The 56,505-nt window shown below is 68.0% G+C and carries 53 protein-coding genes (2 of these 53 running past the window's edge); 9 read left to right on the top strand and 44 right to left on the bottom strand.

Annotation, left to right across the window (positions count from 1 at the left end; translation table 11 throughout):
- The 3 genes in view from AB0I34_RS07705 to AB0I34_RS07695 are tightly spaced (at most 4 nt apart) and all read right to left on the bottom strand, a layout consistent with a single transcriptional unit that may run on beyond the window.
- Positions 1–304: the beginning of a sugar ABC transporter permease gene (locus AB0I34_RS07705; RefSeq protein ID WP_360441137.1), read on the bottom strand. It extends 680 nt beyond the left edge of the window; only the first 304 of its 984 coding nucleotides appear in the window; the start codon lies at positions 302–304; its stop codon lies off the left edge, out of view.
- Positions 305–308: 4 nt separating this feature from the next.
- Positions 309–1,757: a sugar ABC transporter substrate-binding protein gene (locus tag AB0I34_RS07700; RefSeq protein WP_360441134.1), complete on the bottom strand. Its 1,449-nt coding sequence runs from the start codon at positions 1,755–1,757 to the stop codon at positions 309–311.
- Entirely contained in the window at positions 1,754–2,569 is an 816-nt protein-coding gene (locus AB0I34_RS07695; RefSeq protein WP_360441131.1) for an IclR family transcriptional regulator, read from the bottom strand. The genes AB0I34_RS07700 and AB0I34_RS07695 overlap by 4 nt, the downstream gene beginning before the upstream one ends.
- Positions 2,570–2,689: 120 nt before the next feature.
- Between AB0I34_RS07695 and AB0I34_RS07690 the strand changes: the two genes are divergently transcribed.
- The 4 genes from AB0I34_RS07690 to AB0I34_RS07675 are packed head-to-tail and all read left to right on the top strand — an operon-like array spanning position 2,690 to position 6,126.
- The gene (locus tag AB0I34_RS07690; RefSeq protein WP_360441128.1) at positions 2,690–3,607 is read left to right on the top strand and encodes a dihydrodipicolinate synthase family protein; all 918 of its coding nucleotides are present in this window, start codon (positions 2,690–2,692) and stop codon (positions 3,605–3,607) included.
- The gene (locus AB0I34_RS07685; protein WP_360441125.1) at positions 3,607–4,737 is read left to right on the top strand and encodes a mandelate racemase/muconate lactonizing enzyme family protein; all 1,131 of its coding nucleotides are present in this window, start codon (positions 3,607–3,609) and stop codon (positions 4,735–4,737) included. The genes AB0I34_RS07690 and AB0I34_RS07685 overlap by 1 nt, the downstream gene beginning before the upstream one ends.
- The gene (locus AB0I34_RS07680) at positions 4,734–5,477 is read left to right on the top strand and encodes an SDR family oxidoreductase (protein WP_360441122.1); all 744 of its coding nucleotides are present in this window, start codon (positions 4,734–4,736) and stop codon (positions 5,475–5,477) included. The genes AB0I34_RS07685 and AB0I34_RS07680 overlap by 4 nt, the downstream gene beginning before the upstream one ends.
- Before the next feature lie 4 nt (positions 5,478–5,481).
- Complete coding sequence (locus tag AB0I34_RS07675; RefSeq protein ID WP_360441120.1) at positions 5,482–6,126, top strand: YesL family protein; 645 nt, start codon at positions 5,482–5,484, stop codon at positions 6,124–6,126.
- On the opposite strand, the gene AB0I34_RS07670 is transcribed toward AB0I34_RS07675, so the two are convergent.
- From AB0I34_RS07670 to AB0I34_RS07650, 5 genes are all read right to left on the bottom strand, one after another.
- The gene (locus AB0I34_RS07670) at positions 6,062–6,862 is read right to left on the bottom strand and encodes an IclR family transcriptional regulator (RefSeq protein ID WP_360441118.1); all 801 of its coding nucleotides are present in this window, start codon (positions 6,860–6,862) and stop codon (positions 6,062–6,064) included. The genes AB0I34_RS07675 and AB0I34_RS07670 overlap by 65 nt on opposite strands.
- A gap of 90 nt (positions 6,863–6,952) precedes the next feature.
- Entirely contained in the window at positions 6,953–8,410 is a 1,458-nt protein-coding gene (locus tag AB0I34_RS07665; RefSeq protein ID WP_360441115.1) for a sulfatase-like hydrolase/transferase, read from the bottom strand.
- Positions 8,407–9,288, bottom strand: coding sequence for a carbohydrate ABC transporter permease (locus tag AB0I34_RS07660; protein ID WP_360441112.1), 882 nt, complete (start codon positions 9,286–9,288; stop codon positions 8,407–8,409). Before AB0I34_RS07660 ends, AB0I34_RS07665 begins: the two co-directional genes overlap by 4 nt.
- Entirely contained in the window at positions 9,285–10,265 is a 981-nt protein-coding gene (locus tag AB0I34_RS07655; RefSeq protein WP_360441109.1) for a sugar ABC transporter permease, read from the bottom strand. Before AB0I34_RS07655 ends, AB0I34_RS07660 begins: the two co-directional genes overlap by 4 nt.
- A gap of 15 nt (positions 10,266–10,280) precedes the next feature.
- On the bottom strand, positions 10,281–11,729 hold the full coding sequence (locus tag AB0I34_RS07650; protein ID WP_360441106.1) for an extracellular solute-binding protein: 1,449 nt from the start codon (positions 11,727–11,729) through the stop codon (positions 10,281–10,283).
- Between the two features lie 167 nt (positions 11,730–11,896).
- Here AB0I34_RS07650 and AB0I34_RS07645 point away from each other — a divergent pair, with 167 nt between their 5' ends.
- Both AB0I34_RS07645 and AB0I34_RS07640 read left to right on the top strand, forming a co-directional pair.
- Positions 11,897–12,898, top strand: coding sequence for a LacI family DNA-binding transcriptional regulator (locus AB0I34_RS07645; protein ID WP_360441103.1), 1,002 nt, complete (start codon positions 11,897–11,899; stop codon positions 12,896–12,898).
- The gene (locus AB0I34_RS07640) at positions 12,895–14,328 is read left to right on the top strand and encodes a sulfatase-like hydrolase/transferase (protein ID WP_360441100.1); all 1,434 of its coding nucleotides are present in this window, start codon (positions 12,895–12,897) and stop codon (positions 14,326–14,328) included. The genes AB0I34_RS07645 and AB0I34_RS07640 overlap by 4 nt, the downstream gene beginning before the upstream one ends.
- Here the strand turns inward: AB0I34_RS07640 and AB0I34_RS07635 are convergent.
- A complete protein-coding gene (locus AB0I34_RS07635) occupies positions 14,308–14,799 on the bottom strand; it encodes a hypothetical protein (RefSeq protein ID WP_360441097.1) in 492 nt (163 codons plus the stop codon). The two genes, AB0I34_RS07640 and AB0I34_RS07635, sit on opposite strands and share 21 nt — an antisense overlap.
- A gap of 148 nt (positions 14,800–14,947) precedes the next feature.
- Entirely contained in the window at positions 14,948–16,453 is a 1,506-nt protein-coding gene (locus AB0I34_RS07630) for an alpha-L-arabinofuranosidase C-terminal domain-containing protein (RefSeq protein ID WP_360441094.1), read from the bottom strand.
- 107 nt (positions 16,454–16,560) lie between these two features.
- Between AB0I34_RS07630 and AB0I34_RS07625 the strand changes: the two genes are divergently transcribed.
- The gene (locus tag AB0I34_RS07625) at positions 16,561–17,778 is read left to right on the top strand and encodes an ROK family transcriptional regulator (RefSeq protein WP_360441091.1); all 1,218 of its coding nucleotides are present in this window, start codon (positions 16,561–16,563) and stop codon (positions 17,776–17,778) included.
- 1 nt (position 17,779) lies between these two features.
- Here AB0I34_RS07625 and AB0I34_RS07620 read toward each other — a convergent pair whose 3' ends face one another.
- The 14 genes from AB0I34_RS07620 to AB0I34_RS07555 all read right to left on the bottom strand — a co-directional run bounded on the left by AB0I34_RS07620 (position 17,780) and on the right by AB0I34_RS07555 (position 34,208).
- Positions 17,780–19,762: a hypothetical protein gene (locus tag AB0I34_RS07620; protein ID WP_360441088.1), complete on the bottom strand. Its 1,983-nt coding sequence runs from the start codon at positions 19,760–19,762 to the stop codon at positions 17,780–17,782.
- A gap of 13 nt (positions 19,763–19,775) precedes the next feature.
- Positions 19,776–21,365 (bottom strand): arylsulfatase, encoded by a 1,590-nt coding sequence (locus tag AB0I34_RS07615; protein WP_360441085.1) that lies wholly within the window; start codon positions 21,363–21,365, stop codon positions 19,776–19,778.
- Between the two features lie 31 nt (positions 21,366–21,396).
- Positions 21,397–22,125: an SDR family oxidoreductase gene (locus tag AB0I34_RS07610; RefSeq protein ID WP_360441082.1), complete on the bottom strand. Its 729-nt coding sequence runs from the start codon at positions 22,123–22,125 to the stop codon at positions 21,397–21,399.
- Positions 22,122–23,015 (bottom strand): carbohydrate ABC transporter permease, encoded by an 894-nt coding sequence (locus tag AB0I34_RS07605; protein ID WP_360441079.1) that lies wholly within the window; start codon positions 23,013–23,015, stop codon positions 22,122–22,124. The genes AB0I34_RS07610 and AB0I34_RS07605 overlap by 4 nt, the downstream gene beginning before the upstream one ends.
- Positions 23,005–23,925 (bottom strand): sugar ABC transporter permease, encoded by a 921-nt coding sequence (locus AB0I34_RS07600; protein ID WP_360441076.1) that lies wholly within the window; start codon positions 23,923–23,925, stop codon positions 23,005–23,007. Before AB0I34_RS07600 ends, AB0I34_RS07605 begins: the two co-directional genes overlap by 11 nt.
- A gap of 3 nt (positions 23,926–23,928) precedes the next feature.
- Entirely contained in the window at positions 23,929–25,008 is a 1,080-nt protein-coding gene (locus AB0I34_RS07595) for an enolase C-terminal domain-like protein (RefSeq protein ID WP_360441073.1), read from the bottom strand.
- On the bottom strand, positions 25,001–26,230 hold the full coding sequence (locus tag AB0I34_RS07590; RefSeq protein WP_360441070.1) for an ROK family protein: 1,230 nt from the start codon (positions 26,228–26,230) through the stop codon (positions 25,001–25,003). Before AB0I34_RS07590 ends, AB0I34_RS07595 begins: the two co-directional genes overlap by 8 nt.
- Before the next feature lie 7 nt (positions 26,231–26,237).
- The gene (locus AB0I34_RS07585) at positions 26,238–27,551 is read right to left on the bottom strand and encodes an extracellular solute-binding protein (protein ID WP_360441067.1); all 1,314 of its coding nucleotides are present in this window, start codon (positions 27,549–27,551) and stop codon (positions 26,238–26,240) included.
- Entirely contained in the window at positions 27,548–29,041 is a 1,494-nt protein-coding gene (locus tag AB0I34_RS07580) for a sulfatase-like hydrolase/transferase (RefSeq protein ID WP_360441064.1), read from the bottom strand. The genes AB0I34_RS07585 and AB0I34_RS07580 overlap by 4 nt, the downstream gene beginning before the upstream one ends.
- 171 nt (positions 29,042–29,212) lie before the next feature.
- On the bottom strand, positions 29,213–30,007 hold the full coding sequence (locus tag AB0I34_RS07575; RefSeq protein WP_360441061.1) for a sugar phosphate isomerase/epimerase family protein: 795 nt from the start codon (positions 30,005–30,007) through the stop codon (positions 29,213–29,215).
- Positions 30,004–31,056 (bottom strand): zinc-binding dehydrogenase, encoded by a 1,053-nt coding sequence (locus AB0I34_RS07570; protein ID WP_360441058.1) that lies wholly within the window; start codon positions 31,054–31,056, stop codon positions 30,004–30,006. The genes AB0I34_RS07575 and AB0I34_RS07570 overlap by 4 nt, the downstream gene beginning before the upstream one ends.
- A 32-nt stretch (positions 31,057–31,088) precedes the next feature.
- A complete protein-coding gene (locus AB0I34_RS07565) occupies positions 31,089–31,985 on the bottom strand; it encodes a carbohydrate ABC transporter permease (protein WP_360441055.1) in 897 nt (298 codons plus the stop codon).
- On the bottom strand, positions 31,985–32,902 hold the full coding sequence (locus tag AB0I34_RS07560) for a sugar ABC transporter permease (RefSeq protein WP_360441052.1): 918 nt from the start codon (positions 32,900–32,902) through the stop codon (positions 31,985–31,987). The genes AB0I34_RS07565 and AB0I34_RS07560 overlap by 1 nt, the downstream gene beginning before the upstream one ends.
- Before the next feature lies 1 nt (position 32,903).
- The gene (locus AB0I34_RS07555) at positions 32,904–34,208 is read right to left on the bottom strand and encodes an extracellular solute-binding protein (protein ID WP_360441049.1); all 1,305 of its coding nucleotides are present in this window, start codon (positions 34,206–34,208) and stop codon (positions 32,904–32,906) included.
- A 132-nt stretch (positions 34,209–34,340) separates the two neighbouring features.
- Between AB0I34_RS07555 and AB0I34_RS07550 the strand changes: the two genes are divergently transcribed.
- Positions 34,341–35,396: a LacI family DNA-binding transcriptional regulator gene (locus AB0I34_RS07550; protein ID WP_360441046.1), complete on the top strand. Its 1,056-nt coding sequence runs from the start codon at positions 34,341–34,343 to the stop codon at positions 35,394–35,396.
- Positions 35,397–35,407: 11 nt separating this feature from the next.
- Here AB0I34_RS07550 and AB0I34_RS07545 read toward each other — a convergent pair whose 3' ends face one another.
- Entirely contained in the window at positions 35,408–35,926 is a 519-nt protein-coding gene (locus tag AB0I34_RS07545) for a carboxymuconolactone decarboxylase family protein (protein WP_360441043.1), read from the bottom strand.
- A 144-nt stretch (positions 35,927–36,070) separates the two neighbouring features.
- Here AB0I34_RS07545 and sigJ point away from each other — a divergent pair, with 144 nt between their 5' ends.
- Positions 36,071–36,967 carry an RNA polymerase sigma factor SigJ gene (gene sigJ / locus AB0I34_RS07540; protein ID WP_360441040.1) on the top strand — a complete coding sequence of 299 codons (897 nt, stop codon included), beginning with the start codon at positions 36,071–36,073 and terminating at the stop codon, positions 36,965–36,967.
- Between the two features lie 9 nt (positions 36,968–36,976).
- Here the strand turns inward: sigJ and AB0I34_RS07535 are convergent, their stop codons facing one another.
- The 19 genes from AB0I34_RS07535 to AB0I34_RS07445 form a co-directional block, all read right to left on the bottom strand.
- Positions 36,977–37,798: an IclR family transcriptional regulator gene (locus tag AB0I34_RS07535; protein WP_360441037.1), complete on the bottom strand. Its 822-nt coding sequence runs from the start codon at positions 37,796–37,798 to the stop codon at positions 36,977–36,979.
- A gap of 7 nt (positions 37,799–37,805) precedes the next feature.
- Complete coding sequence (locus AB0I34_RS07530; RefSeq protein ID WP_360441034.1) at positions 37,806–38,534, bottom strand: SRPBCC family protein; 729 nt, start codon at positions 38,532–38,534, stop codon at positions 37,806–37,808.
- On the bottom strand, positions 38,531–40,021 hold the full coding sequence (locus AB0I34_RS07525) for a CoA-acylating methylmalonate-semialdehyde dehydrogenase (RefSeq protein WP_360441031.1): 1,491 nt from the start codon (positions 40,019–40,021) through the stop codon (positions 38,531–38,533). Before AB0I34_RS07525 ends, AB0I34_RS07530 begins: the two co-directional genes overlap by 4 nt.
- 16 nt (positions 40,022–40,037) lie before the next feature.
- Positions 40,038–40,736, bottom strand: a complete 699-nt coding sequence (locus AB0I34_RS07520; RefSeq protein ID WP_360441028.1) for an ABC transporter ATP-binding protein — start codon at positions 40,734–40,736, stop codon at positions 40,038–40,040.
- Entirely contained in the window at positions 40,733–41,422 is a 690-nt protein-coding gene (locus tag AB0I34_RS07515; RefSeq protein WP_360441025.1) for an ATP-binding cassette domain-containing protein, read from the bottom strand. Before AB0I34_RS07515 ends, AB0I34_RS07520 begins: the two co-directional genes overlap by 4 nt.
- Complete coding sequence (locus AB0I34_RS07510) at positions 41,419–43,581, bottom strand: ABC transporter substrate-binding protein (protein ID WP_360441022.1); 2,163 nt, start codon at positions 43,579–43,581, stop codon at positions 41,419–41,421. Before AB0I34_RS07510 ends, AB0I34_RS07515 begins: the two co-directional genes overlap by 4 nt.
- Positions 43,581–44,444 carry a branched-chain amino acid ABC transporter permease gene (locus tag AB0I34_RS07505; protein WP_360441019.1) on the bottom strand — a complete coding sequence of 288 codons (864 nt, stop codon included), beginning with the start codon at positions 44,442–44,444 and terminating at the stop codon, positions 43,581–43,583. The genes AB0I34_RS07510 and AB0I34_RS07505 overlap by 1 nt, the downstream gene beginning before the upstream one ends.
- The gene (locus AB0I34_RS07500; RefSeq protein WP_360441016.1) at positions 44,444–46,855 is read right to left on the bottom strand and encodes a xanthine dehydrogenase family protein molybdopterin-binding subunit; all 2,412 of its coding nucleotides are present in this window, start codon (positions 46,853–46,855) and stop codon (positions 44,444–44,446) included. Before AB0I34_RS07500 ends, AB0I34_RS07505 begins: the two co-directional genes overlap by 1 nt.
- Positions 46,848–47,351: a (2Fe-2S)-binding protein gene (locus AB0I34_RS07495; RefSeq protein WP_360441013.1), complete on the bottom strand. Its 504-nt coding sequence runs from the start codon at positions 47,349–47,351 to the stop codon at positions 46,848–46,850. The genes AB0I34_RS07500 and AB0I34_RS07495 overlap by 8 nt, the downstream gene beginning before the upstream one ends.
- Complete coding sequence (locus AB0I34_RS07490) at positions 47,344–48,207, bottom strand: FAD binding domain-containing protein (protein ID WP_360441009.1); 864 nt, start codon at positions 48,205–48,207, stop codon at positions 47,344–47,346. Before AB0I34_RS07490 ends, AB0I34_RS07495 begins: the two co-directional genes overlap by 8 nt.
- Positions 48,208–48,412: 205 nt before the next feature.
- On the bottom strand, positions 48,413–50,548 hold the full coding sequence (locus tag AB0I34_RS07485) for an MMPL family transporter (protein ID WP_360441006.1): 2,136 nt from the start codon (positions 50,546–50,548) through the stop codon (positions 48,413–48,415).
- A 111-nt stretch (positions 50,549–50,659) separates the two neighbouring features.
- Positions 50,660–51,421, bottom strand: a complete 762-nt coding sequence (locus AB0I34_RS07480; protein ID WP_360441003.1) for an ABC transporter permease — start codon at positions 51,419–51,421, stop codon at positions 50,660–50,662.
- Between the two features lie 8 nt (positions 51,422–51,429).
- A complete protein-coding gene (locus AB0I34_RS07475; protein WP_360441000.1) occupies positions 51,430–52,188 on the bottom strand; it encodes an ATP-binding cassette domain-containing protein in 759 nt (252 codons plus the stop codon).
- Positions 52,188–52,556, bottom strand: a complete 369-nt coding sequence (locus AB0I34_RS07470; protein WP_360440997.1) for a DUF1048 domain-containing protein — start codon at positions 52,554–52,556, stop codon at positions 52,188–52,190. The genes AB0I34_RS07475 and AB0I34_RS07470 overlap by 1 nt, the downstream gene beginning before the upstream one ends.
- 3 nt (positions 52,557–52,559) lie before the next feature.
- The gene (locus tag AB0I34_RS07465) at positions 52,560–52,877 is read right to left on the bottom strand and encodes a PadR family transcriptional regulator (RefSeq protein WP_360440994.1); all 318 of its coding nucleotides are present in this window, start codon (positions 52,875–52,877) and stop codon (positions 52,560–52,562) included.
- A gap of 115 nt (positions 52,878–52,992) precedes the next feature.
- Positions 52,993–54,930, bottom strand: coding sequence for a glycoside hydrolase family 43 protein (locus tag AB0I34_RS07460; protein WP_360440991.1), 1,938 nt, complete (start codon positions 54,928–54,930; stop codon positions 52,993–52,995).
- A 92-nt stretch (positions 54,931–55,022) separates the two neighbouring features.
- Positions 55,023–55,421: a PPOX class F420-dependent oxidoreductase gene (locus AB0I34_RS07455; protein ID WP_360440988.1), complete on the bottom strand. Its 399-nt coding sequence runs from the start codon at positions 55,419–55,421 to the stop codon at positions 55,023–55,025.
- 71 nt (positions 55,422–55,492) lie between these two features.
- A complete protein-coding gene (locus tag AB0I34_RS07450; protein ID WP_360440985.1) occupies positions 55,493–55,948 on the bottom strand; it encodes a hypothetical protein in 456 nt (151 codons plus the stop codon).
- Positions 55,945–56,505: the 3' portion of an ABC transporter permease subunit gene (locus AB0I34_RS07445; RefSeq protein ID WP_360440982.1), read on the bottom strand. 207 nt of this gene lie beyond the right edge of the window; 561 of the gene's 768 nt are visible here — the last part of the coding sequence; the start codon falls outside the window, past its right edge; the stop codon is at positions 55,945–55,947. Before AB0I34_RS07445 ends, AB0I34_RS07450 begins: the two co-directional genes overlap by 4 nt.

Below are 56,505 nucleotides of genomic sequence, written 5' to 3'. Positions count from 1 at the left end.
AGAACAGCAGCGAGTGCCAGAACGCCCGCCAGAACGCGGCCGAGCCCAGCACCTCGGAGAAGTTCGAGAGCCCGACCCACGCGGTCGGCGTACCGACGCCGTCCCAGTCGAAGAACGCGTACACCCAACTGGCGATCAGCGGCCAGATCGTGAAGCCGCCGAACAGCAGCGCCGTCGGCACCAGGAACAGGTAGCTCCACAGGTGCTTGCGGAACCGGCCCGGCCCGCGGCGCGGGCGCCCGGTGCGCCCGCGCCGGACCGGGGCCTGGTCGAGCTTTCGCTCGACGGTCTCGGTCGTCGTCATCGCGTCAGCCTCCCGGCGTGTAGTCCTTCAAGGGATCCCAGGTCGCGAAGGTCAGATCCTTGGCCGAGCCCTGCTGGCCCTTGGCCTTCAGGCTCGCGGTCGTCTGGTCCAGGAAGGCCTGCAGGTTCTGGTCCAGCTTCGCGGCGGCCGGTGCGAACGGCTGGTTCTTGATGATCGAACTGAACGCCGCGTCGGTGTGCTTCAGGTCCGGCTTGGCCGCCAGCGCGGCGAGCACCGCGGTGCCGCCAGGAGTGGCCAGCTTCGGGCTCGGCACCCGGCGCATCCCATCGGCGGCGACCTTCAGGATCGCGGCCTGGTCGGGGTTCTTCTCCGCCTCGGACTTCCACGCACTCTCCAGCGCGGTCAGTGTGCCGAACTTCTCGTAGTACGCCTTGTGGAAGGACTCCGACGAGAGGAAGTCCATCACCTTCCAGGCCTCGGCCTTGTGCTCGGACTTCGACGACATCGACCACAGCGGGCTGAAGGACTGCGAGATCGGCTGGTAGGCGCCCCGGCCGGCGTCCGGCACCGGGATCCCGGTGACACCCATCTTGATCTCCGGCGACAGCTTGCGGATCTCGGCCACGTGCCACGGCGCCGACGGATACATGGCGAGTCGGCCGGCCGCGAACTCCTTGAAGGCGCGGCTGCCGTCCCAGCTCTCCCAGCCGGGCATCATCACCTTGTTCGCCTGCATCCGGCGATTCAGCTCGACCGCTTCGACCAGCCCGGGGCTGGAGGTGGCGGGCTTGCCGGTGCGGAAGTCGATCCCGGTCGCGGGCACCGAGTACGGCACCGCGGTGCCGGCCAGCATCTCGACGCCGACCGCCTTCGCGGCGGTGGGGGCATAACCGAAGTACTTGCCCTTGCCGTCGGTGGTGACCTTGGTGGCCATCTTCTCCAAGTCGGACCAGGTCTTCGGCGGTCCGTCGAAACCGGACTTCTTCAGCAGGTCCTCGTTGTAGATGAACACCCGCAGGGTCGACCACTGCCCCCAGACCAGCGGCAGGCTCATCAGCTTGCCGTCGCGGTGCAGGCCCGAGGTGGCCGGGTCCATGCTTCCGGCCGGGAAGCGCTTGAGGAAGTCCGGGGTGACGAACTCGTCCAGCGGGGCGACCCAGCCGCGGGCGGCCATCCGGTCCATGCCGTCGTCCTGGGCCCGGAATACGTCGGGCGCGTTGCCCTGCTGGAACATCAGCTCGACCGCGTTCAGCTGCTGGTCGGACGGGTTCTCCAGCACCTTCACCGCGATCCCGGGATTGGCCTTCTCGAACTCGTCGAACTGCTGGCGGTAGAACTCACTGGCTCCCGGTGGATCGGGGACCAGGGCAACGGTCACGGTGACCTTGCCGGCGGCGTTGCCGGCGTCCGGGCTGCCGCCGACGAGGTTGCACCCCGACAAGGCGAGCGCCACCGCGCCGACGAGCACGGTGAGGGCAGGGCGGATCTTCATGATCGGCTCCGTTGGTCGTGGCGCACAGGCGCCGGAATCTGGTGATCGGTGGGCCCGTGATGACCCAGCTGGGAGTTGATGGCATCGGCTGCCTCCACCAGCAGGCGGGACAGCTCCTGCTCGCGAGTGGGCAGGTCGACCACGCTCGACGGACCGGACAACGACAGGGCGGCGACCACCTGACCGGTGCGGTCGCGCAGCGGCGCCGCCAGGCACGCCCTGCTGAGCGACAGTTCCTCGGTCTCGGTGGCGTAGCCCTGCCAGACGGCCTCGTCGATCGCGGCGTCCAGTACGTCGTGCTCGGTGATAGTGCGGGGCGTGTAGCGCTCGAGCTCGCCGAGCAGCTCACGTCGTACGGCGGGTGGCAGGCTGATCAACAGGCACTTGCCGAGCGCCGTGGCGTGCAACGGGTTGCGCCGCCCGGTCAGGGCGAACGAACGCGGTGCGAGCCGGCCCTCGAAGTTGCACAGGTAGAACGCCTCGTCGCCACGGCGGACCGCGACGTTGGCGCCGAGCCCGGTGCTCGCCGCGAGGGACTGGGCCGGTTGCCGGGCGGCGTGGTGGACGGGGTGACCGTTCACCGCGACGCCGGCCAGGGTGATCAGGTCGGCACCCAGGCGGTAGAGACCATCGGTGTCGCGCTCGACGAAGTCCGCCTGCTCGAGGGTGCTGAGCAGCCGGGACGCGGTCGACTGACGCAGGCCGGCCAGCTTGGCGACCTCGGTGACGCGCAGCGCGCTGGTTCGCGCGAACGCCCGAAGAACGGCCACGGCGCGCTCGACGCTCTGGTTCGTCCCTGCCTCTTGACCCACCCTGCGACTCCTGACCTGGAAAGATGGACGCCTCCATCCACTATGTGGCAGCCTTACGCACATGATGGATCTCGTCAAGCATGGATCGGATGTCGAATGCTGAACGCCGAGGGGAAAACCATGCCGCCCACCGTTGAAGGACTGGTGCCGATCCTGGCGACGCCGTTCCAGCCCGACGGCAGCCTCGATCTGCCGGGGCTGCGCCGGCTGACGGAGTTTCAACTGGCCGCCGGCGTGCGGGCGGTCGCCGTACTGGGCATGGCGAGTGAGGCCTTCGCCCTCACCACGGCCGAGCGCCGGATCGTGACGACGACGGTGGCGGAGATCGTCCACGGTGTGGTGCCGCTGGTGGCGGGAGTAGCGGCGACCTCGACGGTCACGGCGGTCGAGCAGGCGACAGAGGCAGCCGCGGCTGGAGCCGAGGTGGTGATGGTGCTTCCGCCGTTCATGGTGGCGCCGAGTCCGGCCCAGCTGCCCGAGTTCTATGCCGCGGTCGGTGCCGTCGGCCCGGAAGTGATGGTGCAGGACGCGCCGGGAGCCACCGGCGTCGCGATGTCGCCGCAGCAGATCGCGGAGCTGAGCAGGCTCCCCGGAGTCACCTCGGTGAAGGTGGAGGCTCCCCCGACCGCGCCGAAGGTGGCCGCGGTGGTGGACCGGATCGACGAGCCCGGCTTCGTCGTGATGGGCGGTCAGAACGCGCAGTTCCTGCTCGATGAACTGGCCGCCGGAGCGGTCGGCACGATGCCCGCGTGTGAGGTGCCGGATCTGCTCGCGCCGATCTTCACCGACTGGTACGCCGGCCGCCACGACGACGCCCGGGCCAGGTTCGAGCAGCTGCTTCCGCTGCTCGTGTTCGGATTGCAGCCGGGGATCGCCTGGGCCGTGCACAAGGAGGTGCTGGTACGGCGTGGCCTGATCGGGAGCGCGTTCGTCCGTACTCCGGCTCGCGACCTGGACAGCCGCACCCGGGCCGGTCTGACTGCGATACTCGACCGGCTGGGCCTTCCGGCCACCCCCGCGCTGACGAGGATTCCCTGATGCCGACGATCACCGAGGTCGAGGTCTTCCCGCTCGTCCTCTCCGAGCCTGACTCGCCGCCGCGCGGCTACTCCACCAAGCCACCGTGGCCGAGCATCTACGCCTCCTCGCGGGAGGCACTGCTGGTCAAGCTGACCGCCGACGACGGCTCGGTCGGCTGGGGCGAAGCGCTGGCGCCGGTCTCCCCGGAGGTGCCGGCCAAGCTCATCGAGCTGCTCCTCAAGCCGGCTCTTCTCGGTGCCGACCCGACCCGAGTCCGCCCGCTGGTCAACTCGCTGCGGTCCCTGATGAGGGAGCGCGGTCACCTCGGCGGTCACCAAGGCGACGCCGTCGCCGCGATCGATGTCGCCCTGTGGGACCTGGCCGGCCGGATCAGCGGGCTTCCCGTGCACCAGCTGCTCGGTGGCGCACAGCGCGATGTCGTACCGACGTACGTGTCGGGGCTCCCGGGCAAGAAGGACAGCGAGCGGGTCGCTCAGGCACGGGACTGGGTGGCCGAGGGCGTCCGCCAGGTGAAGGTCGGGCTCGGGTACGGCGTACGCGCCGACCTCGCGACGGTGGACGCACTGCGGTCGGTGCACGACGACCTCTTGGTCGCTGTCGACATCCACGGCGTCTACACCGTGGCGGACGCGATCCGGTTGGGGCGTGGTCTGGATCAGCTGGGTGGCTGGTTCCTGGAGGCGCCGGTCGGCTTCGAAGACGTCGCGGGGCACGCAGAAGTTGCCCGACGCATCGATACACCGGTGGCCATCGGCGAGAGCCTGCGACACCGGCAGGAGTTCCGCCCATGGTTGCAGGCCGGTGCTGCCTCGATCCTGCAGCCCGACGCGGGACGCACCGGCATCACCGAACTGGTCGACCTCGCGGCGGTCGCGGACACCTGGTTCACACCGTTGGCGCCGCATCATTCCTCCGGACTCGGGGTCATCCTGACCGCGAGCATCCACGCTGCTGCCGCGGTCGGGAACCTGCTGGCCTACGAGTTCCACCCCACCCTGTTCGGCCCGGTCAACCGGGTCCTGGCCACCCCGATCGAGCCCGGTCCGCTCGGGTTCGCCGTACCGACCGGCCCGGGCCTGGGGATCGAGGTCGACGAGGACGCCGTCCGCGCGGCGTGTATCGCATGAACCCCGCGACCCGGCGTGCCCTGGTCATCGGGGCCACCACCCCGATCGGTACGGCGATCGTCGCCGCACTGGTCGCGGACGGCTACCGGGTCGCGGGAGCCTCCCTGGAGGACGAGAAGGTCGAGGGCCTCGAGCTTCACCTGGCCGCGGACTGCTCGGATCCGGACACCGCGACCGCGGTGGTCGACCAGGTCGCGGCGGAGTTCGGCGGCCTCGACGTACTGGTCGCCGCCGCGGGGCGGATGCCGCTCCTGCCAGCGCACCGGACCTCAGACGCGCAGTGGGTCGACGCACTGTCGAACACGCTGGACACGTTCTTCTTCCCGGTGCGCGCGGCCTTGCCCTACTTGTTCGAGAGCGACTCGGCCGGCATCGTGGCGGTCTCCTCGGTCAACACCCTGGTCGCGGCTCCGTGGGCAGCGGCGTACACAGCGGCCAAGGGCGGTGTGGACGCTCTGGTCCGGCAACTGGCCGTCGACTACGGCATCCGGGGTGTCCGAGTGAATGCCGTCGCGCCTGGAATGGTTGGTGGTGCCAATCTTCCCGATGCTGCGGCCGGCTACCTGATCGGTCGCACGATCCTCCCGTCAGAGGTTGCGGACGCGGTCGTGTTTCTGGCCGGTCCGCGGGCCAGTGCCATCACTGGTGTCGTGCTGCCGGTCGATGGTGGTCTGTCAGTCGTCTCGCCCGCTGCGGTCGGGCGCGCCGATCTACGCGCCCGCTTGGCCTCAGAGGAGTAGCGACATGCCTGAGGTGGAGCTGACTGGCCGTGCCGGGCCGCTGTACCGCCTGCTCGATTGGCCGCTGCGGTTGGCGTTGCTGACCCTGCTGTGGCTGCTGGGTGTGGCCGCCGGGTTGGTGATCGCCGGAGTGGCTCCGGCCACGCTCGCGGCCCATCAGGTCGCGGTGGCCTATCTGGACGACGACGAGATACGTCCCTGGTCGCGCTTCTGGTCGGCTTGGCGACAGTGGCTGGGCCGCGGTCAACTGCTGCTCGGGTTGCCCTTGGCCACTGTCTTTGTCCTGGCGTTCTATCTGGTGGCGGCCCGGCAGACAGTCTGGGCTGTCCCGGTTTCAGTCGTCGTACTCGGCTACCTGGTGACGATCTGGCTGCTGCCCGCTGTTGCCGTCTCGGCCGGTCAGCGCCCGGTGAAGGAGGTGTGGCTACTCACGATGCACCTCACCTGGCGTAGGCCCGGCCTACCGCTGGCGGGAGGCGCCGCACTCGTCGTACTGATTGCCGGTGCCTGGTACGTCGTACCTGGCGCACTGGTGCTCGCACCGGCAACGGCCGCGGCTGTTGCCGTGTGGGTCGTCCGCCGGGTCAGCTCACCGCGGCCGACGCGTGATAGCCAAGCCCCGACGAGATCTGGTCCGCCTGCTCGATGACCTGCGTGGCCAGTGATTCCTCGCGCGCCGGCAGGTCCATCGCCGACAGCGGGCCGGAGACCGACAGGGCCGCGACGATCGCACCGGTCCGATCCCGGATCGGCGCGGCCAGGCAGGCCCGACCGAAAGCGAGCTCCTCCAGCTCGGTCGCGTAGCCGCGCTCCCGAACCTCGCGGAGGATTCGCTCCAGCTCGTCGTGGTCGGTCACCGTGTGCGGGGTATAGCGGGCCAGATTCTCGCCGACGAGCTCCTCCCACTCCGGCCGCGGCATCTCACTGATCAGCGCCTTGCCCATCGCGGTCGAGTGGAGCGGACCGCCCCGGCCGACCAGGGTCGACGAACGTCCGGCCGCACGGCCCTCGAAGTGGCAGAGGTAGAACAGCTCGGAACCACGACGCTCGGCCACATTCGCACCCAGGCCGAGATCGGCGGCCAGGTTCTGCGCGACCTGGCGGGACTGCTGGTGCACCGGCATCTCGTTCAGCCCGATGCCGGCCAGCGTGATCACCCGCGGCCCGATGCCGTACAGCCCGCTGCGCTGGTCGTAGGCCAGGAAGCCCAGCGCCACCAGCGCGCCGACCAGCCGGGAGACCGTGGACTGCCCCAGCCCGGTCGCCTCGACCAGCTCGGAGACGCGCCGTTGGGGGTGCGCCTCGGTGAACTCCGACAGCAATGAGAGCGCGCGCTCGACACTCTGCGTCCCTGGTCCGGCTTCCCGGCCGATCGCTCGTGCCACGAGTTCACCCTCTCCCTAAAATATGGTTGCCTCATCCGCATCGTAGATGCCCCCAGCCTCCCGCTCCAGTCAACCCGCGGCCAATCCGGGTCAGAAGTGGTCCAAGCGGGGCTGGCTGCGGTCTTCGGTGGCTACCAGTACGTCGATGAGCATCTCCTGTAGTCGCAGACGCTCGGATGCGTGGTCGGGGTTGTCCCAGAGGTTGGTCAGTTCTTGAGGGTCGGCCGCCAGATCGTAGAGCTCGCCGGTTCGGTCGCGGTCTGTGGCGGGCAGGCCGTGGTAAACGACGATCTTCCATTGGCCGGTGCGCAGCATGGTCGTGTGTACGGCGGGGTCGTACGGGTGGCCGCTGTTGCGGTACTCGCAGAGTGCCCAGCCACGGGTGACCGCGTCCTGCTCTCCACGAGCCAGCGGCAGCAGGCTCGTGCCCTGACCGCGGGATAGCGGCGAAGCACCGGCTGCTTCCAGGAACGTCGGCGCCAGGTCGATCCACTGCACCAGCTCGGATCGCCGCTCCCCCGCCGGCAGTTGCCCCGGCCACCGCACGATCAGGGGGACGCGTACGGCGCAGTCGTACATCATCGGGCCCTTGAGCATCAGCTGGTGATCGCCGAGCATCTCGCCGTGGTCACTGGTGAACACGACGATGGTGTCGTCCGCGAGGCCTTCCGCCTCGAGCGCCGCCAGGATCCGGCCGACCTCGTCGTCCACCAGGCTGACCATCGCCCAGTACGCCGCTTTGACCTGCTGCAGCTCGTCCGCGCTGTACGAGAGGTAGCCGCGCGCGTGACCGCCGTACGACTCCTTCGACGCCTCGGTCAGGATCGGCGGCTTCCCGTCCAGCTCACCGTCTCGCGTCACCGGTCGCGGCAGCTCGTCCGGCTGGTATCGCTCGAGGTACTCCTTCGGTGCGCCGAAACCGTGGTGCGGGTCGAAGAAGTTGGCGACGAAGCAGAACGGCCTCGACCGATCCCGCGACGACTGGAGGAAGTCGATCGTCTCGTTGCCGATCCACCGGCTGTAGTGCGCCTCGGTCGGCAGGTTGTCGAACCCGGATCTGCCGGGTGTCTGCGCTTCGGCGTACAGCTCCGGGAAGGCCGTTTTCACCCAGCGGTGGTATTGGTTCTCCGACGAGCCCGGGTACGGATCGTGCGCCCACCGGAAGACGCGGAACCCGTCGTCGTGCCGCGGCTCCAGCCGGCCACCCTTGCAGGCCGACAGGTGCAGCTTGCCGACGAGTCCACAGTCATAGCCGTCGTCCGCGAGCGCCTTGGTGAAGAACTGCTCGTGATCGGGCAGCTGGACGCCGTTGGCCCACAGACCGTGTGCGTGCGGATACCTCGAGGTCATCAGCGATGCGCGCGACGGCGAGCAGACCGGGTTCTGGACGTAGCAGTTCTCGAACAGGACGCCGTCGCCGGCCAGCCGGTCCAGGTTCGGGGTCCGTACATGCTCGTTGCCGTAGGCCCCGATCGTGTCGTAGCGCTGCTGGTCCGTGCAGATCAGCAGGATGTTCGGCCGGTCGGTTCGGGTACTGGGAAGGGTCATGACTTGATGGCTCCTGCGATTCCCTCGACGAAGTAGCGTTGGAGTACGACGAACAGCACGACCACCGGCAGCAGCGAGATGGATGCGGCCGCGGCCATGCCGGACCAGTCGGTCGAATTCTCGCCGACGAACGCGAGCATGCCGACGCTCAGGGTCCGCAGATCCGGCCGCGAGAACGTGAACACCAGCGGCAGGAAGAACGCGTTCCAGGTGCCCAGGAACGTGAGCAGCGTGACGGTGGCGGTGACCGGATTGGCCAGCGGCAGCATGATCCGCCCGAAGATGCTGAGGAACCCGGCACCGTCGATGACGGCGGACTCCTCGAGCTCGCGCGGCAACTGCCGGAAGTAGCCGAGGTACAGCAGCACCGACGCCACGTGGGCCCCGCCGGACAGGGCCAGCACCATCCCGGTCAGGGAGTTGAGCAGCCCGAGTCGCTGGGAGACCTCGACCACCGGGATGATCGTGTATCCGGTCGGCACGAACAGTGTGGCGATCAGGATGCCCATCACGATCTTCCGGCCGAAGAACTGGTGCCTGGCCAGGACGTACCCCGCCATCGCACACCGCAGGACGACCAGCACCACGGTCGTCACCGTGACGACGACGGTGTTGACCAGGTACCTGCCGAACCCGGCGTCACCCCACGCGCGGCCGTAGTTGCCCCACTCGGCGTGCTTCGGCAGCAGGGACAGGCCGGAGGTGAACACCTCGAGCGGGTCCTTCAGCGACGCACCGAGCATCCACAGGAACGGGTAGATCCAGAGCAGGCCGCCGATCCCGATCACGACGGCCGCTCCCCACCAGGGCAGCCTGCGCAGGATCCGGCCGGAACTCCACCGGTTGCCGCGCCCGCGGCCGGCAAGGACGTCCGTCATCGCTCACTCCTCGCTTTCCTGGCAGCCCGGATCCCGACCAGTTGCAGTACGCCGATCAGCCCGACGAACAACCCGAACACCACGGCAGCGGCCGAGGCGAAGCCCAACTGGGGAACGGTGGCCGCGAACGCCCAGCGGTAGATGTAGATCTCCACCACCTCGGTGGCGTAGAACGGGCCGCCGTTGGTCATCGTGAGCATCAGGTCGAAGATCTTCAGGGTGCTCTCCAGCGTCAGCAACGTGATGATCACCGCGAACGGCTTCAGCAGGGGCAGGGTTACGTACCGGAGCAGACCCCACGGTCCGGCGCCGTCGATGGCGGCGGCCTCATAGACCTCGTCGGGCACCGTCTGCAGCGCCGCGAGCCAGTAGATCAGTGTGACGCCGAACCACTTCCAGATGTAGACCCCGACCACCGTCCACAACGCCGCCTTCGGGTCGCCCAGGAAGTTGATGCCGTCAGCAACGACGCCGAGCTTGCGCAGTACGACGTTCACCGGACCGGACGCCGGGTCGAAGACAAACTGCATCACCACGCCGACGATCGCAGTCGTGGTCACCACCGGCAGGAAGAACGCCGTCCGGAACAACGTCCGCAGCGGCAGCTTCGGCGAGTTGAGCACCAACGCCAGCAACAACGTCAGCAGAACCTTGACCGGCACCACCGCCACCATGAACAGCACGGTGATCTTGAACGAGTTCCAGAACAGCGGGTCGGCGACCACCGCGCGGTAGTTCGCCAGTCCCACCCAGGTCTTCGCGGCATCGAAGCCGTTCCACTCGACGAACGAGTACCAGTAGCTCGCGACGACCGGATAGACGGTGTAGACGCCGTACAGGACGATGGTCGGGGTGAGGAACAGCCACACCCAGAGCCGGTTACGGCCCAGTCGCGGACCTCTGCCATTCATCGAGGTACGGCGCGCCGAGCCGCTGCGGCGTTCCGGCGGCGCGTCGGGGACAACGGTGACAGCCACAGGTTCTTCCCATCCTCACGACGTCTTGTACTTGTCCCGGCCGTAGTCCTGACCAGGGGTCCAGTTGTCGAACCTCCAGTCGCCGGCCGCGACCTTGACTCCCTTGGCCGCGACTGCCTTGACGGCTCGCTCGCGCTCCGCGGTCAGCTTGCGGTCGAGGTCCGTGAGCGCCTTGCGGGCATCGGGCAACTGACCGCTCAGCACGCCCTGGACGATCGAACCCAGGTCCGGCTGGATCTGCTTCATCTCCGCGACCACCTCGCTGATCCCCGGATTGCGGACCTCGGGTGCGGGCCGCAACTTGATCTGGCGGGCGAAGATCGCGGCCGCCGTCTTGTACGTCGGGTGGACGTTCGCCTTGTCCACCAGGGACAGATCGACCGGCATCCCGTCCATCTGCTCGGTCTCGGCGAGCATGACCTCCTTGGTGGTGAACAACTTCAGCAACTCCGCGGCCACCTCGGCCTGCTTGGACGTGGCCGCGAAGCAGTAGTCGCCGGCCTTCGGCGGGTTGTAGACGACGATCGGCCGGCCGGCTTCGGCCGACGGCATCGAGGTGACGCCGACCTTGTCCACGAACGGTTTGAACTGGTCCTTGACCACTCCGATGTTCCACGGGCCGTCGAAGAACAGGCCGGCCACTCCGGTCGACCAGCGGGCCCGCGCCGTCCGGGCGTCCAGCGACGACGACGCCGGGAAGAGCAGGCCGTCCTTCTTCAGCGAGATGAGGAACTCGATGGCATGCACATACGGGTCCGTGGCATAGGAGTATTCGCCGGTGCGGGGGTCGGTGGCGCCGGAGCCACCGGCCGCCATGGCCAGATCGGAGACGTGCTCCCCCATCCGCTCCGCGAACTGCAGCGGTGCGATCCAGCCGGAGACGCCGTCGCCGCCGGCCGACTCCATCTTGGCGGCCGCCGCCCGGAACCCGTCCCAGGTGGCCAGGTCGCGGTCCGGATCCAGCCCGGCCTTCTCGGCGAGTTCCACGTTGTACCAGGTCAGCGTTCCGTACTGCCGGAAACTCACCATCGGCAGCGAGTAGAGCTTGTCGTCGAAGTGCGTGAAGCCGTTCAGGAACGCGTCCTGCGGCATCGCGGCGAGGTCTTCCTTGGTGAGCTGGATGGGCGCGATCCAGCCGTCCTTGCGTAACCGGGCCTGCGGCAACTTCACTCCGGCCGTGGTGAAGATGTCCGGAAGTTGCTTGCTCCCGAACGCCAACTGCAGCGCCTGGCCCTGCTGGTTGGGGTTGTAGACGGTGTATTCCACCGTGGTCCCGGACGATTTCTGGAAATCCGCGAACAGCTTCTTGTGCAGGTCCTCCCGGGGCTGGAAGTGGTCCCACACGCGCAGCGACTTCGCGCCGGCGGCCTGACCACCGCTCGGGGCGGTGCTGCAGGCACTCGCGGCGAGCGCGCCGAGCACGCCGCCGGCGGATGCGCCGAGGAACCTTCGTCTGCTGATCATGAGTCCTCCTCGAGGAGCGGTGGGCGGTCGACCGCGCGGTACAACGTTGTACCAAGAAACTGCGCCAGGTGTACAGAGTCCGGTCGAGAATCCGCTGCCGTATGCGGGGCGGGGCGATCTAACGTTGTATCGTTCGGTGCGACGATCCAGCGTGATGGGAGGTGCCGATGGCAGCGACGCTGAGCGATGTCGCGGCGCGCGCCGGCGTCTCGATCAAGACGGTGTCGAACGTCGTCAACGGCACCGGCCGGGTGGGAGCCGAGACCAGGGATCGGGTCGAGCGGGTCATCGAGGAGCTCGGCTACCGTCCCAACGTCTCGGCCCGGAACCTGCGCCACGGCAGGTCAGGCGTGATCGCGCTCGCCGTACCGGAGATCGGGAACCCGTACTTCGCGGAGCTGGCTGAGCTGGTCGTGAAGGCCGCCGAGGGCTACGGCTGGACCGTCCTGATCGATCAGACCGATGCCGACCCGGACCGCGAACGCCTTGTCCTGCAAGGGATCCGGTCGCACCTGATCGACGGACTGCTGTTCGTGCCCGGCCGACTGAGCGCTGACGACTTCGCCGCCCGGACGGACACCACGCCGATGGTCCTGCTCGGTGAGCGGCTGACGCGAGTCGCGGACCGGGTGGCCATCGACAGCTACGCGGCGGCCCGCGCCGCCACCGAACACCTGATCGACCTCGGCCGGACCCGGATCGCCGCCATCGGCGCCACCGCCAGCGGTGATGCCGTTTCCCGTGGCCGGTACGAGGGATACCACGACGCCCTCGTCGCCGCCGGTCACCGGCCGTCGGCGAGGCTCGTGGTGCCGCAGCGACGCTGGCGCCACGAGAGCGGCGTAGAGGCAGTCGGTCGCCTGCTCGCCCTGAGCCGGCCGCCCGACGCGCTGTTCTGCTCGAACGACCTGCTGGCCCACGGTGCGCTCCGAGCGCTGCACGACCACGGCGTGCGGGTGCCGGACGACATCGCGGTGGTCGGCATCGACGACATCGCCGAGAGCCGGTTCAGCCGGCCCAGTCTCACCTCCGTCGCGCCCGACAAGCGGCACATCGCCGAAACCGCGGTCGGCCTGCTCGCCGACCGCCTGAAGGGGAGCTTCTCGTCCGCACCCCGTGAGTTCATCGCCGGGTTCCACCTCGAGGTCCGGGAAAGCACCGAAGGATGAGTGACCCGACGCCCAGAGACATCGTCCTGGTGATGACCGACCAGCAGCGAGCGGACCTCACGGCGCGGGAAGGATTCCCCAGGGACTGCACGCCCGCCCTCGACAGCCTGGCCACCAGCGGCCGCTGGTTCGACCGGGCCTACACCACGACACCGCTCTGCGTCCCCGCCCGCATCAGTCTCCTCACCGGCCGGTTTCCCAGTGCGCACGGAGTTCTCGGCAACAGCGAGTACGACGATCCAGCCCGCGGCGCCGACCTCATCGACGTACTGAGCGCCGCCGGATTCCGCACTGCGCTCGTAGGCAAGAACCACTCTCACTTGACGCCCGAGCGGCTCGATCACTGGATCGAGTTCAGTCATTTCGGTCGCGTGCCGCCGACCGCCGCGACCGGCACCGACCGCGAGTTCGACGACTGGTTGCGTGCTCACCCCGGTACGACGACAACCCCCAGCCCGTTCCCGCTCGAGCACCAGTTGCCGGCTCGTATCGTCGACGAGGCGATGAGCTGGCTGGACACCGCCGGTCCGGACGACCGTTCGTTCCTCTGGTTGTCGATTCCCGAACCGCACGTTCCCTATCAGGTGCCCGAGCCGTACTTCTCCACCTACGGACCCGACACAGTGCCACCCGCGGCGACGACCTCCGAAGTCCTGGCAGAACGCGACTTCAGTTGGCGCTACGCGGGCAAGCTCGCCGAGCAGAGCGGTGAGGCCGATACGGAGGTCCTGGCCCGGGCCCGCGCGAACTACGTCGGCATGCTCCGGCTCGTCGACGACCAACTGGCGAGGCTCGTGGCCCACCTCGAGCGGACCGGCCGGCTCGCGACCACGCTGTTCGTGCACCTGGCCGATCACGGCGACTTCGCCGGTGAGTACGGCCTGATGCGCAAAGGCCCCGGACTTCCCGAAGTACTCGCCCGGATCCCGATGGTGTTCCACGGTCCGGGTGTCCCTCCGGATCCGCGTCCCAGCTCCGCTCACGTGTCGATCGCCGACGTCCTGCCGACGATCTGCGAGCTCATCGGAGCGCCCGTCCCGCCCGGCGTCCAAGGACGCAGCCTCGTTCCGCTCCTGCGCGATCCGGATCAGACGAGCGGCTTCCCGAGCGTGTACGTCGAGCAGGGCCACGGACCGCCGTACTGCGAGGAAGACCTCGGCGATCGGACGCCTGGAGTACGACGGGGACCGGACGGGCGGGTGGCGATCGACACCGTCAACGAGGTGACCCAGGCCGGCGTACGCCGGATGATCCGGTCCGGACGGTGGAAGCTACTGTCCCTGGCCGATGGCACGATCCAGCTCTTCGACCTGTCGACCGATCCGTTCGAACTCAACGATCTGGCAGGTCGCCCGGAACATGCAGCGACCTGCCAGAAGCTTCACAGCGAACTGGAGTCTTGGCTCGTATCACGCGACATTCACGCGTGACCGACGCTTCGACTTCCACGCGTTGGCGCCCAGAGCAACGATGCCGACGACCAGCCCCGAGCCGATGCCGATCATCAAGGCGATACCGGTGGTGTACCCACGCAATGCGAGGTCCTGCCAGCCTGCGCTGAAGTGGTCGGCGAAAGCGACCGCGCCGGCGGGCGGGTTGTGGCCGAGCGAGGGCCCGACGTTCCACAGCACTTGGTGGACAAGCACCAGCGACAGTGCGTAGAGGACGCCGACCATCAGGAAGTCCAGGAACGGGCGACGACTCCTGCGTACGACCGCCACGACCAGCCAGACCGCGAACGGCACCAAGGCGAGGAAGTAGTAGAACAACGAGCCTTCCGGTTCGACGATGCCCAGATCCTCCAGGACCGTCCGCGGCACCGCGAGCGCGACCAGCAGAAGCATCAGCCACGTCGGCAGCTCCGTGGCCGGGAAGCGCCGGCTGACGTGATGCTGATTCATGATCCTCCTCCTTTCGGGTGGGCGACGCAGGACCGCGTCGCATCCATCCAAGAGTCGGTCGAACCAGCGTGCTCCCGCATCGGCTCGGCGGCGGCACCCGATGTACGCCCGAGGACGTACTCCGAAGGCAACTCCCCCTCCGGGAGGGCTACGCCACGACAGGCCCGGTCGTGGTCAGCTCGATGATCGAGTACGAGCTTGGCGGCAGGACCAGGGCAAGGTCGTCGTCCAGCTTGACCTCGTCCGACCGCGGAGCGACGCGGTCCGGCTCGGCCAGGCTGTTGCGGTCCAGCGGATCCTCCGTGTGCAGTTGATGGACTCGCACCACGGTGGTCGCGAGCGGCTGTCCTAGCTCGACGGCCAGGCGCACGGTCTGGTGGCGATCTCGGTTGACCACTGACAACCACACGGTCGTTTCGCCCCGATCCGTCGAGGCGCTCACGTCGACGGCCGGCAGGTCGATCGCCGTACGTTCGAGCGATTCACCGGCGACGTTCGAACAGATCGTGTCACCGACAAGCGAGATCCCACCGCTGTACCGGCGCTGCATCCACAGGGGCCAGTAGACGGTCTCGCGAACCAACTCGTCGTCGGTGACAACCAGAGCTCCCACGACGTTGATGGTCTGGGCGAAGTTCGCCAACGTGACGCTGTCGGCTTGCCGCTGCATGACGTTGAGGAACGATCCGACCGCCAGCGCGTCGACCGTTCGGTAGCGCGTGTCGGTCGGGCGCCACTTCGGACTCATCTCGAACCGGGTCGCGTCCGCGCAGTTCCACTCGGTGAAGGCCAACTCCGGCTTCGGCGTACCGGGCTTCTCCCGCGCGACCAGGTCCACGAGCCCCTGGATCGCGATGATCGCGCTCTCCGTGCGGTACGGACCGCTGAGGACACGCTCGTAGTCCCCGCCGTCAGCATCGGGATCGAACGGCCAGTACGTGTGCAGCGTCAGGTAGTCGATGTGATCCCACGCCTCGCGCAGCAGAGCGAGATTCCAGTCGAGTGCCTGCGACGGCTCGAAGCAGCCGATCGCCAGCACCTTGAGCTCCGGGTCCAATCGCTTGATCGCCTTGGCCCATTCACGGCAACGTACGGCGTTCTCCTGCGGACCCACCTGGCCGAGCTCCCACGGCCCCCACTCCTCGTTGCCGATCTGCCAGTAGCGGACAGCGAAGGGTTCGTCGTACCCGTGTGAGCGCCGCAGGTTGGCCCACACCGAGTCGCCGGTGCCGTTGCAGTACTCGACCCAGGCGAGTGCCTCGCGCAAGGATCCGGTCCCGGTCGTCAGGTTGATCTGCGGCTCGGCACCGATCCGCCGGCAGTACGCTACGAACTCCGCCGTACCGAAGCCGTTGCCGACGTCGTACCCGAAGTGCCAGTCGACCGTCCGCGCACGCTGCTCGCTCGGACCGACCCCGCGTTCCCACTCGTACGACGTTCCGGTGCACCCACCCGGCCAGCGGACGACCGGCGCCCCGAGCTCGCTGATCGCGTCGACGACGGACCGTCGCAAACCCGACTCGTCCGCGTCAGGATGACCGGGATTGTGCAGGGCCTCGTGGGCCACCCAGCGACGGCGGGACAGGAACTGCCCGTAGATCTCCGGCCGGATCGTCCCGTTGACAGTTCCCCGCAGCTTGAATGTCGCTGGCATCACCGGCGGCAGTCCCTTCGTCGACTTATCTCTGTCTTGAAAATAAATACTCCCCGCCAGTGTGTCAACAGTTGGACCAGGCCCCGGGCAGTGCTAGAACCGACAGCATGAAAGAGCTCATGCGTTCTGCCCAGCTCAGCGATGTCCGGCAGCAGAACTACTCGACGATCATGCGTGAGCTCATGCGGTCCGGACCGACAGCCCGCACGGATCTCGCGTCCGCCATCGGGATGTCCACCGGGTCGGTGACCAGGCTCACCGGTGCCCTCGCCCGGGCTGGGCTGGTCCGGGAAGCCACGGAGCCGACGACACGTGGCATGGGCCGCCCGAAGGTCCCGGTCGCCATCGACGAGTCGACGTACGGCGTCATCGGCGTGCACTTCGGCCTGCACCGGATCAACACCTGCCTGATCGATCTGCGTGGACAACTCGTCGCCGAGCTCCCGGCAACCGAGCGCACGACGAACCTCAAACCCCTGCTCCGGGGCGCGGCCCGATCGGTGCGGAAGATGATCGACAGTCACGGCCTGACTGTTCTCGGCGTCGGCGCGAGCACTGGTGGCTGGGTCGACAGCTCGAGCGGACAGGTGCACAGCCAGCCGGTGCTGGGGTGGCAGGAGGCCCCTTTGGCGGAGGCGCTCCATGAACTGGTAGGCCTGCCGGTGCTGGTCGATTCGCAGGTGCGGGCGCTGGCGCTTGCTGAGCACTGGTTCGGCGCGGCGGCCGGCGTGGACAACTTCATCCACCTGTTCGTCGGCAACGTCGTCGGTGCCGGCTTCGTGTTCAACGGGTCGCCGTACCGAGGAGCGCACTCGGCCGCGGGCGGGCTGGATCACCTGCCGGTCGCCGGCCGATCCAGCCAGACCTGTGTCTGTGGCAGCCGGCGCTGCTTCGCGATGGTCGCCGGGGACCTCGAAACCGCCCGCCGAGCCCGCGCCGCGGGCCTGATCACGGACGATCAGGAGGTCTACGACGTCTTCGCCCTGGCGGTCTCCGGCAATCCGCAGGCTCGACGGCTGCTCCAGGATCGCGCCGGCGTGGTCGGGACGGCGACCGCCACCCTGATCGAGCTCCTCGATCCCGAGCTCGTCGTCATCGGCGGCGGGGTCAGCGCTCCGGTCGACCACGTCGCGGTCGTCCGCGACGCCGCGCAGGACAGGCTCGCAGCCAGTCGGGGCGGCGGCGATACCACGGCCACGGCGCGGATCCTGGCGAGCGCGTTCGGACCACACGCCCTGGGCATCGCCGCCGGCGCGATCATGCTGGACGCCGTCTACCGCTCCCCCGAGGCCTTCGTCCCGGCGCTGACCGCCACCGCAAGCTGAATCAGCGAAACCTCAGCTCGATCAGGTTCGCCGAGTGCGGCGGCAGCTCGGCATCGACCTTCTGCCCTTTCGCCCGCAGAGGCGTCGTCGTCCGCTGCACCGGTTGCATCACGTCGTTGTTGTACGCCGTGATGTCGTCGTCGGTCACGGTAGTACGCCATGCTGACTTCACCGCCGGACCGCCGCCCGGATCGACCGTGATCGGGACCGCCTGGTCGAGGCTCCGGTTGACGACCAGCAACTGAAGGCCGTCGTTCGTCCGGGTCGCGGCGGCCACCACGGCCGAGTAGTCCTGGCCGGCCGGCACCGGGTTGCCCGTCATCGTCACCTTCCGCGGCGCGGCGCCGATCATCGGTGCGGCGAGCGTGAGGGACAGCGCGCGTCCGGTGACGCCGAAGCCTGGCGGAGACCCGAGGATGTTGCCCCAGTCCCGCTTCGCCGGATCGGCGTTCGGTCCGCCGTTGAGGTTCGAGTTGATCGACAGTCGTACGCCGTTGGTGATCTGACCGATCAGCAACACGGTCTCGTAGACGTTGTGCATCTGCATCGCCGTGAAGTTGCCCGGCGTACTGACTCCGGTCGGACCGTTCTGGCTGATGGTGCCGTACTCCGTGACAGCGAGCGCGGGCCGCTGGCGCGGGTCCGGGAAGTACCGGCCGAGTTGCCGGCGCAGCTCGGTCAGCTCCTGGGTCGGAGCGTCGCTCACGCTCATCAAGCCCTGATAGAGCTCGGTCGGCGTGTACGCGCCGTCGGCGTCACCGCCCTGCTGATCGGTGTAGGAGTGGATGCCCAGGCAGTCGTACGGGCGGTTGCCCATGGCATCGACGAACTCCGCCTTGCCCCAGCCGGAGCAGACCGTGATCTTCGGATCGACCGCCTTCATCGCGCGGACGAAGTCGAGGAAGCCGTCCTGACGGCCGGTGGTGTACTCGATGCTCAGCTTGGCGTCCTTCGGCGGCACCGCACCGTGGACCCCGTCGCCGAAGCTGACCGTGCCGTCAGCCTTTCCGATGCGGTACACCTGCTCGCTCGGTCCGGCGGTCGCCAGTGAATCCACCCGCGTCCATCGCGCTCCGTTCACCGTCAGCACCGGTTCTGCGATCGGGCCGGACTCGACCGTCGCATCCGCAGGCAAGGCGATCGGCCGGTACCGCGTTCGGTAGGTCTGATCGGCCACGCCCGTACCGGTCCGCCGATTGACCAGATCGCACCCTGTGAACAGCCCGTCGTCGTTCTGGTAGGTCACCGATGCGGCCGTCTGCCGGCTCCACCCGCCCTCGATGAACTGCTTCACCCGGACCTGCAGGTCCTTGTCACGCCAGTAGCGCTGACCGTCGAGAAACGGCTCGTTGCCGTACTCCCAGATCTTGATCCCGTACGGCGCCGGATGGCCGTTGGCGGCACGTACTTCCGCCCAGTCAGTGCCGCCGTTGGGGTTGGTCGCCGTACCGTCGCTGGGCGAGTTCATGTACTCGACATAGTCGGCCGCATCCGCCGACGTCTGGTTGATCGACGGCACCATGACCATGGTCTTCGCGCCGATCGCCGAGACCAGGGCCTCCTCCTCGTCCGGCCCGAACCCGTTCCGCGCACCGGGAATCGCGCCGAAGCGCACCGCCGCGAAGCCGCCGGACGTCTGGCACCCGCGCTGCCCCACCGGGCCGATCGCCGACTTGAAGTCGAAGAAGTTCGCGACCGTCCCACCCGGATAGCGGATCAGGTCGAGCTGCGCCGCCGCGGCCGCGTCGGCGAACCCGGCCGCCGGACCGTGCGTCGCCGGATCCCAGGCACCGAGCTCGTCGTCGATCCACCGGGCGTTCGCACCGAAGATTGCCGGCTCGATCTTCGGCGCGGGCGTTCCGTCCGCCATCACCAGCGGCGCCCGATCGACTCGGATCTCCACCCGGCTCGGCGGTCGGGCGGCGGCCTGGGTGACTCCGGCGGCGACCAGTACGACGGCGATCGCCCCTGTCGTTCTCCTCATGTCCGTACCTCCGTCAGGCGGGCTGGGTCGGCATCGCTGCGCGGGCGGCGAGCACGTCGGCGTACGGAATGACCCCGACCGTGTTCGCCCAGGTCTGCCAGCGGTTCGCCAGCTCCTTGACGCGTTCCGGCTGCGCGTCGGCGAGGTTGTTGCTCTCGCTCCGGTCGGCCAGCAGGTCGTACAGCTCCCACGGTCCTTCGTACTCGCGGACGAGCTTCCAGCGATCGGAGCGGATCGCCGCGTTGCCGATGTGTTCCCAGCAGAGATCGTGGTGTTCGGCCTCGCCACCGCGGAGCAGCTCGAGCATGCTGACACCTGGCAACGCGGGCATCGCCCGCCCGTCGCGCTCGGCGAGCGGCGGCACACCGGTTGCCTCCAGCAACGTCGGCGCGATGTCGGTCAGCTGGTGCGGCGCATCGATCACGCCGCCGGACAGGCCACCGTCCGGCCACGACACGATCAGCGGGGTCGCGATACCGCCTTCGTGCACCCACCGCTTGTACAGACGGAACGGCGTGTTCGAGAGATTCGCCCAGGCCTGACCGTAGCTGGTGTAGGTGTCCGCGGTTCCCGGGCGGATGTCGGGCGAGTTGCCCACGCGCATCGGCGTACCGTCAGGTGCGCTGGGCGGGATGATCAGATGGTGCTGCCGGAACCGCGCCGCGCCCTCGGGATCGCTGCGGAGCTCCTCGGCGCAGCCACCGTTGTCGGACAGGAAGAGCACGATCGAGTTGCCGGCCTGTCCGGTCTCTTCCAGCGCGGTGAGAATCGTGCCGACGGCTCGGTCCATGGCGCGCACCTGCGCGGCGTACGCCTCCATCCGTTCGAGCTGCCACTTCTGTTCAGGTTCGTCCGTCCACGCCGGAACGGCCGGATCGCGGTGGTCGAGCGTCGCGTCGTCCGCGCAGATCCCGGCATCGAGCTGGCGCTGCCGACGGCGGGTCCGCAGGACGTCCCAGCCCTCGTCGAAGAGGCCGCGGGTCTCGGCCAGATCGGATTCCTTCGCGTGCAGCGGCCAGTGCGGCGCGGTGAAGGCGACGTACCCGAAGAACAGGCGCTCATCCTCGGCCGCGTCGCGGATCGCCGCCGCCGCATGCGAACCGATCTCGTCGGTGTAGTAGAAGTCCGGCCCGAGCTCGGACAGCGGTACGGGCGTCTCGCCGTCGTGCAACGTGGTGGTCTGGAAGTAGCTGCCGGCGCCGCTGATCGTCCCCCAGAAGCGCTCGAACCCACGACGCGTCGGCCAGCTCTGATCCGGCTGCTCGCGTTCGTTCGACAGGTGCCACTTGCCGGTCATGTGCGTGTGGTACCCGGCGACCCGGAAGGTCTCGGCCAGCGTGGCGCACCGATCGCCGAGGCTGCCTGGATAGCCGCCAGGACCGTCGTTGTTCACCAGCTCGGCGACGCCGGTCTGGTGTGGGTGCAGACCGGTCAGCAGCGACGCGCGCGAGGGGCTGCAGCGGGCGGTGTTGTAGAAGTTCGTCAGGCGGGCGCCGTTCTCGGCCAGCCGGTCGATGTTCGGCGTACCGATCTCGCCGCCGTAGCAGCCGATGTCGGAGTACCCCATGTCATCGACGAGGATGATGAGGACATTCGTTTCCATGCAAGGCCTCCAAGAGCTTCACGTGTTCGCATCAGGCCCACCGGGGCAACGTGGCGAGCATTCCTCCGTCGACCGGGAGCGACACCCCTGTCACACCTCGGGCGTACGGTCCGAGGAGGAAGGCGACGACCTGCGCCACGTCCTCGGCGGTGACGAAACGGCCGAGTGGATGCTCGGCCAGCAGGCTTTCGGCGGCAGTCGGATCGGACCAGCGCTCCTTGTTCCGCTGCACCGGAACGAATCCCGGCAGAACGGCGTTGCAGCGCACACCCTGCCGGCCCCACTCCACCGCGCCGGCCCGGACCAGGGCGTCGAGAGCGGCCTTGCCCAGCGCGTACGCCGCCATGCCGGGCGCTGCCCGCCGCGCATGCACGCTGGAGATGTGGACGATCGATCGGTCGCCCGACGCCGCATCGGCGACCGCCGTACTCCAAGCCCATGCCGCGGCGACCTGCACGTCGTACACCTCCGCCAGGGCGCGCTGGTCGAGACTCGCCAGCGCTCCACGATGCTCAGACAAGGTCGCCGTCACCAAGCCAGTCAGACGGCCCAGGCGAGCCGCGGACTCGACCGCGCGGCCGATGCTCGTTTCGTCGCGGACATCGCCCACGACCCACTCCACCGCTCCCGAAGCCTTCAGGCAGGCAGGCCGCTCCACCAGGTCGACGCCGACCACCGCCCAGCCGCTCGCCGCGAGAGTCGAGGCGACAGCGGAGCCGATGCCGCCACCCGCGCCGGTCACCAGTGCAACAGATCTCATCCCTTCAGGCCCGAGGTGGCGACGCCGTCGACGATCCGCCGCTGGAACGTGATGAACAGCACGAGCGGCGGGAGGAGTGCAACGGTGCTCATGGCAAGCATCGGCCCCCAGGACGAGTCGCCGGTCGAGTCGAGGAACTGGCGCAGCCCCAGCGGCACGGTGAACAGCTCGACGTCGTTGAGGTAGATGAGCTGCTTGAAGAAGTCGTTGTAGGTCCAGATGAACGTGAAGATGATCGTGGTGACCAACGCCGGCCGCAGCAACGGAAACACGATGTAGCGGTACGTCTTCCACGGATTGCAGCCGTCCAGCCGGGCGGCCTCGTCCAGCTCCCGCGGCAGCGACCGGATGAACTGCACCATCAACAGCACGAAGAACGCGTCGACGGCGAAGAAGTGCGGCACGAACAAGGGGTAGAACGTGTTCACCCAGCCCAGCTTGTTGAACAAGATGTACTGCGGCACCAGCGTGACGTGGGTCGGCAGCATCAGCGTCACCAGCATCGTCGCGTAGGCGATCCGCCGCCCGATGAAGTTGAGCCGCGCGAACGCGAACGCCGCGAGGCTACACGAGATCACGTTCCCGACGATGGCGAACAGCGAGATCAGCAGTGAGTTCTCGAGGAAGATACTGAACGCCGTGGACACTCCCCGCCAGCCCTCGGCGTAGTTCGACGGCTGCAGGTGGCGCGGAATCAGCCCGGGCTGGGAGAAGATCTCGTCGGTCGGTTTGAAGGAGCTCGCCACCATCCACACCAGCGGATAGAGCATGACGAGCGTGACCACGATGAGCGCGAAGTGGGCGAGCAGGCGCCGTCCCGGCGCCCAGCGGCGGACCGCCACACGGCTGTCGGCGTCGTCCCGGATCGCGGCGAGTCGTTCAGTCGCCATAGTGCACCCAGTACCGGCTGAAGATGAAGTTGACCGCGACGACCGCGCCGGCCAGCAGCACCAGCATCCAGGCCATCGCCGCCGCGTAGCCCATGTCGAAGTTCACGAACCCCTCCTGATAGAGGTAAAGGGAGTAGAAGAGCGTGGAGTCGGCCGGCCCGCCCGAACCGTCGCTGATGATGAAGGCCGGCGCGAACGCCTGGAACGACCGGATCAGTTGCAGGGTGAGATTGAAGAACAGGATCGGGCTCAGCAACGGCATCGTGATGCTCCAGAACTGGCGCCACCGGCTCGCGCCGTCGACCTGGGCGGCTTCGTAGAACTCACGTGGTATCTGCCGGAGCCCGGCCAGGAAGATCACCATCGGGGCACCGAACTGCCACACCTCGAGGGCGATCAACGTGCCCAGCGCGGTGTGCGGTTCGGAGATCCAGGACGGACCGTGGATGCCGACGAGGGCCAGCACCTGGTTGACCAGCCCGTCGCCGTTGAAGACCTTCCGCCACAGCACCGCGATCGCCACGCTGCCACCGAACAGCGACGGGAGGTAGATGGCCGAGCGATAGAAGTCGAGGCCGCGCAGTCCCCGGTTCAGGACCACCGCGACCGCGAGGGCGAAGGCCAGACTGAGCGGCGTACCGACGAAGACATAGATCGCGGTCACCTTCAGGGACTGCAGGAACAGCGGATCGGCACCGAACATCCGGCTGAAGTTGCCTGCGCCGATCCACTTCGGTGCCGACAGCAAGTCGTAGTCGGTGAAGGCGAGATACAGCGACATCAGCATCGGACCTGCGGTGAACGCCAGGAAGCCCACCAGCCACGGTGCCAGGAAGGCCAGCGCCCAGCCGTTCTGGTAGCGGGTACGACGCTTCCGCTCGCCACGGATCGTCGGATAGGTGATTGCCATGGATCACTCCTTTCGGCGGGAACGAGGCCGGCAGCCGATGCCGGGACCGGTCGGCCGGATGATCCCGTCGGTCACGGGCTCGGCAGGCTCGAGGAAGGCGGTGCGATCCGCTTCGCCCCACGCGAACTCGAGCCAGGTCGGCGTACCGGCCAGTCCGGCGAGATGAGCCGCGTGGGCGGTGCCGATCGGACCGCTCGGATTGTGGAACGTGAGTTGCGTACCTTCGATTGCCTCGGCGATCCGTGTGACGCCGACCGGTCCGCCGGCGTGCTTGGGATCGACTAACCAGTACCGGAGTGCACCAGTGGTACACGCGGCCGCAGCGACCTCCGGACTCCAGATGTGCTCCCCCGCGGCCAGCGCGAGTCCGCCGGCGGCTGCCCTTTCCATCCCGGGCCGGTCACCGATGGGCACGAGGTCCTCGACCCAGTGCAGCCCCATCGGCGCCAGCTCCCGGACGACGACATCCAGCAGTTCGGCGGGGACGAGGTGGTGACAGTCGACCATGAGCTGTACGTCGCTCGGAAGCGCATCCCGGACGCGTGCGACGAGTTCGATGCCTGCGTCAATCAACTGGGCGCCGCACATCCCACGGGCGTAGTTGTCTAGGAACGGCGCCACTTTCAGTGCGGGGAATCCGTTGCCTACAGCATCTACTGTCGCCGCGAGGATCGCCTCCGGACCGTCACCGCCGTACCTGCGGTTGAGGTTTGCGTACAGGCGCACGGGCTGCGGTTCGCCGAGGCCGAGGGACGTCGAGAGCGGTCTGCCCTCGAGGCGTGCCTGCAGATCCGCGAAGGCAGCCTCGTATCCACCGAGGACGGTGGACCATAGGAACGCGTCCTCGCCGGCGGTCCTCAGCTTCTCCAGCTGTCGACGCAGCGTCGTCCGGGCCACGTCCAACGGAAGCCCGCTCACCACCGAGCTGACCGAGCGCGCGGCGTTCACCAAGGCGTCCAGCGGCGCTCCGTCGGAGAGCTCGCCGACACCTCGGGCGCCGTCGGCAACCACCTCGACCATCACCCACGTACTGCGCCGCGAAGCCCGGTAGGACCAGACTTCCGCCGAGTCGACGTCACCCATAGCGCAGCTCCAGCAGTCCGGGGACGAACTCCGCCGGTGCCGCGTAGATCCGATCGAGGATCACGCTGGCCGCGGAAACCGCTACGCCATCTGTGCCGAACGCGCTCAGTCGGACCACCGAATCGACGTCCACCGGGCGCTTGTCGCGCAGGTACGCGCGGGCTCCCCGCTGGACGGACCGAAGGTACTCCGGCGCATCGACCACACCGCCGCTGACGACGACCACCTCGGGGTCGAGCATGTCGATCAACGTGCCGGCCGCAACACCCACCAGCTCCGCCCTCGCGACCAACAGAGCATCCGCACGAGCATCGCCGTCCCTGGCGGCCTGGACGAGACGCTCCAGTGTCCCGCGCGTCCCGATCAGACCTTCCTTGCGGGCACGCGCGAGTACGGCGAGATCGCTGGCCGCCACGTGCAGACAGTCTCGCCGTCCACAGGAACAGACCTCGTCGGCCGTCACACCCACGGAGAGGTGATCGACGGTTCCCGCGGCCGCGCAGTAGCCCGGGAACACGCGGCCGCCGAGCATGAAACCGGCACCCACGACGTTCCCCACGAACAAACCGATCAGATCGTCCACACCCTGCGCGCCACCGAACCAGCGCTCGGCCATGGCCAGCGCCCGGAAGCTGGAGTCGACCTCCGTAGGCATCCCCAGACCGCCCGCCAGCGCATCCCGCAGCGGGGCGTCCCGCCACCGCAGTACTCGATGGTCACGCACCACACCGGCTTCGCGATCGACCCAGCCGCCGGTGCTCGCCCCGACACCCAGAATCCTGCCCGGGGTCCGTGAAGTCAGCTCCTGGATCCCTTCGACCGCCTGGGCGACAAGAGGTTCGAAGCCGCGCCGGCGATGCGGGAGACGTACCTCGGCCAGCAACGCACCGCGCAGATCCAGCAGGCACACGGTGGTGCGGCGCAGTCCGAAATGTACGCCGACCACGCGATGGGCCCGATCGTCGACGACCATCGGGGTTCGCGGCCGGCCGAGCGCGCCCTGACCGGATTCGGCCGGCAACTCACGCAGCAGACCTGCCTCGGAGAGGAGCCCGGTGAGCTTCGTCATCGTGCCCGTCGCCATTCCGGTGAGCCCGGACAGCTCCGACCGCGCGATCGGACCGTGCTGCATCACCGCACGCAGGATCGCCGAGTAGTTCTGCTGCCGGACGTCGAACGGCTGCGCCGACCGCGGCCGCCGGCCCTGGCAGGCAGTGCTCACTTGAGGCTCACTTGAGCGCGGCCTGAGCGTCCGCGAAGAACTTGGTCACCGCCTGAGCCACCGTGCTCTTGCCGAAGCCGACGACCTGGTTCGCGTTCGGCAGCGAGGTCTGCAGCAGCTTGCTCGCACCGGGCGGGTACATCTGCAGGGCGGCCGGACCCTTCGACTCGACCAGCGCATAGTTCTCGAGCACCAGCTTGTTCAGGCCCGTCGCGGACTTCGCGATCGTGGCGCGAATGTCCTCGGGGATCGGGACGCCACGAGCCAGTCCCATCGCAGTGGCCGCCTCCGGCTTGCTGGTGAGGCACTTGAGCATCGACACGGCGCCCTCGATGTTCTTCGACTTGGGCGAGATCGCGAACCAGCCGGCCGGAATGATGTTCGTGCCGGGCTGAGAGCCCGCACCACCGGACGGGAACGTGCCGAGGCTCAACGTGTCCTTCGTCAGACTCTGCATCGACGGCAGACCTCGCGACGTCGCCGTACCGGTGTACGCCGCCTTGCCGACCGTCACCGGGTCGTTCTGGAACCCGGTCGCAGCCGCGGTCAAGGCCATCGGTACGGCGGCTCCGTTGCCCCGCAGGTCCTGCCAGAGCTGCAGCCAGGCCGCCATGTCGTCCTGACTGAACCCGAGCGAGCCGGCGTCACCGAACAGCGTCTTGCCGCGACCGCGCAGGAAGGATTCGAGGCCGATCGGGCTGCCGCCCTGATCCGCCGTACCGGCCAGCTTGTGACCGCTCTTGCCCCAGACCTCCGCCATCGTGGCCTTGTACTCGTCGAGCGTCCAGTCGGGGCTGGGCGCTGCCAGACCGAGTCCCTTCAGCTTCGTCGTGTTGACGATGATGGCCGGCTGGGTCGCGGCGCCGAGCAGGGCGAAGTAGTACTTGCCGTCGGCCTTGATCGTCGTCGACACGTAGTCCGGCATCGAGTCCAGGCCGAGATCGTCCTTGTACTGGTCCAACGGCTGCACCGCACCGCGCTTGACGTACTCCATCAGGTACGGCAGGTGGATCTGGAACACGTCCGGTGGGTTGCCGCCGGCGACTCGGGTGGCGAGCTTGTCGTAGTACCCCGAGAACCCGGAGTACTGCGGGTTGACCTTCGCCGCACCCTCGCTCTTCTGGTAGACGTCGAGGGCCTCGATGAGCTTCTTGTTCTGGTCTCCCTCGCCCCAGAACATCACCTCCAGCGCCGCGCTGGAACCGCCGCCGCCCGACGAGGAGCCACCGAGGCCGCGGGAGCAGGAGGAGACGGCGGCGACTCCGGCCGCCGCGGCACCCAGCTGCAGGAACGTGCGCCGGGACAGGTGTGTGCGGGTCATGATGTGGCCTTCGCTTTCGATGAGCCGGCGCGGACCAGGGCCGCGGCGTCGGGAAGTACGTCGGCCACCTCGTCCGCGAGGAGCTTGGCCAGCGACGCCGCCGTCGGTGCTCCCTCGGCCGTGGCCGCGATGTTGTGCTGCTCCCAGGGGTCGGCAGCAAGGTCGTACAGCTCGGCCTCGTCGTGAGACCGGAAGATGTAGCGATGATCCGCGGTGCGGACGGACAGGTTCAGACTGTCTCTCGGGTACTGCCAATCTCTTGCATGGAACGGATCTCCGTTCCCACCGGGACGCCCGTCGTGCAGCATCGTCTCGGCGGTCACATAGTCGCGCGTCGGTGCGGCCGAGTCGGTGCCGAGCATCGCCGCGAACGAACGCCCGTCATGTGATTCGTGCCAGGGCACCCCGGCGACCTCGGTCAGGGTCGGTCCGATGTCGCACAGCGACACGAAGTTGGCGTTGCGGCTCTGCCGGCCGTCCGGGTGACGCACGATCAACGGCACCCGGAGGTCTTCCTCGTAGTGCAACCAGTGACCCTTCTCCATCAGCCGGTGGGCGCCCATCAGGTCGCCGTGGTCGGAGGTGAAGACGACGACCGTCCGGTCCCACTCGCCGGCGTCCTCCAGGTACTGGCGGATCCGGCCGAACTGGCTGTCGACGAGTGCGCACAGTCCGAGGTAGTGGCTGGTGACCTCGATCCAGTCCTGCTCGGTGAGGCCCTCGAAGTCGCGGGCGAAGTGCGACTCCCGCACCTCGCGCGGTTTGGTCGCCGTACCCGTCGACCAGCTCTCGGGGAGCCGGACTTGGTTGCGATCGATGAGTTTGTCGTAAGGGCTCGGGACGAGCATCGGGAAGTGCGGTGCGTTGAACGAGCACACGGCCAGCCACGGCTTGTCCGCGGGACGCTGATCGAGCCCGGCCAGGAAGCGGTCGCACTGCCAGTTCTCGAGGAACGACTCCAGTGGAACGCTCGATGTCGCGTACGGCCGCTCGGCCAGCGCCTCGAGGTCGGGTGCGGTGAGGTTCTCGATGTGGTCCGGGTCGAACGCGTACCCCCGTTCGCCCGCCCAGGACCGGTACTCCTCGATGTACCGGCCACGATCCTGACCACGCAGTACGGCGGGAATCGCACTGCTGTCCGCCCACCCCATCCGCTCCGGCGTCGTACCGGGAACGTGCCACTTGCCGTTGTAGTGCGTGTGATAGCCCGCGGCGGCGAAGGCCTGCGCGACCCCCGCCGTACGCAACTGTGGTTCGATCGGCCGCCAGTTCCCCAGTACGCCGTGGTGCCGCGGCATCAGACCGGTCCACAGACTCGTCCGCGCCGGGCAGCACAACGGGAACGGCGTGTAGCACGCGTCGAAGACGGTCGACTCCCCCGCCAGCTCATCCAGGTACGGCGTCCGCGCCGCGGGGTTGCCGGTCCAGCCCATCGTGTTCCAGCTCTGCTCGTCAGCCATGACGACCAGCACATTCAGACGGTCGGTCACACGCCTCACCTTGTCGGGGGTCAGCGGCTTTACTTCCAGCTGAAGTTAATTCCCCCCACCGCGCCTGTCAACCACTCGCCCCAGGGGTTGACAGGGTCGCGGACCCGCATTAACTTCAACCGGAAGGAAAGCGCCGTCGCCTCCTTTTTGTTGCTTAGAACAACAAGATGGTCAGCGTGAGAGCAGCTTGGCGACCCTTGGTAAGACCTGGTCGACTGGGCCGCTGAGACCGCATTCCATGGCCAGCCAGCCGCTGTAGCCGATGGCTTCCAGGGCCCGCAGGGTTTCTGGCCAGTCGTAGTGGCCGGCACCGGGCTCCAGGCGGTTGCTGTCGCCGAGCTGGACGTGGCCGATCAGCGAAGCGGCCTGCCTGATCGACTCGCCGACGCGGGCTTCCTCGATGGACATGTGGAAGGTGTCCGCGGTGATCATGACGCCGGGCGATCCGACCTCCTCTACCACCGAGACCGCATCGGCCAGCTGGTTGATCACGAAGTCCTCGAACCGGTTCAACGGTTCCAGGTAGACCTTCGCACCCACGGACTCGCCATGCTCACCCACCTCACGCAAAGCCTCGACCAGCGCCGCCCGGGAATCCTCCACCGAGCGCGGCGGGACGAACGGCGGCAACCGTCGGGAGAACAGACCGAAGGCGTGCGGCGAGACGATGCCGGTGCCGCCCGCCGCCACGATCGTGCTCAACTGGAGCTTGAGCTGCTCGATCGCATCGCGGCGACGGTCGGCATCGAAGTCTCCGATGAAGTGGTCCATGTGGACGACCGCGGTCGGCATCAGTACGCCGGCATCGCGGGCCCGTCGCAGTTCGTCGATCCGCGCTCCGAAGATCCCGTCGCCACGGGCGGACAGTTCGATCCCGTCGAAGCCGACCGTCCGCACGAAGGCGAACTTCTTCTCCAACGTCTCGCCGGGCAACGTCAGCTCCGCGGCCGCAAGCCGGAAGCTCATGAGTTCACCTCCTGGTCGAAGCTGAGCACGACCTGCAGCGCATCCTGCGGACGTTCATCGAGCATCTGGAAGGCCTCCGCGGCTTGAGCAATCGGCACGGTGTGCGTGATCAGGTCGGTCACGTTCAGCCGCTTGTCCGAGGCGAGCTGGATCGCGGTCCTCGCCAGTCGGTCGTAGTTCCAGCGATGCTGCAAGGCCGGCGCGACGCCCGAGATCTGCGAGCCGATCAGCGACACTCGGTTGTGATGGAACTCCTCCCCCAGCCGCAAGCCCGCACCCTCGCCTTGCATGAAGCCGGCGACGCAGACCCGGGAGCTGTACGCGACCGACCGAACCGCCTCGTGCAGGGCGTGGTAGCTGCCCGACACCTCCAGGCATACATCGGCGCCGCGGCCTTCGGTCAGGTCACGGATCCGCTCGGCGATCCCACCGTCAGCGGGATCGAGCACACCATCGGCGCCGAGGTCCAGCGCCAGTTGACGGCGGGCAGGGAGCCCGTCAACCGCGATCACCCGGCCGCCGTTCAGCCGGGCCAACTGAGCGGCCAGTTGCCCGGGTACGCCGAGGCCGAAGACCGCGACCGTCTCGCCGATGTGGATGTCGGCGTCCAGCACCAGGTTCAGCGCGATCCCACCGATCTGGCTGAAGATTCCGACCCGCGGATCAACGCCGGCGGCCAGGATCCGCTGCGTAGCCCAGGCCGCCTTCTTGACCGTCTGGCTGCGATGTCCCCAGGTCCCCCAGATCACGTCTCCGACGTTGACGCCGTCAGCCGCGGCGCCGAGCGAGACGACCTCGCCGACCTCCTCGTACCCCCAACCGTCGACGGGGTAGCTGATCGATGTGTCGCCCTCGACGAAGAGCCGGGAGTCGTCGTTCCATCGCTTGTTCAGATACGGGTTGCTGCCGCGGTACGCCGTCAGTTCGGTGCCCGCGGAGATGCCGGAGTACAACGTACGAATCAGGACCTCGTCCGGTTGCGGGGTGCGCTCGATGTCGGGCACGACCTCCGCGACGCGAGGTGAGCTGAATCTGACCAGGGATGGCATAGGTCTCCTTCGGAACTGCGTTGTGCGGTGAGTCAGCCCTTGACGGCGCCGGACATGAATCCCTGCGTGACTTGGCGTTGGAGGACGACGAAGATCACGATCACCGGGACGATGGTGATCAAGGTGCCGGCCGCCAGTGGCCCGATGTCCATCGAGCGGCCGCCGGTGAAGTTGTACAGACCGGCCGTGAGGGGCCGGTACTTCCCGCTGGGCAGGTAGAGCAACGGCACCAGGAAATTGTTCCAGTTGCTCAGGAACGTGAAGACCGCCAGCGCGGCGGCACCCGAGCTCACCATCGGCACCATCACCTGCGCGAAGATGCGGCTCTCGGAGGCGCCGTCGATTCGCGCCGCCTGCTCCAGCTCTTCGGGCAGATCGGAGAAGAAGGCCCGCATGAAGAACGTCCCGAACGACAGGTTGGTCGAGATCAGCACGAGGTTCGCGCCGACCAGGCTGTCCAGCAGGCCCATCGACCGGAGCTGGAAGTACAGCGGGATCATGTAGGTGAAGAAGGGCACCAGCAGCCCGAGTACGACGAGATAGAAGGCGACCGTCCGCCCCGGGAAAGGCAATCGGGCGAAGGCGTAGCCGGCCATCGTCGAGATCACGATCACCACCGCCGTACTGGGCACAGTCAGCAGCACGCTGTCCAGCAGATAGCTGCTGAACCGCCCGACGGTCCAGGCCGAGCGCAGATTCTCCAGTGAGAACGACGAGAACAATCCGAACGGATCGCTACGCACGTCCTGCGGTGTCTTGAGTGCCGTGGAGATGATCAACAGCACCGGGAACAGCGTCAACGCCGCCATCGCGATCAGCGCCAGGTGGCGGACGGCGAGATCCGTGGACCGGCGGACCGCATGCCGGCGGAACTCCAACTGCTCGCTGGATCGAGTGCGGCCGGAGACGGCGACAGGCAGATCGGCCATCAAGCCCCCAGCCCTTGCAGCGAGAGCCGTCGCTGAAGACGGTTCAGCATGATGGTGAACGGCACCGCCAGGACCGTGATCAGCAGCGCCAGCACAGTGCCGTAGCTGATCCGGTTGAGCTGGAACGCGCTCGAGTACGCGTACGTCCCGAGCACCTCGGTGGCATCGGCCGGTCCACCGCCGGTCATGATGAAGATGATGTCGAAGACGCTGAACCCACCGACCAGAGTCAGGGTCAGAACCATCAGGAAGACCGGCATGATCTGCGGCAACAGGATGTGCCACAGCCGCTGGCCGGCATTCGCGCCGTCGATCCGGGCGGCGTCGACGAGTTCCACGTCGACGTTGCGCAGCGCGGACAGGATGATCATGATGACGAAGCCGCAGGTCGCCCAGATCGCGGTGACGAGCACGGCGAAGATCGCGGTGTCCGGATCCCCGAGCCAGCCGCGGCTCCAGCCTCCGAGACCGACAGCCCCGAGCACCCGGTTGATCCAGCCGTTGACCGGGTCGTAGATCCAGCCCCAAACGATGCCGATCGCCACCCCAGGCAGCATGAACGGCAGGAAGAACAGCAGCCGGTACGCCGCTCCACCGCCGCGACTGGACCAGATCAGGACGGCCACCAGCAGTCCGATGATCATCGGCGCAGCGGTGCCGATCCCGATCCAGATCGCGTTGTTCCCCAGCGCGTGCCAGGTCGCGGAGTCGGTGAACATCTCGGTGAAGTTGCTCAGCCCGACGAACGGCGGTGTCGGATCGAGGCCGTCGAAGTCGACCACCGAGTAGTAGAGCGCGTTGACCATCGGGAACACGAAGAACACCGCCGTGATCACCGCCACCGGAAGCGCCAGCAGGATGCCGAGTCGCGCCTGGGCCCTGCGAGTGACCGCAGGAACGTTGCTGACGGCACCCATCCTATTTCGCCGACTTCTCGTACGCCGTCTGCAGTTGGGCGGCGACCTTCGCCGGATCGGACTGGTCGCTGAGGATGCCCTGGATGCCTTTCCACATGGCGTTGTTGAAGACGTCAGTGGTCAGAACGTCGATGTTGTACCCGAAGTCACCGGTGCCGTCGGCGATCTTGGCCGAGTCGTCCAGGACCTGCTTGAACAACGGCGACGCCTTCATGCCGGCGGTGTCGATGGGATAGGCAGGGATGTCCTGCAGCTTCTCGGCGGCCCAGCGGCCGTGTTCGGCGGTGAGCAGATAGTCCAGGAACTTGATCGACGCGTCCGCTTTCGTGGTCGACGCGGAGACGAACGTGCCCGCCCCGAGACCGCCGCTGAAGATGCCCGATCCGTCCTGGGCCGGGAACGGAATGAAGCCGACGTCGAACTTGGCGTTCCGCTCGATGTCCAGGGCCAGCCAGCTGCCGGTCGGGTCCATGGCAGCCTTGCCGGAGTAGAACAGCGCGTTCGCGTTGTCGTAGCTGACCGCTGCCGGTGACGGAGTCAGCAGACCCTTGTCGTTCCACTGCTTCCAGACCGCCAGCGAATCCACCACCGGCTGGGTGTTCCACGACGTACGGCCGTTGAGCAGGTCGTCCATACCCTTCGATCCGACCGCGCTGGACAGCGACATGCTGAGCAGATGGCCGCCCTGCCAGCCTTCCTTGTCGCTGACGGCGAACGGGACGACGTTGTTCTGCTTGAGTTTCTCGGCCGCGGCGGTCAGGTCGGCGAGATTCTGCGGTTGGGCGATCCCGTGCTTCGCGAACAGCGTCTTGTTGTAGAAGATGCCGACTTCCTCGATCTGGCTCGGCACGCCGACGATCTTGCCGTCGAAGGTGACGCGCTTCTTGGCGAAGTCGTAGATCGGCCACTTGTGCTCGGCGTAGGCACTGGTCAGGTCGTACACCAGCCCTGCCTTGGCCAGTGCGCCGGCGAAGCCCGGTCCGGTGTCGTATCCGAAGACGTCGGGACCCTCACCGGAGCGCAGTTGGGTCTGCAGGACGGTCCGGACGTTCTCGCTCGGAATGACGTCGAGCTTCACCGTGATGCCCCGGTTCTTCGACTCGAACGTCTTCAGGTCGGACTTGATCAACTCCAGATCCGCCGGATCCTCCGGCTGCCCGATCATGTACCGGATCTCCTGCCGGCTGCCGGTGTCCTGCTCGACGGTTCCGGACCCGGCGCCCCCAGCGCCGCCGGTGCAGGCCGCGCTGGCGAAGAGTGCTCCGGTGGTCAGCATGATCGAGGCGACGTACGCGATCTTCTTCACGAGCCCACTTCCCTGTCGGCGGTTGCACTGCATCGGAAGCGTTTCTAACGTTAGAAGTTCTAACGTTAGAAGTATGCTGACCGGGCTCGTGGGCTCTGTCAAGATGTGGCTGAGGTAGTCGAAGGGACAACGATGACGCCTGAGAACGGCCTACCGGGTCGTCCGGCCCGGCTGAAGGACGTCGCGGAGCTGGCCGGGGTGTCGTTGAAGACCGTGACCAACGTGGTCCACGAACGGCGGCACGTGAAGGCCGAGACCCGGGCCCGGGTCAAGGCCGCCATCGCCGAACTGGGCTACACCCCGTCACTGGTCGGACGGCAACTGCAGAGCGGCCGCAGCAACATCGTTGCCCTCGCCGTACCACGGATCGACGAGCCGTACCTGGGCGCGTTGGCGCACGCCTTGATCATGGCTGGGGAACGGCACGGGTACGCCGTCTTCACGGACGAAACCGGGCGCAGCGACGAGCACGAGCTGCGCGCCGCCGGCGGATATCCGGGCCACAGCATCGACGGGGTGATCTACAGCCCGCTGGCGGTGGATCCGCGACGGATGGCGGACATGAGCCGGTTCACCCCGATGGTGCTGCTCGGCGAGCACCTGAGTGAGGGCACCGCGGACTACGTCGCGATCGACAACGAGCAGTCTGCCCGGGATGTCGTCCGGCATCTGGCCGACGGCGGCCGGCGGCGGATCGCGTACGTCGGTGGCAATCCGTCCCGGCCGTCGAGCGTCGGCCAGTTACGACTCGAGGGCTACCGCGCCGCGGTGCGGGAGCTGGACCTGGAGAGCCGCGACGACTGGTTGCTCCGCTGCGACCGCTACAGCCGGGAGTCGGGTTCGGCGGTGGCCGAGCAGCTACTGCCCCGGATCGGCGAGATCGACGCGTTGGTCTGCGCCAGCGATCTGCTGGCGATCGGCGCCATCCGGACCTTCATCGAGCACCAGGTCCGGGTGCCTGAGGACGTGGCCGTGATCGGCTGGGACAACATCATCGACGGACGCTACCTGTCCCCCAGTCTGAGCAGTGTTGCCACCGACCTGGATCTCCTTGCGGACAAGACATTCGAGGCCTTGATCAGCAGAATCGAGGGCAACCGGGACCCGGCCCGCGTCTACACCGTCGCGCACGACATCATCGTCCGCGAGTCGAGCCGGCCAACGAGCGCGACAACTGAACCAGGCTGAGGCTGTTGGTGTTACCTGCTGTAGTTCTTGCCGATGGGTCTGCCGGGGATGGGCTTGGCGATGAGGGCGACCGGGACGAACATCCCGAAGTGGCCGATGGCCATGGTGAGGATCCAGAGCTCCTCGTCGTCGTACAGGGCGGAGGCTCTGGCGAACAGTTCGTCGGGGACGCGTTCGCCGAACGGGTTCGGGGTGAGGACGGCCTCGATGATCTCCAGTGCGACCCGTTCCGCGTCGGTGAAGAACGGGGCGTCCTGCCAGGTCGCGACGGCGGTGATGCGCTGGTCGGTCTCCCCCGCTTTGCGCAGGTTGTCGGTCATCGCGATGGAGTGGTAGGTGCTGCCAACGATCTGCGCGCCGCGGAGCAGCATCAGGTTGATGGTGGCCTGCGGAACCGGCCCGTTCCGTACGGCGCTGCGCGCGGCTCCGGAGAGTTTTGCCAGCTCGGGGAACAGCTTGGTGAGGTCGGGCAGACGCGACTCGATGGTGTCCTGCTCCGTCGTGACGGCGGTGGTGATCGGCGTGGACATGTGAGGTCTTCCTTCCGGTGTGCGGGATGGTGTCTCACCCGGTCCGACAAGGCACGCGCCGGGAATGTGAGGCGACGTCACATTCGGGGGCGCTGATTTGTCGGAGTGGTGAGGACAGGCGCAACCGAAGGAGCCCGCGACACCATGACCATCGACCGACCCGATCAGAGTCTGAGCGCGATCATGAGCGAGCGGCGTCAGCTGATCAACCTCGCGTACAGGCTCGTCGGCTCGCTCGCCGAAGCCGAGGACGCCGTGCAGGAGACCTACGCCCGTTGGTACGCCCTGTCCCCACAGCAGCAACAGGCCATCGACTCCCCCGGCGCCTGGCTGACCAAGGTCGCGAGCCGCATCTGCCTCAACGTGCTCAACTCGGCACGAGCCCGCCGGGAGAACTACGTCGGCGACTGGATCCCCGAGCCCCTGCCCGCGCCTGCGGAAGGCACCACCACCGACCCGGCCGACCGCATCACCCTCGACGAGTCGATCGGCATGGCCTTCCTCGTCGTACTCGAAGCGATGACGCCGGCCGAGCGCGTCGCCTTCATCCTGCACGACGTCTTCGGCTACCCGTTCGCCGAAGTCGCCGACATCGTCGGCCGTACGCCGGTGGCCTGCCGGCAACTGGCCTCGTCGGCCCGCCGGCGCATCCGGACCTCGCAGACACCGCCACCCCCGACCGCCGAGCAGGCCGCCATCGTCAGGAACTTCAAGCAGGCCTGGGAAGCCAAGGACATCAATGCCCTCGTCGGCCTCCTCGACCCCGATGTCACCGCAACCGGCGACGGCGGGGGCCTCGCCACCACCGTGCGCCGCCCGTTCGAAGGCGCCGGGCAGCTCGCGCGCGGCCTCGTCGAGCTCGCCGACAGGCACGCCGGCCTGACGATCCTGGAGCGTACGGTCAACGGCCAGCCCGGTCTGGTCGCCGAGCAGGACGGCGTGATCGTGACCGTGTACGCGTTCGACATCGCAGCCGGCCGGATCACGCACATCTGGGCCGTGCGCAACCCCGAGAAGCTCCGGCCGTGGACGCTGCGGTAGCGGAGTCGGTCAGGAGCGGCGGTTCTTCAGTGGGACTGAGTCGACAGTGACCGGAGCATGCACCGGGCCGCCGAGGCGGGCGGTCAGCGCGTGCGCCATCCGGAGCAGCGACTCGGCGGCCTGCTTGCCGCGGTGCTGGTCCACCGCCGCTTTGACCATGCTCACGCTCAGGGCACCCACCGGGCGGCCGGAGCCGTCTGTGACGGCGGCACCGACACAGATCATGCCCAGCGCGGTCTCCTCGTCGTCGATGGCGTAGAGGCGGGTGCGGACGTTGTCGAGGTCGCAGTTCAGGTTGGACCTGTTGGCGATGCTGTGCTGGGTCAGTACGTCGAACTGGTTGTCGGCGTACAGGACGTCGAGTTCGGAGACGGGCAGAGCGGCGAGCAGGGACTTGCCGCTGGCGGTGCAGTGGGCAGGCAGCCGCATGCCGATCTCGTAGTGCACCGCCACCGGGCGGGTGCCGTGTCGGGTGCCGACGTACAGCACGTTTCTGCCGTCGAGGATGGACAGCAGGATGGTGTCTTCCGGGAGCAGGCCCAGCTCTGCATCCACCCGGCGGAACTCCGTGGCGATGTCGGAGCGGGCCAGGTAGGCGCGGCCCAGCTGGACGACCTTCCAGCCGAGCAGGTAGTGGCCGGTGCCGGAGCGCACGAGAAGCCCGGACTCGACGAGGGTGGTGCAGACCGAGAGGCAGCTGCTCTTCGGCGCCCCGATGGCGCGGGCGATCTCGCTGAGGGTCAGGCCGTTCGGCGCGTCCGACACCACCTCCAGGGCACGGGCGGCTCGGGCGACAGCTGGCACGGTGGGCTTCCCACTCACTTCGGACACGCCACGATCATCGCCGAAGCCGTCGGATCAGCAGCACCAGACCCGCCAACAGAGCCACGACGGGCCCCACTCGCTTGGCCATCGGCAGCGCCACAGCGCGGAGAACGTCGAGGGATTGTTCCGCCGGGACGCCCCCGGAGCCGTTGGCGGAACAGCCGACAGCCCTGGCCGGGGCGTCGTCCGGCCAGGGCTCCTCAGCTAGGTTCGTGACCACCTTCTTCGGCGTCGAAGTGGCGCCGTTCAGGCTGGTGGGCGCCGCCGCGGTACGTGGCGTGACCGCGCTCGGGCGCCGTTCGCCGGCGATCTCCTTCTCCAGGTTCGTGACGAACTGGCTCAGCAGACCGTTGCTGACCTCGCCGATCACGCCCCGGCCGAACTGACCCAGGCGGCCCGAGATCGACATCTCCGTGGCGACCGCGACGTGGGTGCCCGCCGCGCCCGGCTCCAACTGCATGGTGACAGTGGCCGACGCACCGCCCTTGCCTCGGGTCTCACGACCCGTCGCGTGCCACACCACCGTCCGTGCCTCGACGTCCCGTTCGACGAACCGGGCCTCGCCCTCGTACGTCGCCGCGATCGGGCCAACCTTCACCTTCAGGCCGCCGCGATACACGTCATCGGTGGTGTCGGTCAGGCTGACACCCGGCATGCACGGGGCGATCCGCTCCAGGTCCGTGAGCACCTGCCACGCCTCGTCCACCGGCAGCCGCACGTCGAACGCATGAGTCAGCTTCACGAGGCCGCCGCCCCCGGGAAGCGCAGGTCGAGTCCGCCGCCGGTCTCGGCCCAGCGACTGGTCACGACCTTGCGACGGGTGAAGAACCGTACGCCGTCCTCGCCGTACTGACCCGCGTCGCCGAACAGGGACTTCTTCCAGCCACCGAACGGGAAGTACGGGATGGGCACCGGGATCGGGACGTTCAGGCCGATCATGCCGACCTGCACGGCGTGCTGGAACCGCCGCGCGGCCACGCCGTCCCGGGTGAACACGGACACGCCGTTGCCGTACTCGTTCGCGTTCACCAGCCCGATCGCCTCGTCGAGGCTGTCGGCCCGGAGCATGACCAGCACCGGCCCGAAGATCTCGTCGCGGTAGATCGACATCGACTCGTCGACGTGGTCGAACAGGGTGGGCGCCAGGAAGTAGCCCTCGGTCGGCAACTCGGCGGCCCGGCCGTCCACGACCAGGTCCGCGCCGGCCTCGACGCCCGCGGCGACGTACCCACGCACCTTGTCGAGATGTTCCGCCGTCACCAGCGGGCCCATGTCCGCGCCCGTCACTCGACCGTCCACCACGGACAGCTTGCCGATCCTGGTGACCAGCTTCTCCCGCAGCGCGTCGCCGATGTCGCCGACCGCGACGGCGACCGAGATCGCCATGCAGCGCTCTCCCGCCGACCCGTACGCGGCCGACACCAATGCGTCGGCGGCCGCGTCGAGGTCCGCGTCCGGAAGCACCACGAGGTGGTTCTTCGCGCCGCCCAGCGCCTGCACGCGTTTCCCGTGCGCCGCGGCGGTCTCGTACACGTGCCTGGCCACCGGAGTCGATCCGACGAAGCTCACCGCAGCGATGTCCGGGTGCGTCAGGATCGAGTTCACCGCGTCGGCTCCGCCGTGTACGACGTTCAGCACACCCGGCGGCAGACCGGCCCGCTCAGCCAGTGCGGCCAGCTCGTTCGATGCCGACGGGTCCTTCTCCGAAGGCTTCAGGACGAACGCGTTGCCGCAGGCCACCGCGATCGGGAACATCCACATCGGCACCATGACGGGAAAGTTGAACGGCGTGATGCCCGCCACCACGCCGAGCGGCTGCCGGATCGAGTACGTGTCGACGCCGCGCGACACGTTCTCACTGAACTCGCCCTTCATCAGGTGCGGGATGCCGGCGGCGAACTTCGCCACGTCAAGACCGGCGTTGATCTCGCCCTGCGCGTCGGCGAGCGTCTTGCCGTGCTCGGACGTGATGGTCGCCGCGAGCGCGTCGCGGTTCTCCTGCACCAGCCGGACGAAGTCCAGCAGCACCTGCTGCCGCCTGCCGAGAGACGCCGTGCCCCACTCGGCCTGCGCGTCGCCGGCGACCCGGACGGCGTGCGTGATCGCCTCGCCCCCGCCGAGCGCGACCCGGCCGGACACTGCGCCGAGTGCGGGGTCGTGGACGTCCGTCCAGACAGGCGGCGCCTCGGCGACGGGCCCGCCGCCGATGTAATGGTTGATCGTCTTCACGACTTGTTCCTTCCCGTCACACGCCGAGGTAGAGGTCGAGCAGGTCGTCCCGTTCGGACAGCTCACTGGTGGGTAGCTCGGCGGCGACGCTGCCGCGGTCGATGAAGTACACGCGGTCGGAGACCCGCCGCACCATGGAAAGGTCCTGCTCGGCGATCAGTACGCCGACCCCGCTGTCGTGCAGCAGCCGGATGATGTCGCCGACCTGCCGGACCACTCGGGGCGCGAGCCCTTCGCTCGGCTCGTCGAGCAGCAGCAGCCGAGGGTTGGTCATCAGCGCCCGCGCGATCGCGAGCATCTGCTGCTCGCCGCCGGACAGCGTGCCCGCGCGGTGACTGGACCGTTCCGCGAGCCGCGGGAACAGGTCATGCACCTTCTTCACCGTCCAGTGCCCAGGCCGGGCGACCACGTCGAGGTGCTCGCTGACGGTGAGGCTCGGGAAGATCCGCCGACCCTGCGGCACGTAACCGATCCCGGCCCTTGCGACGTCGTGCGGCTTACGCCCGGCCAACTCCGTCTGTCCGAATCGGATACTGCCGGCCGTGACGCGCGGCGACGACAGGGCCATCAACGCTTTGAGTGTCGTGGTCTTGCCCATACCGTTGCGGCCGGCGAGTGCGACCGCCTCGCCCTGCGCGACGGTCAGCGCGACATCGGAGATCACCGGATGTCCCTGGTAGCCGGCGGACAGCCCGCTCACCGTGAAGGTGCTCATTCGTCGTCACCCCTTCCGAGGTACACCTCGCGGACCGCCGCGTGCGACCGGATCTCGCCGGCCGGCGCGTCCGCGACGAGCTTTCCGTTGGACAGGCACAGGACCCGGTCGACGAGCCCGAGCACGAGGTCCATGTCGTGCTCGATCAGCAGCACGGTCACGTCGTTCGGCAGGTCGCTGATCGCCTTGGAGATGATCACCCGCTCACCTGCTCCGAGGCCGGCCGCGGGTTCGTCCAGCAGCAGGACGGACGCACCGGTCGCGAACGTGACGGCCAGCTCGACCATGCGCTGCTGCCCGTAGCCGAGGTCGGCGACCTCGGTGTCCAGCCACTCGCCGAGCCCGAACCGCTCGACCACCTCGTCGAGCGGCCGGCCACGCGCGGCGAGCCGCAGGTTCTCCGCGACGGTCAGCGTCGTGAACAACTCGGTGATCTGGAAGGTGCGGCCGATGCCCATCCGGGCGCGGCGGCGGGCCGGCGTACGGGAGATGTCGCGGCCGTTGAACTTCAGGTTGCCGTTGCTGGCTCGCTCGCCGCCCGCGATCACCCGGAACAGGGTGGTCTTGCCTGCGCCGTTCGGGCCGATCACGCCGACTCGTTCGCCGGACCGCACCTCGAACGTCACGTCATCGATGGCGCGCAGGCCGCCGTACTCGCGGCCGACGCTGGTCAGTGTGAGAGTCATGGGGTCACCCCTTGGAACTCGCGGGAGAACACGGGCCGGCTCAGGTACTCGTCGTAGGACAGTCCGCCGGTGGCGCCGACGTCGGGGAATTCTTCGGTGACCGTGTTCCACGGCAGCCCGCCGGGGCCCGCTTTCACCTTGCGCAGGTACACCGTGTAGACGGGCTGGCCGCGGTCGTCGACCTTGATCGGGCCGAACACGCTGTCGGTGTAGGAGATCGTCCGCAGCTTGTGGACGAAGTCGGTCGCGTCACCGACCTTCCCGCCGTTCGCCTCGAGGGCGCGCGCGGTCCAGTCGGCGGCGAGGTAGCCGCTCGCCGCGTAGTAGCTCGGCAGCTTGCCGTACTTCTTCTGGAACGCGGCGGCGAACTTGCCGGACGCCGGCGAGTCACGGCCCTCCGCGTAGTGCCCGATCGACACCAGACCCATCGCGGACTTGCCGACACCCCGCAGTACCGCCTGGTCGAACGACGGGTCGGAGCCGAGCAGCGTCATCCGCCCGTCCATGCCGAAGTCGCGCCACGCCTTGAGGAACTTGACGCTGTCCGCGCCGATCAACCCGACGAACACGGCGTCCGCGTCGGACTGGCGCAGCTGTGAGATGAACGGCGCGAAGTCGGAACTGCCCAGCGGCGGCCACAGCTGTCCGGCCAGCGAGCCGCCCGACGCGCTGAGGCCACTGGCGAACCCGCCGCACACCTCTTGCCCGAACGTGTAGTCCGAGCAGATCGTGACGACCTTCTTGTGTCCCGCCTCCGCGGCCCAGGTGCCGAGCGGCACGTTGAACTGCGGTGCGGTGCCGGTGAGCGGGAAGACGTTCGGATACGAGTCGTGCACGAAGATGTCGCTGGTGGGGATCGGGTAGACCAACGGCACCTGGGTGGTGGTGACGTAGCGGCCGAGCGCGACGCCGACGTTGCCGGCCAGCGGGCCGATCACCAGATCGGCCTGCTTCTGCTCGACGAGCCGCTTGGTGACCTGTACGCCGGTCTCCGTCGACCCCTGGTCGTCCTCGACGAGCAGGTTGACGTCCCGGCCTGCCATCTTGTTGCCGTGCTCGGCGAGCCAGAGCTGGGTGCCCTGCAACATGTCCTGCCCGGCTCCGGCTAGTGCGCCGGACAGACTGTCGACGTACCCGACGGTGATCGGACCGGTCGTCCGGTTCGCATCGGTGTCGTTGGCGAGAGCGGGCGCACACGCGGTCAGCGCGCCGGCAACGGCGACGGTGGCCGCGAGCTTCTTGGCCCGCCGGGACTTCAGCCACTGTGCGACGGTGCCGGTGATGCCGTTGCGGGCGAACAGGACCACGACGATCAGGAGGATGCCCATGACGGTCGGCCAGCGCGGGGTCTCCGTGGACACCGCGGCCCGCATCACCGTCAGCAGGATCGCGCCGAGTGCGGGGCCGAGGAACATGCCGGAGCCGCCGACGATCACCATCAGCATGAACAGGATCGACGTGGACAGGTGGGCGGTCGACGGGCTGACCACCGGGTAGTAGCCGGCGTACAACACTCCGGCGATCGCGGTGACCGCGCCGGACGCGAGGTATGCCACGAACCGCTGCCCGGACGGCGCGTAGCCGATGCTGGTCATCCGGGTGGCGCTGTCACGGGTGCCGCGGATGCGGATCCCGGCGCTGGACCGGAGGAACAGCCACAGCGCGGCCGCGACCACCACGAACACCGCGAGCACGAGCCAGTAGTACTGGTAGTACTCGCTGAAGCCGTCGGGCCGGACGCCGGACAGCGCCCCGTTCTCACCGCCGGTCAGCGCCGAGTACCGGTGCGCGAGGCCCCAGATGAGCATGCCGGTGGCGAGGGTGATCATCAGGAAGTACATGCCGGAGGTGCGTACGGCGGCGATCGCGAAGATCGCGGTGACGCCGATGGTGACCAGCACCGCGACCAGCGCGGACGTGAGGAAGCCGAGGTCGTAGCGGGTCTGGGTCAGCGCCGCGGTGTACGCGCTGACCGCGAACAGCCCGGCGTGACCGACCGAGACGAGCCCGGCGTGGCCGATGAGGACGTTGAGGCCGAGTGCGACGATCGCGAAGATGATCGCCTCGGTGGCGATGCCGACCCAGTACTGGCCGGTGACGTACGGGACCAACAGGCCGAGGATCGCGAGGGCGACGAGCACAGCTGCTTTTCTGGACATCAGTGCCGCCCTCCGAGAAGTCCGCGCGGCCGCACGACGAGCACGAGCAGCATCGGGCCGAACAGGATGAAGTACAGGAGGTCGGACGCCAGCGTCACACCGAAGCTGTAGACCAGGCCGACCGCGAGACCGCCGAGTACGGCGCCCTGCAGGCTGCCGAGCCCACCGACCACGACGACCACCAGCGCGAACAGCAGCATCTCGGCGTCCGCGCCGGGATAGAGGCCGAAGAACACGCCGCCGACGACGCCGCTCGCTCCGGCCAGCAACGCTCCGAGCACGAACACGCCGGCCGCGACCCGCCGTACGTTGACGCCGAGCGCGTCGAGCATCTCCTCGTCGTCGACACCGGCACGGATGATCGCGCCGACCTTGGTGCGCTTGAGCAGCACCCACAGCCCGATCGCGACAACGATGGCGGCGACGATCACGGCGATCCGGAACTTCGGCACGACGACCTCACCCATCGCGACACTGCCGGCGAGCGCGTCCGGCGGGTCGATGGTGAGCGAGTCGCCGCCGAACTGGGCGAGCGCGAGGTCGGCGAGCACGAGTGAGATGCCGACCGACAGCAGGACCTCGGACAGTTCCATCCCACGGACCCGCCGATAGACGACGCGCTCGAGGATGCCGCCGCCGACCGCGACGCCGAGCGCCCCGACCAGGAGTGCCAACAGCCAGCTGCCGGTCGCGCCGAGCGTGACCAGGCCGAGGTAGCCGCCCCAGAGGTAGAAGGTGCCGTGCGCCAGGTTGAGTACGCCCATCAGGCTGAAGATCAGCGTGAAGCCGCTGGCGACGAGGAAGAGCAGACCGGCGAAACTGAGGCCGTTGAACGTGGTGAGAAGTAACTCGCTCCCGGACATCACTGTCCTTTCTGGAGAGTGGGTAGGGGTGGGAGGCTCGGTGTGTCCGGGTCGTCCGGCCACTTCGCCCCCGCGGCCTCGTCCAGAGCGCGCAGCACCCGTTCCGGTGTGATCGGTTGGTGCCACACGCGAGCGTTCCGTTGCGCCAACGCGTTGTTGACCGCGTTGTGTACGGCGGCCGGCGCGCCTGCCGCGCCCGCCTCGCCTGCGCCTTTCGTGCCGAGCTTGGTGTTCGGGCTCGGAGTCTGGATGTGCGTGACGTCGATGTCCGGCAGCTCCGGACCCGTCGGCAGCAGGTAGTCCAGCAGCGTGGAGGTCAGTAGCTGCCCGTTCTCGTCGTAGTACAGCCGTTCATACAGCGCACCGCCGACGCCCTGTACGACGCCGCCGCGGACCTGGCCGTCCACGATGGTCGGGTTGATCAGGACACCGCAGTCCTCGACGCAGTAGTAGTCGACGAGGTGAACGATGCCGGTGTCCTCCTCGACCTCCACCACCGCCGCGTGCGCGCCGTTGTTGAAGGTGACGTTCGGGCCGACGTACTCACCGACCACCGACAGCCCGATCCGCAGTTCCTCCGGCAGCTTGTGCGTGCGCCAGTGCGCGGCCTCGGCGACCTCCTGGATTCCCATCCGCACAGTCGGTACGCCGCTGACGCGCACCGACCCGTCCGTCAGTTCGAGGTCACTCGGATCGATCTCGAGGAGGTGACCCGCGATCGCCAGCACCCGGTCCCGCACCTCGCGGGCGGCCGATGCCGCGGCGCCGGAGCTGACCACGGCGGAGCGGGACGCCCACACCCCAGTCCCGTGGGGCACGGTCTTCGTGTCGCCGGAGATCACAGTGATGCGGTCGAATGAGACGCCGAGGTGGTCCGCGACCACCTGCGCGGCCGTCGTGTGCAGGCCTTGCCCCTGACCCGGCGTACCGAGCAGCACGGTCACCGAGCCGTCCGCCTCGACGCGGACCTCCACCTGGTCGTGCGCGGTGATCGGCGCGCCGCGGGCACCGTAGAACGCGACGCCGGGCGCGGTGACCTCGACGAAGCACGACAGCCCGATGCCGAGCAGCCTGCCGGGTGCCGGTTCGCGCGCCGGGACTCGCTCGAGCAGCCGGGCGAAGGCCTCCTGATGCGAGCCGGAGTCGTAGACGTGGCCGGTGATCGACGTGTATGGCAGCTCGTCCGGCGCGATCAGGTTGCGTTGCCGCAGGTCAGCAGGGTCGATCGCCAGGCGCCGGGCGGCCTCGTCGAGCACCGCCTCCATCACGAGGATCGCGACCGGGTGGCCGACACCGCGGTACACCGCGAGCGGAGCCTTGTTGGTGATCGCGACCCGCAGGTGTCCGGCGTACGCCGGGACCCGGTACGGGCCGGGCATGATCGTCGCTACCTGGACGCCCTCGGTCACCATGCTGCGCGGATAGACGGAGAACGCGCCGCCGTCGCTGACGACCTCGGAGCGCAGGCCCAGGATCGTGCCGTCCTTGGACAGCGCGAGCGCCACCGAGACGCGTTCGTCGCGAGACTGTGTGTCGGACTGCAGCGCCTCCACCCGGTCCTGGATCCACTTCACCGGCCGGCCGAGCAGGATCGACGCGACACACGTGGCGAGCTCGTCCGGGTACACGTGCGCCTTCATGCCGAACGCGCCGCCGACCTCGTCGGTGAGGATCCGGACATTCGACTCGCGCAGGCCGAGCAGTTCGGCGAACGTCGACTGCAGCATGTGCGGCGCCTGCGTGGACAGCCGCACGGTCAGCGATCGCGCGGTCGGATCGAACTCGGCGACCGCGCCGCGCGGCTCGATCGCGGTCGCGGTATGCCGGGCGGTGGAGATGCCGACCTCGACGATCTCGTCCGCTGCCGCGAACGCCGCGGCCACATCGCCGCCGCCGAAGTTGCCCTCGAACGCGAGATTCGTGCTGAGCTCCTCGTGCACGAACCCCGAGGTGGCCGTCACCGCCGCCACCGAGTCCACGACCGCGGGCAACTCGTCGTACTCCGCCTCGATCAGCTCGAGCGCATCCTCGGCGACAGCTCTGCTCTCGGCGACGACGATCGCGACCGGTTCGCCGACGTAGTGGACTTTGCCGGTGGCGAGCGGCCGCTGGTCGCCGGACACCAGCCCGGGCCAGTCGAGCAGGCCCTTCCACGACCGGCACACCTTGTTGACGTCGTCGGCCGTGAACACCGCATGTACGCCGTCGAGCGCGCGGGCTGCATCGGCGTCGAGCCGGGTGATCGTTCCGTGGGCGAGCGGCGCGCGGACGAACGCAGCGTGCAGGCAGCGGGCCGGCGTCACGTCGTCGGCGTACTTCCCCCGACCGAGCAGGATCTTCGGGTCCTCGACGCGCCGTACGCGCCGGCCGACCCACGTCGAGGTGTCGACGGCTGTCGTGTTGTCACTCATGCCGGCTCCGCTCCTCGGAGTACTCCACGACCGCGTCGACGATCGGCTGGTAGCCGGTGCAGCGGCAGATGTTGCCGGACAGCCGCTCCCGGATCCGCTCCCGCGACATCGTCGGCTCCTCCTCGACGGCGACGACGCCGGCCATCAGGAAACCCGACGTACAGAACCCGCACTGCAGCGCCTGGTGCTGCCAGAACTTCTCCTGCAGGGGATGCATGACCGCCTCGTTGCCGTCCCGTTCGGAAAGACCCTCGACTGTCTCGACGGCGGCGCCGTCGGCCTGCACCGCGAGCGTCAGGCAGCTCCGCACGGGCGCGCCGTCGAGCAGCACCGTGCAGGCGCCGCACACGCCGTGCTCGCAGCCGAGGTGCGTGCCGGTCAGGTGCAGGTCGTGCCGGAGGCAGTCGGCGAGCGTGGTGCGCGGCGTGACCCGCGCGGCCTCCCGATGCCCGTTCACCGTCATCGACACTGGTGCCGGCTCGTTGGCGTCATGCATGGGTTACCTCCAGAGGAAGCGCTGCTCGCAAGGACTTCTCGACGAGGCGAACCCCGGCCTTGCGCCGGTACGTCGCGGATCCGTGCAGGTCACCGACCACGTCGAAGCCGTCGAACGCGTACGCCGCGGCCTCAGTCAGCATCTGCGGGGTCAGTTCCGCGCCGACCAGTACCTGTTCGGCGACGGTGGCCCGCTTGGCGGTGCCGGCCACCCCGAACAGGGCGATGCGGACGTCGGTGCAGCGTCCGTCCGGTCCGGCGTCGAGCACGGTGATGACGCCGACCAGCGCGAAGTCGCCGTCGCGGCGGGCGATCTCGAGCACGGACGCCCGTGCGGTCGGGGCCAGCTCCGGCAGCTCGATGCCGGCGACCAGCTCGCCCTCCTCGAGCGCTGTCAGATACGGGCCGAGGAAGAAGTCGGCGGCGGCCACCCTGCGTCTACGGGTGTCGCTCGCGACCCGCACCGCACCGTCCAGCGCCAGCAGCAACGCGGGCAGCTCGGCAGCCGGGTCAGCGTGGGCGACCGCGCCACAGACGGTCCCTCGGGTGCGGATCTCGACGTGGCCGACCTTGGCGAGGCACTCGGTCAGCAGCGGATGTCCGGCCGACTGCTCGGCGGTGCGTGCGGTGACCGCGGCCGAGACCACCGCCCGCCCGTTCTGGATGGCATGACCGCTCAGGTCAGCGGCTTTGGTGATGTCGACGAGCAGAGCCGGCTGCGACATGCGCAGGGCCATCACCGGCAGCAGGCTCTGCCCGCCTGCTAGGACCCGCGCGTCCGCGCCGTGGCTCGCCAGCAGCGCCGTCGCCTCCTCGAGGGACTCGGCTCGCTGGTACGCGAACGCGGGCAGTTTCACGACCGCAACCTCCATTGTTCAGAATACTGAACGCAGTGCCGTTTATGGAACACACAGCTTGGCGAGGGTCGCGTCGGGTGTCAAGATCCTGTGGATTCAGGTATGGCTGAAAGGTTGGCGGGGCATCGAGGGGGCCGCGGCAGGATTGACCGGACGTGCCGGAGCCGGGCGGCCCTCGCGGGCAGCCCGGCTCCGGTGGTTGGGATCAGCCGATCCGGACCGGCTCTCGGTCCTCGGTTTGCTGTGGCTTCTGCTGGGTGCCGCCGTGACCCGGCCACCAGGCGCGATGGCCGATCAGGGCGGTCAGCGCCGGGGTGAAGAACATCGCCATGACGAACGCCGCGATCGCGATGCCGACGGAGATGGCGAAGCCCATCTGCGCCAGCGTCGAGTTGCCTGCCAGCATCATCGAGGCGAAGGTGCCCGCCAGGATGACACCCGCCGCGGCGATGGTCGGCCCGGTGTGGTGCAGGGCCAGGGCGGCGGCTTCCCTCGGATTGCGGCCCTCACGGGCCTCTTCCCGCAATCGAGCCACCATCAGGATGTTGTAGTCGGTGCCTAGGGCAACCACGAAGAGGTACATGATCACCGGCAGGGTGAAGATGAGCCCGCTCTCGCCCCGCAGATGCTGGAACACCATGACGGTCGCACCCAAGGTGGCCCCGAAGCCCAGGAACACCGACGCCATCAGGTACCACGGCGCCACCAGACTGCGCAGCAGGAGCGCCAGCACGATCATGATCAGGACTGCCGCCAACGGGAACACGACCTTGTAGTCGTGGTTCATCGCATCCTGGAAGTCGACGAACACAGAGGTCAGGCCGCCGACCACCGCGGTGGTCCCGGGTGGTGCGGCCTCGTGGACCGCCGTACGCAGCGGTCCCCGGACAGTCTCGATCGCCTGGTCCGATTCAGGCGCGGTCTTCAGCGTGACCTGGAAGTGGGCGACCGATTTGTCCTGCGACAGCGCGGGTTCCGAGACCTCGCCGACACCGTCCACTCGGGTCAGCTCGGTGCGATAGGTGTCGAGCTGGGTCTTGCTGAGCGGGTTCGGTGACTGCAGCAGCACGTCCGACGGCTGGGTGACGCCGGCGGGCAGGCCCTTGAGCAGTTCCTTGCTGTACGTCGTGGACTCGGAGGTGTCGGAGGTCGAGCCCGAGGTGAGATCGAACGTCGGGTTGAAACCGATGGCGAAGACACCCAGCACGATCAACAGACCACCGGAGGCCGCGGCGAACACCGCCGGACGACGACCGAGCCCGCGACCGAGCCTGGCGAACGAGGCTCCCTTCGGCTCGACGCGCCAGGCCTTCGACGGCCAGAACACCTTCGTGCCCAGCAGCGACACGATCGCCGGCACCAAGGTGAGCCCGGCCAGCAGTGCCACCGCCACCGCGATCGCCAGCGCCGGTCCGAGCGAGCGAAACAGGCCGAGGGTCGACAGCGTGAGTGCCATGAAGGCGATGATCACCGCGCCGGCGGCGGAGGTGATCGCCTCACCGACCCGGGTGACGGCGCTGACCATCGCGGTCTTCGGATCCTCCCCTGCCCGCAGCCGTTCGCGGTAGCGGAACATCAGGAACAGGATGTAGTCGGTACCAACCCCGAACAGCACCACCAGCAGGATGGGACTGACCGAGGGGTCGATCTTCAGATCGAACGCCGTGCTCACCATGGCGATCAGGCCGTTGACGACCGAGGAGATCGCCCCGATGACCACGACCGGCAGCAGCGCGATCACCGGACTGCGGAAGATCACCAGCAGCAGCAACAGAATCAGCGCCACGGTGGCGATCCCGACGATGGCCAGGCCCTTGGTCGAGGACTCCTGCGCGTCGAGGGCCTGCGCGGCCGAACCGGTGACGCCGGCCTTCAGGTCGGTGCCGTTGACCTTGTCCTGCAACGCCGTACGCAGCGCCTTGACCGCGTCGCTCTGCCTGGTGTCGCTGGGGTTCGTGACCTTCGTCATCTGCACCGCGGCGATCTGGATGAGCCGGTTGTCCGGCGGTGGGACCGCCTGGATCCCGGTGACGTCCTTCAGCTGTGCCTGATTCAGTTGCCCGGTGACGGATTCGACCGTTGCCGCGTCGGCCGCGGTGAGCGGCGCGCCGTCGGATCGTTCGAACACCACGATCGCGGCGGGCGCGGCGGCGTTGGGGAAGGCCTTCTCCTGCAGCTTGGCTGCCTGGATCGACTCGTAGTGCGACGGCAGGAAGGCGGATTGGTCCGTGGTCGAGTTCAGTGCCGGGGCCGTCGCGACGACCCCGATGATGATCACCACCCAGGCGCCGATCGTCCGCCAGGGATGGCGAACGACCAGCGAGCCCAGTCGTGCGAACATGACAGATCCTTTCAGGAGTTCGTTGCGTGCAAGGGCGCATGGTTTGTTGCCACGACGATCGCCGACCGTCCTGACACGCGGCTGACACGCCGCAGACACCGACCAGGTCGGTCAGCTGATCTTGCGCCGGTACAGCGCGACCGCGAAGGCGTAGGCAGCGACCAGGAGGCCGACGCACCAAGCAAGGGCGATCCAGATGTCAGAGCCGACCGGTTGCTCGGCGAACAGCGCGCGGATCGTGTTGACGATGGACGTCACCGGCTGGTTCTCGGCGAAGGCGCGCACCGGGCCGGGCATGGTCTCGGTCGGCACGAACGCCGAACTGAGGAACGGCAAGAAGATGAGCGGGTACGAGAACGCGCTCGCGCCGTCCACCGATTTGGCGGACAGGCCAGCGACCACGGCCAGCCAGGTCACCGCGAGGGTGAAGAGGATCAGGATCCCGGCCACCGCAAGCCAGGCCGCGACTCCCGCTCCGGTGCGGAAACCCATGATGAGGGCGACGCCAACAACGATCACGAGTGAGATCAGGTTGGCGACCACCGAGGTCAGCACGTGGCCCCACAACACGCCCGACCGCGCGATCGGCAGGGACTGGAAACGCTCGAAGATCCCGCCCTGCAGATCCGTGAAGAGCCGGAATGCGGTGTAGGCGACGCCGGACGCGATCGTGATGAGCAGGATGCCGGGCAGGAGGTAGTTCACGTACGACGTCGACCCGGTGTCGATCGCGCCGCCGAACACGTAGACGAACAGCAGCATCATCGCGATCGGCATGAGTGCGGTGGTGATGATGGTGTCCGGGCTGCGGGTGATGTGACGCAGGGATCGCCCGGTGAGTACGGCGGTGTCGCCGAGGAGATGCGTGGCCATGGTTGTCCTTACTTGTCCGTGCCGACCAGGGTGAGGAAGACGTCCTCGAGGGTCGGCTGCTTCTCGACGTACTCGACCTTGGCCGGCGGGAGGAGTTGCCTCAGTTCGGCGAGGGTGCCGTTGACGATGATGCGGCCCTCGTGGAGGATCGCGATCCGGTCGGCGAGTTTCTCGGCCTCGTCCAGGTACTGGGTGGTGAGCAGCACTGTCGTGCCGTGCTCGGCGAGTTCCTTGACGCTGTTCCACACCTCGATCCGCGCCTGCGGGTCGAGCCCGGTGGTCGGCTCGTCGAGGAAGATGACCGGCGGATTCCCGATCAGGCTCATCGCGATGTCGAGGCGGCGACGCATGCCGCCCGAGTACGTCGCAACCCGCCGCCCGCCGGCCTCGGTCAGCGAGAACCGGGCGAGCAGATCGTCCGCGATCGCGCCCGGGTCGCCGAGGTGCCGCAACTTGGCGATCAGCACGAGATTCTCCCGCCCGCTGAGGATCTCGTCGACGGCGGCGAACTGACCCGTCAGGCTGAACGACTCCCGCACCTTGTCCGGTTGGGTCGCGACGTCGAAGCCGTTCACCGTGGCCGTCCCCGCGTCGGCCTTGAGCAGCGTGGACAGGATCCGCACGACCGTCGTCTTGCCCGCCCCGTTCGAGCCGAGCAGCGCGAAGATGCTGCCCCGCTGCACGTCGAAGTCCACGCCGCGCAGTACCTTCAGTTCCTTGTACGACTTCTCCAGGCCGTGCACCTGGATGACGGACCGGGTCGTCATCAAACGGGCCTCTCGTCTTCTCCGGCAGCGTCTGCAATGGCTTTGTTCAGCCGGTTCTGCTCGCGGATTCGCCACTGCCCGTCCGGGTAGTTCTGGACGAAGGTCTCGACGAATTCCACCGGGTCCGCCCCGACAATGTCGCGGATCGGTGTCCCGGCCGCCGCGCTCTGCTCGAACAGGTCGATGAGGTCCTCGTACATCGTGGTCAAACCGGCCTCGCCGCGCCCGAAGTACATCAAGTACCGCTCGATGGCTTCGACCGCCGTGCGATAGTTCGCCGGAAGCCGGCGCGTGCGCGCCTTGTACTGCCGCCATCGCTTCTTCTCGTCGAGAGGTCCGGTGACCTTCTCGATCCATCGTGCAGCCATTTCCTACCGACCTCCTTCGCGGAGCTGTTCGAGCCGTTCGGAGAGGAAGCTCCACGTCCTCCAGAACTCGTCGAGATATTCCTGACCCTGGGCGTTGAGGGAATACACCTTGCGCGGCGGGCCCTTTTCCGACGGGACCTTCTCCACGTCGACGAGACCCCGTCGCTCGAACCGGACCAGCAGGGCGTAGATGGTGCCCTCGGCGATGTCGGTGAAGCCCTGCTCCCGCAACCACGCGGTGATCTCGTAGCCGTACGCGGGCCGCCCGAACAGCATCGCGAGCACGATCCCCTCCAGCGTGCCCTTCAGCATCTCCGTCATCTGTTTGACCACGGCTCACCTCCTCGTACTACTCAGTGCTGCTGACTACCAGTAGATAGTAGCACTGAATAGTGAGGACACAACTGTGCCCCCGGCGGTCACCGGGGGCACAGAATCAGCTGTCGCGGGAGACCATCAGCCAGCTGACTTGGATGTCTGGTGCGCGAGTCGGTGCGATGGAGACGGTGATGTTGCCGTCGGCACCGACCGCGATCCCGCCGTACGACGCCGCCGTACCGGTGCCCGTGAAGAGACGCTGCTGGTCGACGATCGAACCGTTGACCGTGACTTGGGCGGCGCGGTTCGCCCACGGCCACGGATCGAAGTACCCGGCGTGGACCGTGTACGTCCCTGGCTCCAGGCCGCCGAAGGTGTAGACGAGTGCCTCGTGATCCTTGGCGTAGCGCAACGTGCTGTACAGGTCCCCACTCCCCGCGGGTGCGCTCGACCCGGTGTAGCCCCAGGTCGTCCCGGTGATGGGATCGGTTCCCAATGGCTGCTCGGGGCCCGAATTCAGCAGGGCACCTTCGCTGGCGGCGGTCTGCATCAATGTCTGCCAGTCCGCCGTCGCGGCACCGCCCGCGTTGACGGCGTACCGAACGTTGTGCGGGACGACCATGACGGACCGCGTGAACGTGCGCCCGTCCGACAGAGTGCCGCGAAGGCTCGCCGGCCCCGGCTGCGCGATGGTCGACGCATCCCACGTGACCGCGACCTGCTGTGAGCCCGCTGCCGTCTTCACACTGACCGTGGCCGGCAGGGCGCTCGTGTCGTTCAGCCAGACGTGATCCGGCAGCGCCGTCTCGACAGCCCAGCGCTGGTACGGCGCCAGGTCGCGCAGTGTCCACTCCTGGTCGGGGCCGATCGACAGGCTGCCGCCCTCGCCGAAGCTCATCGGCATCCAGATGTACGGCGCGTTCGCCAGGTCATCCGGAGTCCACCGGTCGCCCATGAAGGCGTACTTGTTCCGCGCCGGATCGACCGGGATCACCGACGTACTCTGCGACCGATAGGTGTCCGCCGCGCCTGCCCCACTGATCGGGCTGCCCTTGTCGGTCCACTGGCCGAGAACGCTCGTCGCGGTGGCGTAGCGCGCCGGGTTCGGATCCCATCCGGTGGCACCGGAGGTGATCAGGTAATAGGTGCCCTCGGACTTGAACATCGCCGGCGCCTCCCGCTGGTTGCACGCGAGCGTCCGCACGAAATCCTTCCCCTGCACGGCGTTCTCGGGCGGCGCGGACAGGTACGTGTACGACTTGTTCAGCTTCGAGACGTACATCGTCCGGTTCTCCTCGGAGGAGTAGACGATGTACGCCGTCCCGTCGTCGTCGACGAACAGGTTCATGTCCCGGGCCATGCCGCCGGCCGGGTCGAACGCGGACCCGGTCCCACACCACGGCACCGAGTCGCTCGGCACGCGGTTCAGCCGGTACGAGTCGATCCACCGGAACGGCCCGGTCGGCGAATCCGCGATCGCCACCCCGGCCTCGGCCCGCGCGTACGTCGACGTACCGGTCGGGGACGACGGTCCGTCGGAGTGCACCCACATGATCCACTGGCCGGTCGCCTTGTTGTGGATCACCTTCGGCCGCTCGAGGATCGACGGTCTCGCCCAGCCGTCGGTCCGGACGCTGTTGGTGGACAGGTCGCGCCAGACGATCTCCTTCTGCGCGGCGGTGTAGTGCTTGTACAACTTCGCGAAGTACTTGTCGTTCGTGAACTGGTCCGGTGAACTCATCGCCCGCAGAGCGAGGCCCTCGTCCTTCCAGTTGTACAAGTCGTACGACGCGTAGACGTGGACTCCGGGTGAGTCGAAGTACCCGTTGCTTCGATCCTCGCCGTACCAGTACCAGATCCGCCGGCCCCGGTCGTCGGTCGACGGCATCACCTGGCCGCCATGTGCCTGGATCACCTGACCCGTGGTGTCAAGCCATTCGGCGCCGGGGCGGAACGAGTTGTAGGTCGTGGGTGCGGGTGGGGCCGGGGCGGCGATCGCGGCCGGGGCCAGCAGGGTGAGCGTTGCGCTCAGGACGGCGAGTCTGATCAGTCTCATCCGGGGTCCTTACGTCGGGGCGGACGGGCAGTAAGGATGTTGACGTCAACACGGCTGGAGACATCGATTACAGCCCCGCTGGGAGGGTGCCGTCAAGGGCTGCCGAGCTGGCTTGTGGTGCGTTCCACGATGATCGCTGCCGCGTACCGCGTCGTACCCGGCGGTTCGACGTCTGCCCAGTCGCCGGTGTACTTCCGGGCGATCGCCTGCTCCAGCGCGAGATCCGGGTCGGCGATCAACTCCTCGACCCGCCCCCGCAGTTCCAGGTAGTACGTCGGCCGGGCCGGGTCCACGATCACGACCGAGATCCGCGGGTCACGTTGCAGGTTGCGCAACTTCTGGCGGCCCTCCACCAGGCTGATCCGCACGCGCTCGCCGTCCCAGAGGAACCACAGCGGCGTCACCTGCGGCTCACCCCGCTTTCCGATCGTCCCAACGAACGCGACTGTTGCCGATGACAACAGTTCCTCGAACTCGGCCGGAATCTCCACTCTCGCCTCCTGATGTACGTCGATCCGTAATCCGACAAGACTGGCACACCACGTTGTCGCGTGCGACGACCTCAAGCCCTTGCTGCGCGCCTGAGGCGCCCGATCAGAGCGGCGGCGCCGAGCAGTGCCGGTACGGCGATCGCCACCGGCACAACACCACCGCTGTCGAGCGTCTGGCGAGGTGAGACGGTGACGTGGACCGGTGGTCCGGCGACGAGAGCTCCGCTTTGCGGGATCAGTACGACGTACACCGCGAAGTGACCGGGGTTGACGGCCTGGAACTCCCAGTCCAGCTGGGTTTCCCGGCCGGCCGGGACCGGCTGGGTGACGTCCTGCGTCCAGTCCTCCAGGTCGACGTACACGCCGTCGAGGCTGACCACGTTGAGATGCGCGATGGCCGGACCGGACTCGCTGACGACCGACTCCACGGTGAGGGTCTGGCCGAGCTGCGTGGTCAGTTGGTCCTGATTCATCGTGATCGTCGGGTTGGCCATCACCACGGTGGCGATCAGGCTGAGCAGGTTCATCGCAACCCCGCGGTCAGCCGGACGAGTCGGGGGCCGGCCGCGATCAGGACCGCGACGACGACCAGTGCGACCACGACCGGCGCGGCCAGATAGCTGAGGTCGTTGGTCCAGCCACGGCGGCCGACAAGGATCTGGGAGATGTAGTGCAAGGCGGACCCGATCGGGTTGATCCGCGTCAGCACCTCGCCGAATCCGGTCCTCGGCAACGCGGGCAGTTGGGTCGGCGCGAACAGCACGAGCAACAGGAGCAGGCCGCACGCCAGGCTCGTCTTGTTGGAGTTCGTCCAGCCGCTGAAGAGCATTCCGATGCCGCCGAGCCCGATCGCGACCAGCGTCCCGACGACCAGGGCGAGGAGCGCCGCCTGGCCTGCGCCCGCCACCCCGCGGCCGAGCACCCACAGATAAGGGAGTGTGACGGCCAGGCAGGCCAGCCACATCGTCGAGGCGGCCGCGAGCTTACCGACGACGATCGCGCGCCGGGACACGGGCGTGAGCAGGAGTGCCTCGAACGTGCCGCGTTCGCGCTCGCCGCTGATCGCATCCGCACTGACCACGAC

This window comes from Kribbella sp. NPDC050281 (genome assembly GCF_040655855.1).
Taxonomy (GTDB): domain Bacteria; phylum Actinomycetota; class Actinomycetes; order Propionibacteriales; family Kribbellaceae; genus Kribbella.
The sequence above is the reverse complement of the archived record's forward strand: the minus strand, read 5'-3'. Positions and strand labels throughout refer to the sequence as shown.

What these genes read in the sequence shown, in the direction of transcription:
- AB0I34_RS07700 (WP_360441134.1), bottom strand. Translation starts at nt 1,757, where the DNA reads ATGAAGATCCGCCCTGCCCTCACCGTGCTCGTCGGCGCGGTGGCGCTC.
- AB0I34_RS07690 (WP_360441128.1), top strand. Translation starts at nt 2,690, where the DNA reads ATGCCGCCCACCGTTGAAGGACTGGTGCCGATCCTGGCGACGCCGTTC.
- AB0I34_RS07685 (WP_360441125.1), top strand. Translation starts at nt 3,607, where the DNA reads ATGCCGACGATCACCGAGGTCGAGGTCTTCCCGCTCGTCCTCTCCGAG.
- AB0I34_RS07680 (WP_360441122.1), top strand. Translation starts at nt 4,734, where the DNA reads ATGAACCCCGCGACCCGGCGTGCCCTGGTCATCGGGGCCACCACCCCG.
- AB0I34_RS07675 (WP_360441120.1), top strand. Translation starts at nt 5,482, where the DNA reads ATGCCTGAGGTGGAGCTGACTGGCCGTGCCGGGCCGCTGTACCGCCTG.
- AB0I34_RS07665 (WP_360441115.1), bottom strand. Translation starts at nt 8,410, where the DNA reads ATGACCCTTCCCAGTACCCGAACCGACCGGCCGAACATCCTGCTGATC.
- AB0I34_RS07660 (WP_360441112.1), bottom strand. Translation starts at nt 9,288, where the DNA reads ATGACGGACGTCCTTGCCGGCCGCGGGCGCGGCAACCGGTGGAGTTCC.
- AB0I34_RS07650 (WP_360441106.1), bottom strand. Translation starts at nt 11,729, where the DNA reads ATGATCAGCAGACGAAGGTTCCTCGGCGCATCCGCCGGCGGCGTGCTC.
- AB0I34_RS07645 (WP_360441103.1), top strand. Translation starts at nt 11,897, where the DNA reads ATGGCAGCGACGCTGAGCGATGTCGCGGCGCGCGCCGGCGTCTCGATC.
- AB0I34_RS07640 (WP_360441100.1), top strand. Translation starts at nt 12,895, where the DNA reads ATGAGTGACCCGACGCCCAGAGACATCGTCCTGGTGATGACCGACCAG.
- AB0I34_RS07635 (WP_360441097.1), bottom strand. Translation starts at nt 14,799, where the DNA reads ATGAATCAGCATCACGTCAGCCGGCGCTTCCCGGCCACGGAGCTGCCG.
- AB0I34_RS07630 (WP_360441094.1), bottom strand. Translation starts at nt 16,453, where the DNA reads ATGCCAGCGACATTCAAGCTGCGGGGAACTGTCAACGGGACGATCCGG.
- AB0I34_RS07625 (WP_360441091.1), top strand. Translation starts at nt 16,561, where the DNA reads ATGAAAGAGCTCATGCGTTCTGCCCAGCTCAGCGATGTCCGGCAGCAG.
- AB0I34_RS07620 (WP_360441088.1), bottom strand. Translation starts at nt 19,762, where the DNA reads ATGAGGAGAACGACAGGGGCGATCGCCGTCGTACTGGTCGCCGCCGGA.
- AB0I34_RS07615 (WP_360441085.1), bottom strand. Translation starts at nt 21,365, where the DNA reads ATGGAAACGAATGTCCTCATCATCCTCGTCGATGACATGGGGTACTCC.
- AB0I34_RS07610 (WP_360441082.1), bottom strand. Translation starts at nt 22,125, where the DNA reads ATGAGATCTGTTGCACTGGTGACCGGCGCGGGTGGCGGCATCGGCTCC.
- AB0I34_RS07605 (WP_360441079.1), bottom strand. Translation starts at nt 23,015, where the DNA reads ATGGCGACTGAACGACTCGCCGCGATCCGGGACGACGCCGACAGCCGT.
- AB0I34_RS07600 (WP_360441076.1), bottom strand. Translation starts at nt 23,925, where the DNA reads ATGGCAATCACCTATCCGACGATCCGTGGCGAGCGGAAGCGTCGTACC.
- AB0I34_RS07595 (WP_360441073.1), bottom strand. Translation starts at nt 25,008, where the DNA reads ATGGGTGACGTCGACTCGGCGGAAGTCTGGTCCTACCGGGCTTCGCGG.
- AB0I34_RS07585 (WP_360441067.1), bottom strand. Translation starts at nt 27,551, where the DNA reads ATGACCCGCACACACCTGTCCCGGCGCACGTTCCTGCAGCTGGGTGCC.
- AB0I34_RS07575 (WP_360441061.1), bottom strand. Translation starts at nt 30,007, where the DNA reads ATGAGCTTCCGGCTTGCGGCCGCGGAGCTGACGTTGCCCGGCGAGACG.
- AB0I34_RS07570 (WP_360441058.1), bottom strand. Translation starts at nt 31,056, where the DNA reads ATGCCATCCCTGGTCAGATTCAGCTCACCTCGCGTCGCGGAGGTCGTG.
- AB0I34_RS07565 (WP_360441055.1), bottom strand. Translation starts at nt 31,985, where the DNA reads ATGGCCGATCTGCCTGTCGCCGTCTCCGGCCGCACTCGATCCAGCGAG.
- AB0I34_RS07560 (WP_360441052.1), bottom strand. Translation starts at nt 32,902, where the DNA reads ATGGGTGCCGTCAGCAACGTTCCTGCGGTCACTCGCAGGGCCCAGGCG.
- AB0I34_RS07550 (WP_360441046.1), top strand. Translation starts at nt 34,341, where the DNA reads ATGACGCCTGAGAACGGCCTACCGGGTCGTCCGGCCCGGCTGAAGGAC.
- AB0I34_RS07545 (WP_360441043.1), bottom strand. Translation starts at nt 35,926, where the DNA reads ATGTCCACGCCGATCACCACCGCCGTCACGACGGAGCAGGACACCATC.
- sigJ (WP_360441040.1), top strand. Translation starts at nt 36,071, where the DNA reads ATGACCATCGACCGACCCGATCAGAGTCTGAGCGCGATCATGAGCGAG.
- AB0I34_RS07520 (WP_360441028.1), bottom strand. Translation starts at nt 40,736, where the DNA reads ATGAGCACCTTCACGGTGAGCGGGCTGTCCGCCGGCTACCAGGGACAT.
- AB0I34_RS07515 (WP_360441025.1), bottom strand. Translation starts at nt 41,422, where the DNA reads ATGACTCTCACACTGACCAGCGTCGGCCGCGAGTACGGCGGCCTGCGC.
- AB0I34_RS07510 (WP_360441022.1), bottom strand. Translation starts at nt 43,581, where the DNA reads ATGTCCAGAAAAGCAGCTGTGCTCGTCGCCCTCGCGATCCTCGGCCTG.
- AB0I34_RS07505 (WP_360441019.1), bottom strand. Translation starts at nt 44,444, where the DNA reads ATGTCCGGGAGCGAGTTACTTCTCACCACGTTCAACGGCCTCAGTTTC.
- AB0I34_RS07500 (WP_360441016.1), bottom strand. Translation starts at nt 46,855, where the DNA reads ATGAGTGACAACACGACAGCCGTCGACACCTCGACGTGGGTCGGCCGG.
- AB0I34_RS07495 (WP_360441013.1), bottom strand. Translation starts at nt 47,351, where the DNA reads ATGCATGACGCCAACGAGCCGGCACCAGTGTCGATGACGGTGAACGGG.
- AB0I34_RS07485 (WP_360441006.1), bottom strand. Translation starts at nt 50,548, where the DNA reads ATGTTCGCACGACTGGGCTCGCTGGTCGTTCGCCATCCCTGGCGGACG.
- AB0I34_RS07480 (WP_360441003.1), bottom strand. Translation starts at nt 51,421, where the DNA reads ATGGCCACGCATCTCCTCGGCGACACCGCCGTACTCACCGGGCGATCC.
- AB0I34_RS07475 (WP_360441000.1), bottom strand. Translation starts at nt 52,188, where the DNA reads ATGACGACCCGGTCCGTCATCCAGGTGCACGGCCTGGAGAAGTCGTAC.
- AB0I34_RS07470 (WP_360440997.1), bottom strand. Translation starts at nt 52,556, where the DNA reads ATGGCTGCACGATGGATCGAGAAGGTCACCGGACCTCTCGACGAGAAG.
- AB0I34_RS07465 (WP_360440994.1), bottom strand. Translation starts at nt 52,877, where the DNA reads ATGACGGAGATGCTGAAGGGCACGCTGGAGGGGATCGTGCTCGCGATG.
- AB0I34_RS07460 (WP_360440991.1), bottom strand. Translation starts at nt 54,930, where the DNA reads ATGAGACTGATCAGACTCGCCGTCCTGAGCGCAACGCTCACCCTGCTG.
- AB0I34_RS07450 (WP_360440985.1), bottom strand. Translation starts at nt 55,948, where the DNA reads ATGAACCTGCTCAGCCTGATCGCCACCGTGGTGATGGCCAACCCGACG.